Origin of the sequence: Candidatus Avelusimicrobium luingense, assembly GCF_902757105.1 — a bacterium.
GTDB lineage: Bacteria > Elusimicrobiota > Elusimicrobia > Elusimicrobiales > Elusimicrobiaceae > Avelusimicrobium > Avelusimicrobium luingense.
The window spans coordinates 1-57671 of the sequence record NZ_CACVTK010000006.1 but is presented as its reverse complement, the minus strand read 5'-3'; the positions used below and the strand labels follow the sequence as shown (position 1 = coordinate 57671).

48 protein-coding genes, 1 tRNA gene and 2 riboswitches (1 of these 51 running past the window's edge) are annotated in these 57671 nt (G+C 41.3%); of the genes, 39 read left to right on the top strand and 10 right to left on the bottom strand.

Going from position 1 to position 57671, the window contains the following annotated elements:
* Positions 1 to 1021: the 3' portion of a peptidylprolyl isomerase gene (locus ACQY3H_RS06210; RefSeq protein WP_428075713.1), read on the top strand. 182 nt of this gene lie to the left of the window's left edge; 1021 of the gene's 1203 nt are visible here — the last part of the coding sequence; the start codon falls outside the window, past its left edge; the stop codon is at positions 1019 to 1021.
* Between the two features lie 61 nt (positions 1022 to 1082).
* The gene (locus ACQY3H_RS06205) at positions 1083 to 1763 is read left to right on the top strand and encodes a hypothetical protein (RefSeq protein WP_428075712.1); all 681 of its coding nucleotides are present in this window, start codon (positions 1083 to 1085) and stop codon (positions 1761 to 1763) included.
* Positions 1764 to 1814: 51 nt separating this feature from the next.
* On the opposite strand, the gene ACQY3H_RS06200 is transcribed toward ACQY3H_RS06205, so the two are convergent.
* Positions 1815 to 2498: a GIN domain-containing protein gene (locus ACQY3H_RS06200; RefSeq protein WP_428075711.1), complete on the bottom strand. Its 684-nt coding sequence runs from the start codon at positions 2496 to 2498 to the stop codon at positions 1815 to 1817.
* A 143-nt stretch (positions 2499 to 2641) separates the two neighbouring features.
* Here ACQY3H_RS06200 and ACQY3H_RS06195 point away from each other — a divergent pair, with 143 nt between their 5' ends.
* From ACQY3H_RS06195 to ACQY3H_RS06175, 5 genes are all read left to right on the top strand, one after another.
* A complete protein-coding gene (locus ACQY3H_RS06195) occupies positions 2642 to 3019 on the top strand; it encodes a MerR family transcriptional regulator (RefSeq protein ID WP_428075710.1) in 378 nt (125 codons plus the stop codon).
* 8 nt (positions 3020 to 3027) lie between these two features.
* Complete coding sequence (locus tag ACQY3H_RS06190; RefSeq protein WP_428075709.1) at positions 3028 to 3642, top strand: flavodoxin; 615 nt, start codon at positions 3028 to 3030, stop codon at positions 3640 to 3642.
* Between the two features lie 8 nt (positions 3643 to 3650).
* Complete coding sequence (locus tag ACQY3H_RS06185) at positions 3651 to 4190, top strand: flavodoxin family protein (protein WP_428075708.1); 540 nt, start codon at positions 3651 to 3653, stop codon at positions 4188 to 4190.
* A gap of 14 nt (positions 4191 to 4204) precedes the next feature.
* On the top strand, positions 4205 to 5155 hold the full coding sequence (locus ACQY3H_RS06180; RefSeq protein ID WP_428075707.1) for a DUF362 domain-containing protein: 951 nt from the start codon (positions 4205 to 4207) through the stop codon (positions 5153 to 5155).
* A gap of 118 nt (positions 5156 to 5273) precedes the next feature.
* The gene (locus tag ACQY3H_RS06175) at positions 5274 to 5837 is read left to right on the top strand and encodes a flavin reductase family protein (RefSeq protein ID WP_428075706.1); all 564 of its coding nucleotides are present in this window, start codon (positions 5274 to 5276) and stop codon (positions 5835 to 5837) included.
* 82 nt (positions 5838 to 5919) lie between these two features.
* On the opposite strand, the gene ACQY3H_RS06170 is transcribed toward ACQY3H_RS06175, so the two are convergent.
* Complete coding sequence (locus tag ACQY3H_RS06170; RefSeq protein WP_428075705.1) at positions 5920 to 6570, bottom strand: Vat family streptogramin A O-acetyltransferase; 651 nt, start codon at positions 6568 to 6570, stop codon at positions 5920 to 5922.
* Between the two features lie 162 nt (positions 6571 to 6732).
* On the opposite strand from ACQY3H_RS06170, the gene ACQY3H_RS06165 reads away from it, so the two are divergent.
* Together ACQY3H_RS06165 and ACQY3H_RS06160 are read left to right on the top strand one after the other, a co-directional pair.
* Entirely contained in the window at positions 6733 to 8253 is a 1521-nt protein-coding gene (locus ACQY3H_RS06165; RefSeq protein WP_428075704.1) for a hypothetical protein, read from the top strand.
* 19 nt (positions 8254 to 8272) lie between these two features.
* Positions 8273 to 9655, top strand: a complete 1383-nt coding sequence (locus ACQY3H_RS06160) for an ankyrin repeat domain-containing protein (protein ID WP_428075703.1) — start codon at positions 8273 to 8275, stop codon at positions 9653 to 9655.
* A 331-nt stretch (positions 9656 to 9986) separates the two neighbouring features.
* Here ACQY3H_RS06160 and ACQY3H_RS06155 read toward each other — a convergent pair whose 3' ends face one another.
* Positions 9987 to 10112: a winged helix-turn-helix transcriptional regulator gene (locus ACQY3H_RS06155; RefSeq protein WP_428075702.1), complete on the bottom strand. Its 126-nt coding sequence runs from the start codon at positions 10110 to 10112 to the stop codon at positions 9987 to 9989.
* 194 nt (positions 10113 to 10306) lie between these two features.
* Here ACQY3H_RS06155 and ACQY3H_RS06150 point away from each other — a divergent pair, with 194 nt between their 5' ends.
* The 11 genes from ACQY3H_RS06150 to ACQY3H_RS06100 all read left to right on the top strand — a co-directional run bounded on the left by ACQY3H_RS06150 (position 10307) and on the right by ACQY3H_RS06100 (position 21723).
* Positions 10307 to 11650: a TolC family protein gene (locus ACQY3H_RS06150; protein WP_428075701.1), complete on the top strand. Its 1344-nt coding sequence runs from the start codon at positions 10307 to 10309 to the stop codon at positions 11648 to 11650.
* A complete protein-coding gene (locus ACQY3H_RS06145) occupies positions 11647 to 12372 on the top strand; it encodes an efflux RND transporter periplasmic adaptor subunit (protein ID WP_428075700.1) in 726 nt (241 codons plus the stop codon). The genes ACQY3H_RS06150 and ACQY3H_RS06145 overlap by 4 nt, the downstream gene beginning before the upstream one ends.
* Positions 12372 to 13088, top strand: a complete 717-nt coding sequence (locus ACQY3H_RS06140) for an ABC transporter ATP-binding protein (RefSeq protein ID WP_428075699.1) — start codon at positions 12372 to 12374, stop codon at positions 13086 to 13088. Before ACQY3H_RS06145 ends, ACQY3H_RS06140 begins: the two co-directional genes overlap by 1 nt.
* A complete protein-coding gene (locus ACQY3H_RS06135) occupies positions 13081 to 13998 on the top strand; it encodes an ABC transporter ATP-binding protein (protein ID WP_428075698.1) in 918 nt (305 codons plus the stop codon). Before ACQY3H_RS06140 ends, ACQY3H_RS06135 begins: the two co-directional genes overlap by 8 nt.
* Entirely contained in the window at positions 13995 to 15110 is a 1116-nt protein-coding gene (locus tag ACQY3H_RS06130; protein WP_428075697.1) for an ABC transporter permease, read from the top strand. The genes ACQY3H_RS06135 and ACQY3H_RS06130 overlap by 4 nt, the downstream gene beginning before the upstream one ends.
* On the top strand, positions 15107 to 16222 hold the full coding sequence (locus tag ACQY3H_RS06125; RefSeq protein ID WP_428075696.1) for an ABC transporter permease: 1116 nt from the start codon (positions 15107 to 15109) through the stop codon (positions 16220 to 16222). The genes ACQY3H_RS06130 and ACQY3H_RS06125 overlap by 4 nt, the downstream gene beginning before the upstream one ends.
* Positions 16223 to 16622: 400 nt before the next feature.
* A riboswitch (SAM riboswitch) is annotated at positions 16623 to 16711 on the top strand.
* A gap of 273 nt (positions 16712 to 16984) precedes the next feature.
* On the top strand, positions 16985 to 18358 hold the full coding sequence (locus ACQY3H_RS06120) for an AAA family ATPase (protein ID WP_428075695.1): 1374 nt from the start codon (positions 16985 to 16987) through the stop codon (positions 18356 to 18358).
* A gap of 11 nt (positions 18359 to 18369) precedes the next feature.
* Positions 18370 to 18867, top strand: coding sequence for a hypothetical protein (locus ACQY3H_RS06115; RefSeq protein ID WP_428075694.1), 498 nt, complete (start codon positions 18370 to 18372; stop codon positions 18865 to 18867).
* Entirely contained in the window at positions 18867 to 20450 is a 1584-nt protein-coding gene (locus tag ACQY3H_RS06110) for a tetratricopeptide repeat protein (RefSeq protein WP_428075693.1), read from the top strand. The genes ACQY3H_RS06115 and ACQY3H_RS06110 overlap by 1 nt, the downstream gene beginning before the upstream one ends.
* Before the next feature lie 10 nt (positions 20451 to 20460).
* Entirely contained in the window at positions 20461 to 21252 is a 792-nt protein-coding gene (locus tag ACQY3H_RS06105) for a hypothetical protein (protein ID WP_428075692.1), read from the top strand.
* A gap of 3 nt (positions 21253 to 21255) precedes the next feature.
* Positions 21256 to 21723 (top strand): hypothetical protein, encoded by a 468-nt coding sequence (locus ACQY3H_RS06100; protein ID WP_428075691.1) that lies wholly within the window; start codon positions 21256 to 21258, stop codon positions 21721 to 21723.
* A gap of 284 nt (positions 21724 to 22007) precedes the next feature.
* Here the strand turns inward: ACQY3H_RS06100 and ACQY3H_RS06095 are convergent, their stop codons facing one another.
* Positions 22008 to 22724 carry a hypothetical protein gene (locus ACQY3H_RS06095; RefSeq protein ID WP_428075690.1) on the bottom strand — a complete coding sequence of 239 codons (717 nt, stop codon included), beginning with the start codon at positions 22722 to 22724 and terminating at the stop codon, positions 22008 to 22010.
* Between the two features lie 63 nt (positions 22725 to 22787).
* Positions 22788 to 25499 carry a hypothetical protein gene (locus tag ACQY3H_RS06090; RefSeq protein WP_428075689.1) on the bottom strand — a complete coding sequence of 904 codons (2712 nt, stop codon included), beginning with the start codon at positions 25497 to 25499 and terminating at the stop codon, positions 22788 to 22790.
* A 592-nt stretch (positions 25500 to 26091) separates the two neighbouring features.
* Here ACQY3H_RS06090 and ACQY3H_RS06085 point away from each other — a divergent pair.
* Positions 26092 to 27222, top strand: coding sequence for an ankyrin repeat domain-containing protein (locus ACQY3H_RS06085; protein ID WP_428075688.1), 1131 nt, complete (start codon positions 26092 to 26094; stop codon positions 27220 to 27222).
* A gap of 50 nt (positions 27223 to 27272) precedes the next feature.
* Here the strand turns inward: ACQY3H_RS06085 and ACQY3H_RS06080 are convergent, their stop codons facing one another.
* The 4 genes from ACQY3H_RS06080 to ACQY3H_RS06065 form a co-directional block, all read right to left on the bottom strand.
* Positions 27273 to 28379, bottom strand: a complete 1107-nt coding sequence (locus ACQY3H_RS06080; protein ID WP_428075687.1) for a tyrosine-type recombinase/integrase — start codon at positions 28377 to 28379, stop codon at positions 27273 to 27275.
* A gap of 150 nt (positions 28380 to 28529) precedes the next feature.
* The gene (locus ACQY3H_RS06075) at positions 28530 to 29246 is read right to left on the bottom strand and encodes a hypothetical protein (protein ID WP_428075686.1); all 717 of its coding nucleotides are present in this window, start codon (positions 29244 to 29246) and stop codon (positions 28530 to 28532) included.
* Between the two features lie 51 nt (positions 29247 to 29297).
* Complete coding sequence (locus ACQY3H_RS06070; RefSeq protein WP_428075685.1) at positions 29298 to 30209, bottom strand: DUF3800 domain-containing protein; 912 nt, start codon at positions 30207 to 30209, stop codon at positions 29298 to 29300.
* A 23-nt stretch (positions 30210 to 30232) separates the two neighbouring features.
* Entirely contained in the window at positions 30233 to 30673 is a 441-nt protein-coding gene (locus tag ACQY3H_RS06065; RefSeq protein ID WP_428075684.1) for a hypothetical protein, read from the bottom strand.
* Positions 30674 to 31154: 481 nt separating this feature from the next.
* Here ACQY3H_RS06065 and ACQY3H_RS06060 point away from each other — a divergent pair, with 481 nt between their 5' ends.
* The 8 genes from ACQY3H_RS06060 to ACQY3H_RS06025 all read left to right on the top strand — a co-directional run bounded on the left by ACQY3H_RS06060 (position 31155) and on the right by ACQY3H_RS06025 (position 46822).
* Positions 31155 to 33917, top strand: coding sequence for an SNF2-related protein (locus ACQY3H_RS06060; protein ID WP_428075683.1), 2763 nt, complete (start codon positions 31155 to 31157; stop codon positions 33915 to 33917).
* Between the two features lie 8 nt (positions 33918 to 33925).
* The gene (locus ACQY3H_RS06055; protein WP_428075682.1) at positions 33926 to 36676 is read left to right on the top strand and encodes a DNA methyltransferase; all 2751 of its coding nucleotides are present in this window, start codon (positions 33926 to 33928) and stop codon (positions 36674 to 36676) included.
* 2 nt (positions 36677 to 36678) lie between these two features.
* Entirely contained in the window at positions 36679 to 39801 is a 3123-nt protein-coding gene (locus ACQY3H_RS06050) for a DEAD/DEAH box helicase family protein (RefSeq protein ID WP_428075681.1), read from the top strand.
* A gap of 686 nt (positions 39802 to 40487) precedes the next feature.
* Positions 40488 to 42137: a phosphoethanolamine transferase gene (locus ACQY3H_RS06045; RefSeq protein WP_428075680.1), complete on the top strand. Its 1650-nt coding sequence runs from the start codon at positions 40488 to 40490 to the stop codon at positions 42135 to 42137.
* 394 nt (positions 42138 to 42531) lie between these two features.
* On the top strand, positions 42532 to 43305 hold the full coding sequence (locus ACQY3H_RS06040; protein WP_428075679.1) for an MBL fold metallo-hydrolase: 774 nt from the start codon (positions 42532 to 42534) through the stop codon (positions 43303 to 43305).
* A gap of 763 nt (positions 43306 to 44068) precedes the next feature.
* Complete coding sequence (locus ACQY3H_RS06035) at positions 44069 to 45307, top strand: DNA cytosine methyltransferase (protein ID WP_428075678.1); 1239 nt, start codon at positions 44069 to 44071, stop codon at positions 45305 to 45307.
* Positions 45298 to 46290, top strand: coding sequence for an HNH endonuclease (locus ACQY3H_RS06030; RefSeq protein ID WP_428075677.1), 993 nt, complete (start codon positions 45298 to 45300; stop codon positions 46288 to 46290). The genes ACQY3H_RS06035 and ACQY3H_RS06030 overlap by 10 nt, the downstream gene beginning before the upstream one ends.
* Positions 46291 to 46324: 34 nt before the next feature.
* Positions 46325 to 46411, top strand: a riboswitch (SAM riboswitch).
* Between the two features lie 117 nt (positions 46412 to 46528).
* Positions 46529 to 46822, top strand: a complete 294-nt coding sequence (locus tag ACQY3H_RS06025) for a hypothetical protein (RefSeq protein ID WP_428075676.1) — start codon at positions 46529 to 46531, stop codon at positions 46820 to 46822.
* 436 nt (positions 46823 to 47258) lie between these two features.
* Here ACQY3H_RS06025 and ACQY3H_RS06020 read toward each other — a convergent pair.
* Positions 47259 to 47330: transfer RNA gene (locus ACQY3H_RS06020), tRNA-Arg, on the bottom strand.
* 210 nt (positions 47331 to 47540) lie between these two features.
* On the opposite strand from ACQY3H_RS06020, the gene ACQY3H_RS06015 reads away from it, so the two are divergent.
* The 10 genes from ACQY3H_RS06015 to ACQY3H_RS05970 all read left to right on the top strand — a co-directional run.
* Positions 47541 to 47690, top strand: a complete 150-nt coding sequence (locus tag ACQY3H_RS06015; RefSeq protein WP_428075675.1) for a hypothetical protein — start codon at positions 47541 to 47543, stop codon at positions 47688 to 47690.
* Positions 47680 to 48348, top strand: coding sequence for a hypothetical protein (locus ACQY3H_RS06010; protein WP_428075674.1), 669 nt, complete (start codon positions 47680 to 47682; stop codon positions 48346 to 48348). The genes ACQY3H_RS06015 and ACQY3H_RS06010 overlap by 11 nt, the downstream gene beginning before the upstream one ends.
* 19 nt (positions 48349 to 48367) lie before the next feature.
* Positions 48368 to 49522, top strand: coding sequence for a tetratricopeptide repeat protein (locus ACQY3H_RS06005; RefSeq protein ID WP_428075673.1), 1155 nt, complete (start codon positions 48368 to 48370; stop codon positions 49520 to 49522).
* Positions 49523 to 49674: 152 nt separating this feature from the next.
* A complete protein-coding gene (gene lon, locus ACQY3H_RS06000) occupies positions 49675 to 52128 on the top strand; it encodes an endopeptidase La (RefSeq protein ID WP_428075672.1) in 2454 nt (817 codons plus the stop codon).
* Between the two features lie 152 nt (positions 52129 to 52280).
* On the top strand, positions 52281 to 52754 hold the full coding sequence (locus ACQY3H_RS05995; protein ID WP_428075671.1) for a hypothetical protein: 474 nt from the start codon (positions 52281 to 52283) through the stop codon (positions 52752 to 52754).
* An 8-nt stretch (positions 52755 to 52762) separates the two neighbouring features.
* On the top strand, positions 52763 to 53806 hold the full coding sequence (gene nadA / locus ACQY3H_RS05990; RefSeq protein ID WP_428075670.1) for a quinolinate synthase NadA: 1044 nt from the start codon (positions 52763 to 52765) through the stop codon (positions 53804 to 53806).
* Positions 53803 to 54636 (top strand): carboxylating nicotinate-nucleotide diphosphorylase, encoded by an 834-nt coding sequence (gene nadC, locus ACQY3H_RS05985; protein WP_428075669.1) that lies wholly within the window; start codon positions 53803 to 53805, stop codon positions 54634 to 54636. The genes nadA and nadC overlap by 4 nt, the downstream gene beginning before the upstream one ends.
* Before the next feature lie 15 nt (positions 54637 to 54651).
* Positions 54652 to 55857, top strand: a complete 1206-nt coding sequence (locus ACQY3H_RS05980) for a PLP-dependent aminotransferase family protein (protein ID WP_428075668.1) — start codon at positions 54652 to 54654, stop codon at positions 55855 to 55857.
* 24 nt (positions 55858 to 55881) lie between these two features.
* On the top strand, positions 55882 to 57267 hold the full coding sequence (locus tag ACQY3H_RS05975) for an LTA synthase family protein (protein ID WP_428075667.1): 1386 nt from the start codon (positions 55882 to 55884) through the stop codon (positions 57265 to 57267).
* Positions 57254 to 57671: sulfatase-like hydrolase/transferase (locus ACQY3H_RS05970; protein WP_428075666.1), on the top strand; the 418-nt coding region annotated here is incomplete at its 3' end. The genes ACQY3H_RS05975 and ACQY3H_RS05970, both read left to right, overlap by 14 nt.

The following is a 57671-nucleotide window of genomic DNA, read 5'->3' as shown; positions in this document are numbered from 1 at the left end:
AACCCGGAAAACCTATGAAAGTACGTTGGATAATTTGATATTACAGCAAACACAAAACAATCCTGCTTTCGTCGATAATGAGCAGACTCGTTTATTATTGGGGCAAATCGCTTTAGATCAAATTATTACCAATGAAGTATTGGCCCAAGAAGCTCGCAAGGCAAACATTACCGTTAAAAATGAAGCCGTAAATCAAAGCATCAATAATCTTAAACAACTTCTTGCCGTTGACGAAAACGGCAAGGCCATTACCGATAAAAGACAAATAGAGAATAAATTTAATAAAAAATTGAAAGCGGACGGTGTTACATTACAACAATTAAAAGCCAATATACGTAAAGAGTTAAGCGTGCAACTTTTCTTGAAAGATTTGTCAAATAAACAGAAAATAGAACTGAGTGAAGAAACCTTAAAAAAATTTTATGACGATACCATGGCGGTTGTATCTAAAAATCAACATAAAATTACCTCTTTATCAAAGGAAGATTTGGCATTAATTGCTCCCTTTGCGGCGGGCGTGGAAAAGGCTAGTGCGGAACGGGTGGCTGCTTCCATTGTGTTTTTAGCGATTTCCGATGATATGGATGAAAAAATGATTGCGAATAAAAAAGATTTGGCTAATAAAATCGCCCGAGAATTAAAGGATAATAAAATTGCTTTTACACAAGCCATACAAGCCTATTCCGACGATAAAAGTGCCTTACAAACAAATGGGGAAAAGATTTTAATACGCGGGACATTACCCAAAGATATAGATAAAAAAATATTTGAAGCGCGTTTGGGCGAGGTGTTTGGCCCTATTACCGATCAGGCAGGAATTTATATTTTACGCGTGAATGAAAAACGGGCCGCCCATACGTTAACATACGGGCAACTCCGTCAGGATATCATTAACTATCTGATATCGGTAGCGTTGCAACAAAAAATACAACAACAAGTGAAAGATTTGGTACAAAAATCTAAAGTAGAAATTTTTTTACCGCAATATAAAGTAAATAATACCCAAGCGGCTGCCCATTAGACGCTTTGGGCAATGTGATTAGGATACGGTTTGATATTCTTATTACGCAAAAGGAGAAATTATGAAAAAATTGATTTGTATTTTATGTTTAGGATTATTTTTAGGAGCTTGTGCTTCTAATCAACGTCCAAGTTTGTATCAAATCCAAAAGCATGCGATTGCGACGATAAAAGATTTACAAGAAAAAGAAGAAAAGAAAACTCTCACAAAAGAAGAGGAGGCCACGCTTAAAGAATTAAAAGATCTCGAAAAGGACGAAGGAATACAGATTCTACTAAAATACGCGGAACGGGATATTAACTATGTAGATGTTCTAACAATGGGAATCGCAAGTCAATTTGGATATACTGAAAAAGAAATAGATAAATTTCTAAATTTAGGATTATATGTTAAAAATCCATACTGCGAAAGTGAATATAAGTCCTATGTAGTATTTCAAGTATTATCAGATTTTGTTTTAGCAAATGGTTGTGAGATTACGGAATATGATAAATGCAAGACAATTAATAGCAAAATCTTCATGTATCCGAAACAAAAAGATGAGCTGTACTTTGATAAAAAGATTTTAACTCCGCCAAGTGGTACCTGCTCTACATATGTTGGGGTTTTTGAGTATGAAAGTAAAAACGAAATGAATCATGTGGTCCCAATATTGGTATTCATACCAAAAATTATAGATAAAGAACAACTAGAAAACATACAACAATCTAGAGAAGAAAGTCAAAAAACAACTAGAAAATAGACTAGAAAAAAGCCCCGCTGCTTGCGGGGCTTTGATTATCACGTGAACGTATTAAAAATTAAATTCAACACTTCCGTCTGCTTTGGTTACTTGCCCGGCTGCACCGTTTTCGGCGGCACTTGTTTGTTTGGCAATCAGTTTTTTGGTGTCAATTTCCGCAAACATGCCTTTTTTGGCTACTTCAAACACCTCGGTGTTACCGGAAAGTTCCACTTCCGCGCGGTCTAACGAAGAAACACGAACCTTGTTAGCGTTGATATAGTCCATATCAATCGAGGAACTTCCTTTCGCATCCAAGTTGAGATTAGAAACGGAAACATTTTTCATGGATACTTCGCCGTTTTGACGGGTTTTAATAGTTAAGTCTTGCCCTTGAAAAGGAGTTTTAGATTCAAAATCCGCTTCTCCGGCCACACGTATGCGAACCAATTGCGGGGCCGTTACACGAATGTTGACATCATTATCGTCCCCCGTAAAGAAAGGTTCGTTATATTCGATAATAAGGGTATTATCTTTTACTTTTATTTTGGTGGCTTTTACCAGTTTGGCTTGTCCGCTGATGGCAAAAGCGTGGTTTGGCCCTTGTGAGAAAGACACATTTACGTCTCCACCGTTCACTTCAATGGCGGAAAAAGCGGGCGCATTTGGTACTTCGCGCGTTTTGTACTCTTGTGCTTCAACGAAAACACAAGTCCCCAATAGGGCAATTAGGACTGCTAATTTTGTTATTTTCATAATTCATCTCCTTATGTTATATTATAACACACCATTCTCTTACGGGGCGACCTATATGGCCCTATTTATATAGAAGATCGGTTGAATTTTTAACTTGACTTGGAGTTGACTCCAACTGCTACAATATCTTTACAGGAGAGATTATGACTATTTCCGAAGTAAGTAAACAATGTGACATTTCGCCCGATACGTTACGCTATTATGAAAAAGAGGGATTGCTGTCTAATGTAAGCCGTACGCCCGGCGGAATAAGAAATTATACGCAGCAAGACTGCGTGCAAATAGCGTTTATTAAATGCATGCGTAGTGCCGGACTTTCCATAGAAATACTGCGAAAGTATTTTGAACTCTTTAAGCGCGGCAAACGTACGCTTAAGGCCCGGCGGGACTTGTTAGTTACCGAGCGTAAAGCCCTGCAAGCACGTTTGACAGAAATGCAAGAGACGCTTAAACGGTTAGATTATAAAATCTCTGTATACGATAAAGCAATTGCATCTAAAGACAAGGAACTTAAATTCTAGGGGGGTGTATGATTAAAAAGATACTTATTATTTTGCTTATTTTAGCAGTTATCGGCGGAATAATGGCACTGGTACACCATGTACGGGTAGCCCAGCGCAATAAAAAAGAACTCGCCAATTTTACGCAAGAAATTCCTTATACCGCCAAGTTGGGTAAAGTGTTGGTAATTTACTATTCTTGGACAGGCCATACGCAAGACATTGCCGAGCAAACTGCCGCCATCACACAAGCGGACACTTACCGTATTCAAACACAGGAAGAATTTAAGAGTTCTCCGGCTTTTTATGCACGCATTAAAAAAGAACTTAACCACAAAATTTATCCCGCTTTAGCCGGTAATTTGCCGGATGTGAGTAATTACGACGTGGTGTTTGTAGGAGGACCGGTGTGGTGGTACACCATGGCTACTCCCTTATATTCCTTTTTGGATCAAACGGATTTTAAGAATAAGAAAGTAATACCGTTTTCCACGCAAGGCAGTAACCCCAGGTCATTTTTGGAAGATTTTACGTCCGGTGTTCAAAATGCTCAAGTGGGCACGTATGCCAATTTTAATAATGTCGGCCCGGAGTATAACCAAGCCGTACACAACAAAATTGTGCATTGGCTAAACAATTTATAGGAGAAAATATGACTAAAAAAGTATTAATTATATCTGCTTCGCCTCGCAAAGGGGGCAATTCCGACTTGTTGTGTGACCAGTTTCTGTTAGGCGCTAAAGAAGCCGGGTACGACGTGGAAAAAATCTTTTTGCGCAATCATAAAATTAACTATTGTTTGGGTTGCGGTGTGTGTAATAACACGCACCAATGTGTGCAAAAAGATGATATGAAAGCGTTATTGGGTAAAATGGTGGAGGCCGATGTAATTGTACTTGCCACGCCGGTTTATTTCTACACCATGGACGGACAACTTAAAACGTTTATTGACCGTTGCGTACCCCGGTACACGGAAATTTCCGATAAAGATGTCTATTTTATTGTTTCTGCCGCCGATACCGACAAAAACAATTTGGCTCCTACGATAGAAGGCCTACGCGGTTTTACGCGCGATTGTTTGGACGGTACAAACGAAAAAGGCATTATTTACGGTACAGGGGCTTGGCAAATAGGCGAGGTAAAAGAACTGCCCGCTTATAAGAAAGCCTATGAAATGGGCAAAAAATGCTAAAAGGAGATAACATAATGAAAAAATTACTTGTCGTATTATTAGGAGCCGTAACATTGTCCGCTTGCCAAACTGTGCAAACGACACAAAAAACTTCGCAAGACAAAGATGTGGTGTATTTTACGCGGGATATCAGCCCCGAAGGTCTTGTTAAAATCTATGACAAAATCTCTAACAACATTGACGGGAAAGTGGCTATTAAGTTCCATACGGGCGAGCCGCACGGCCCGAACATTTTACCGGTTCCGATGGTAAAAGCCCTGTGGAAACATATCCCCAACAGTACGCTCGTGGAAACGAATGTATTTTACAATTCTCCGCGCCAAACGACCGAAGGCCACCGCGAAACGCTTAAAACCAACGGATGGACATTTTCCAAAGTGGATATCTTGGACGAAGACGGTACGGTTATGCTCCCTGTAAAAGGCGGCAAACACTTCAAAGAAATGTCCATGGGCAGCCATGTATTAAATTATGACTCGCTGGTAGTGCTTACTCACTTTAAGGGTCACACCATGGGCGGTTACGGCGGCAGTATGAAAAATATTGCTATCGGTATGGCTGACGGCAAAATCGGCAAAAAGATGATCCACCAAAAAGGCGATAAGCAATGGGGCTATACGGGAGCCCGTTTCCAAGAGAACATGGCTGAATCTGCCAAAGCCACGGTAGATCACTTCGGCAAGAAGATTGTGTACATTAACGTCTTGCGCCGCATGTCGGTTGATTGCGATTGTGCGGGGACTTCCGCCGCCACACCCAAAGCGCGTGATATCGGCATTTTGGCCTCTACGAATATTGTGGCCGTGGACCAAGCCTCTTTGGATATGGTGTATGCGTTGCCGGAAGAAGAATCACACGATTTGAAGGAACGTATTGAATCGCGCAAAGGGTTGCATCAAATTCCGTATATGAAAAAATTAGGTATGGGAACGGGCAAATATACCTTGGTAGATATGGATAAATAATGAGAAAGAAATTATCGGAAGATACTTGTATGGAGCAGGTTTTTAATTTCCAAAAGTAGATAGCATACTAAAGGCGATTTGTCTCATAATTGCTACAATAATTTTATATGGAGGAAATATGAAAAAAGAACTTGGTGTAAAACCATTTTTATTCCCTATGCCGGTACTGCTGATAGCCACGTATAACGAGGATGACACCGTAGATGTAATGAACATGGCGTGGGGTGGCATTTGTGACCATGACAAAGTAGCTCTTAACTTAGAAGAAAGCCATAAAACGGTAGCCAACATTAAAGCACGTAAGGCATTTACAATTAGTATCGCCGATACGGAGCATTTGGAAGCGGCGGACTATTTTGGTATCGTTTCTGCTAATACTGTCAAAGATAAATTTGAGAAATCAGGTTTGCATGCGGTTAAAAGTACACGGGTAGATGCCCCCATTGTAGAGGAATTTCCGCTTACGTTGGAATGCGAAGTCGCAGAAATCCAACCGGATGGATTCCGTGTGGTGGGTAAAATTGTCAATGTGCTTGCAGATGAAAAGGTGGTAACTGATAAGGGTACCGTAGATCCTACGAAATTAAACGCTTTTGTGTTTGACCAGTTCCAAGGCGGTTATTACAAAATTGGTGAAAAAGTAGGTCAAGCATGGAATAGTGGCAAAAAATTAGTTAAATAAATACAAGTTATATTTGTATTTCGTTTGCCCCTTACTTAAGTGTAGGGGGCTTTTTTAGTGTCCAAAAGCAGGCGGGGTAGCTTTAATGCACAAGGACTTTAATTTCTTGCTTTACTTTGGCTAAATCACTACAAGAGAGAAGCGGAATAAGTGCATTGATTTCTTCTACACTCTTATCCCACCATTTAAGTTTGAGCAGCAGGTCAATCAATTCATCATCAAAGCGTTTGCGGACGGCTTTAGCAGGGTTTCCGGCCACAATGGTGTAAGGCGGCACATCTTTGGTTACCACGCTGTTTAGGCCGATAATCGCCCCATCGCCAATATGCACGCCTGGGAGTATCGTAACGTTCTGCCCAATCCATACGTCATTTCCAACGACGGTATCGCCCTTTAAAGGGAGTTCTTTGGTTACGGGCGCCAACGCATTGCCCCAATCTCCACCCATAATATAAAACGGATAAGTAGTTGCGCAGTTCATCCGGTGATTAGCGCCGTTCATCACAAACTCCACGCCTTTAGCAATCGCGCAGAATTTGCCAATGATCAGTTTATCCCCGATAAACGGATAGTGGTGGGTGACGTGTTTTTCAAATTGGTCGGCGTCGTCACCGTAATAGTAGGTATAGTCGCCGATAATGATATTCGGGTTCTTTACTACATTTTTAATATAGCAAAGGTCGGGGAGCTTCTCGTTCGGGAACACTTTGTTGGAATCCGGTATATTTTTCATACTTTCATTATAAAATATTTACAGAACTACTGTGCCCAAAAAGAGCACAAGGCATAATAAAAGCCATGAACAGCGATCTTAGCAATAGGGGCGGCTTTTTAGTCGCCTATACGCAATATGTGCTACAATACCTTTAAGTAGGAACAAAAGGGAGAATCATATATGCGTAAGACACTAGAACTATCCGTTTTATTCTTCCTGCCTATTTGTATGTGGGCGGCAAATAATCCTGCCGATAAAGTGCAATACTTCCAAGCAGGAGACGAGAGATATTACAAAGAGGACGTTGTAGTCCCCAAAGTAAGTGACCCTGTAGATGCAGATTATAGGGATGCGGTGGATGTTGGCGGTGGTACTAAGGGCACAAAAGTAAATAAGCCCAAGACCCAAGCCGTTGTCCCTGCACAAAGAGTCCCTACCAATGTAACCCCTACTAACAACCCCAAGGAAGTGCAATTACAAGGTGGGGCCAAAGTGGTTACTCCGCACAATTCTTCCCCGAAGGTCGCTATGCCTAAAGGGAAACCTATGCCTATGGTACCCTCTAGCAAACCCGAGCCACAACCTGCGGTGGAAGTAAAAGCCAAGACACAAACGGAAACCACACAAGTAAAAGCCACAACTCCCGTAACTCCTGCACCCAAGGAACAGAAACTTACAGCGGAAGAAGTAAAGAAAATACATCCCACGGCTGTAACGCAAGCCCCTGCTCCTATTCAGGACGAGAAATATGCTAGACCCAAGAAGGTGCATTTAAAAGATTATCAAGTAGAATTCTTTTGCGATAAAAACGGGAAGCAAGTAAGATGCACGGAAGCGGAATGGAATAAAGAGCAAGAAGCCAAGAAAGCCCCAAAGCCTGCTAAAGCTACCAAACCTACTCGAACGGGTAAAGGTAGTACTTCCGTAAAGGTTTCTACTCCCACAGGGCCGACCATGACAGGCAATGGCGTAATTATCCCTGCAGAACCGCTTAAATATGGAATTAAAACCAAGTGCGTACCTTTGCCTGGGAAGACCACCTGCGAAGAAGAAAAGACGGAAACAAAGCCCACGAATAAGTTGGCAGGTTATAAACCCAGTGCAGGTGTAGAGTTACCGGAAGCTACTATTCCGGAAGGTGTGAAGGCAACTGCAACCCCTGCCAAGCAAGGAACCGCAAAGTTAGATACGGTGGACACTCCCAAACGTAAGGACTTTGGTGCTAATAAGGAATTTGTCAAAGGCAAGAATTTGTTAAATGGCTATGGTGGTGTTCCTACAATGTATGGGAACGTGGAAATACCCGAAGCTAGTTTGCCAAGTGAGGCAGAATTAGACGAGATGGATGCCAGAGCAAGAGCGGAAATGGAAGCCGAGCAATTGTTAGCGGAGATGGAATACAACAAGGCCCAAGCCGCTGCTCAGCAGGCTAAAGCGCAAGCACAAGCCGCAAAGAATCAAGCCAAACAACAACAAAATGCCGCCAATTTGACTTGTTCTTACATGGGTACATACTTTAGAGGGAACACCTGTAAGTATTGTGTGAACCATAAACCCAGTAACTCTATGGAATGTAACCAATGCTGTCAATCTTTCGGTCGTCCGTTAATGCAACCCGCAAGCTATAGTGCTTTCTCGTCGGGTGGCAGACCTGCAGGTTGTCTTTGCAGATTCGGTCCAACGTCCGGATATAACTTTTAAATTTACAAGGAGAGAATAAATGAAAAAAATAGTAACCAGTTTATTTGCCGTACTCTTTCTCGTGGGGTTAGCACAGGCCAAGCAAGCTACCACACAGTACGAGCGTGCTTTAATTAACGCCGCTAAAGACGGAAACGCCTCCCAAGTTAGGGGTTTATTAGAGGCAGGTACGGACCCCAATGTTACGGATGAGGCCGGAAACACACCTTTAATCTATGCAGCCAAAGAAAACCTAGCGTCTGTGGATATGCTACTTTTTGCAGGTGCAGATGTAAATGCTAGAGGCGAGAACGGGATTACCGCTTTAATTAACAGTTTCTCTATCGTTACACCGGAAGCAAAAAAAATCCGTGAACGCTTACTCAAAGCCAAACCGGACGTAAATGCGGTGATGAATTTACCGCGTTGTAAATCGGAAGACCGCCTATGGGGATCTTACTTGTGGGGCGAAGACCAATTTTGGCATAATAAATCAAAATGTGACGAGCCTAATCCTGCTACTGCCTTATCTTTTGCACGCGATTCTAATGACGCAAGTGCAGTAGAAATGCTACTTAAAAATGGCGCAGATGAGAATTTCGGCCGTTTAGAGGCATGGAATAAACCGGACAAAGCCCAACAAAAATTAAATGACAAGTTGTGTGCTGCCGCAGAACAAGGAAATGTAAAAAAAGTAAAGAAATTACTGGAACAAGGGGCTAATCCGAACGGTAGAGGTAGTGATGGATTCTTGCCACTAGCAAAAGCAATATCAACAAAAAAGGCAAATATAGACGTAGTAAATGCCCTTTTAGAGAAAGGAGCAGATCCAAATTTTCATAACAGTAAACATTACGAAACCATTTTAATGGTCGCAATAGATCGTCATGCAAGTGTGGAGATGATAGAAGCATTGATAAAAGCTGGAGCGGATGTTAATGCTCGTAACCGTTCTTATTCTACCGTTTTACATTACAACTTTTATAAGGACAGCATAGAAAAGTTAAAATTACTTATCCAATCCGGGGCAGATGTAAATGCTCGCAACATGTACGGTAGAACTCCGTTATTCGGGGCTAAAGAAGAACAAATCAAACTGTATATAAGTGCTGGAGCGGACGTAAATGTGCGTGATTATGAAGGGTTGAGTGCGTTGTTTCATGCAAGTGTTAACCCATATATGGGTCCTTGTGTAAAACTTTTACAAATGCATGGAGCAAAGCTAACGCCATACGAAAAGCGGCTCTTGCCAATTATGCAGCAGAGAATGCAACTCAACTTAGAGCCCAGTGGAGCAGAATCAACTCAACAAGCAGCCGAAAACAAAAATAGCGGTGGTCTCGGTCAGATTCTTTTACAAGGATTATCCAATGCCGCACAGGACACCGCTAATTTTGCCATACAGAACGCAGGAAAGTTTTAGGGGATAGAAATCCTCTGTTAGATAGCCACCCTTTAGCGCAAACTAGAGGGTGGTTTTTTCTGCCAAAAGTATATAGAATGGACACTTATTTGGGCAGATACGATTTATATTTAGCGCATCGAATTTTAAGATTATAGTGTCCAAACTCTGTCCTTGCTTGGTATAGTTTATCTGCTTTATCTTGCTTAGTCACGACCGCAAAATACTGTGCCCCAAAGGCGCACAAGACATAATAAAAGCGCGAAATTTAACCGCATAACACCTGGAAAATCACGCGGATACAGTGTCAATCTGTGTTCAGTTTCTACTCTAGTGACCTTTACTAGGGTTTTTATTTTGTAAGGGTTTTCCTATACTTTTCGCCCCAAGTAGCCATGGCATCTAGTACAGGTTTAAGGGAGTGCCCGGTTTTGCTTAAAGCATATTCCACTTTTGGCGGTACTTCGGTATGTGACATTGTTACCGTGTGGCAAGAGCAAAAAGAAAACGTGCGTATTGTAGATTACGACTTGCCGATTAAAAGCGAAAGTTAGCAGAGTTGGTTTTGGGCCCTTACATAAGCGTAAGAGGCTTTTTAATGTCTAATAATATGTATCCAATCTCCGAAGAGTGTTCTCTCTTAATGTGATAAAATAATAATAGGGAGAAAATATGAAAAAACTATTCGGGTTACTGGTACTATTTACTATCACAACCGTACTTTATGGGTTGGATGTTTCTTCTTTGTCCTTGGCTGATTGTGAGCGGGATGCGCTTAAATCTTCCGCCCAACTGCAAGGTTTAGAAGCACAAGTCCGTTCTTCACAAGCACAGGAAAAAAGCGTGTCGTCGTCTCTTTATCCGTCTTTGTCATTAGATGCAAAGGGAGTTTGGGTATCGGAAGTTCCCACGCTCAAGTTCGGTGGGCAAGAGTTAAAATTTGGCGATACTTGGGGGTATTCTGTCGGGCCGACTGCCAGTTGGGTGCTATTTGATAACGGGGCACGCAGTTCTCTTAAAAAAAGTGCTTCTAAAGCGGCCAGCGCGCAAGAACAGTCCTATGAATTTGCCCGGAAACAAATTTTATTGCAAGTGCGCCAATCGTATTTTGCGGTGCAACAACTTTTACAACAATTGGTGCTGTTGAACGGACAATTGGAAGTGGTGCAAAAGCAACTTTCCGACGTGGAGTCCGCTTACAAAGCCGGTTCTAAAAGTAATTTAGACGTTTCTATCGCCCGCAAACAAGTATTAAAAACACAAACGGCTATGAGTGGGGCACGCAGTGCCTTGGCCGGGCAATTACGTACGCTGTTTAAGTTGACCGGAACTGATTACAACATTGACCCCTCATACCCAACAGATAAACGCCTTGCTAACGCTAAAGAAGAAAATAAAACCTCCGCCGTATTAGATACGGATCCGTTAGAAAATACGCTTCAATTGTTCCGCCTATACGGGCAAAGTGAGTTTGATGAAAATTCTCCTAAATTGGCCGCTTTGGATGAAATGGCCCAGTATTATGATTATTTGGCCGACAGTTATAAATCTTCGCTCTATCCGCGCGTGGCACTTCAAGGCGGTGCTTACTTTGAATACCCCAACGGAGCCATCCGCGAACATGTATTTTTAGGGCGTGCGGGAGCGGCTGTTTCTATCCCATTATTTGAAGGCGGCAAAGACCGTCAGCAAGCCAAGGCACAACAGGAACTGTCCCGCGCCAAAACCTATGAAAAACAGGATACACAAGAAACATTGACGGCCTTGTTTTTATCGGCCAAAGATCGCTTGTACGGTTTACAAGTGCAAGAAAATTTACTCAAAGATACTATTAAACAAACCAGTGAAACGGCACGCCTTACGTATCAGGCCTATAAAGCCGGGGCCGTTACTTTTTTTGAAGTAGATCGGGCCAATTTAGATTTGCTCGAAAGCCAACTTTCTTTGGCAGATGTGCAAGTAGAGCAACTCAATCAATTAGCCATTTTAAATAGTTTAAGCAAGGAGACCTTATGAAAAAGAGAATTATCATAGCCGTAGTGGTACTTTTAATTTTAGTAATCGTGGCGTTGACGTTTTTCCGCAGTACGCCGTTTCATTATAGCGGAGTGGCCGAGGCTATTTCCGTAGATATTTCTGCCCGTTTGAGTGATACCATTCAAGAAATTTTAGTGGAAGAGGGATCCCCGGTAACGCAAGGACAAGTAGTAGCACGTTTGACGTGTGACGCGGCAAACCTTAAAAAAGAAATTACGCAAACAGAATTTAACCGGGCAGCACAACTTTTGAAAACGACGGCCGGTTCGCAAGAGAACTATGATATCAAAAAACATCAGTATGACGAAGCCGCACTTCAGCAAAGTTGGTGCACGCTTACCAGCCCTCTTAACGGGCAAGTGCTTTATAAATACTATGAGCCCCATGAATTTATCAGCGCGGGTAAAAAAATGCTTACCGTAGCCAATTTGAAAGAACTTGATGTGTGGGTGTATGTGCCGCATGATGAACTGGCCAATTTGTCTGTCGGACAAGAAGTAAGCGGCTATTTGCCGGAAGCAGATAAAACGTTTAAGGGTCGCATTTTGGCGATTAACGACCAGTCCGAATTTACTCCCAAAAACGTACAAACACGGGATGAACGCACCCGGCTTGTATATGGGGTGAAAACACGTTTTGAGAATGATGAAAATTTAACCATTAAACCCGGCATGACGTTGGAAACGGAGTTTGTAAAATAATGTCTATTGAAGTTCGGGCAGAACATATATCCAAAACGCTCAATACGACGGTGGCTTTGACAGATGTAAGCACTGTTTTTGAAGCCGGTATCGTGCATGGCGTTGTAGGCCCGAACGGCGCCGGAAAAACCACGCTGCTACGCTTAATTAAAGGGCTGTTAAAACCCAACAAAGGCACTTTTAACTTTACCTATCGTGACAAGGCATGCCCGGCGCAAGAAGCCATAAGCCGCACAGGATATTTTCCGCAAGAACCTAGTTTATATCCCGATTTAAGCGTGTGGGAGCATTTAGAGTTTTTCCGCGATTTATACGATTTGGACGAGTCTGATTTTCATAAGCGGGCAGAAGAATTATTAGCCGCCACCGGCATGACTCCGTTTAAGGACCGCCCGGCAGGAAAATTGTCGGGGGGAATGTACAAAAAATTAGGGCTGATGTGCGTACTGTTAAACCATCCGGCTCTGTTGCTATTAGATGAGCCCACAATCGGCGTAGATCCTGTTTCGCGCCAAGAGTTATGGGACATCGTTTATAGTGTGGCCGGCCCGGAAATGACCGTCATTTTAAGCACGTCTTATATGGATGAGGCCGAACGTTGCGCCAAGGTACATGTGCTGCAAGATGGGAAATTGCTTGCCAGCGGCCAACCGCAAAGCGTCATGGAAAATTTACACGTTACGAATTTTGCAGAACTATTTTTGAAACATGAATGATACGATTATACAAGTAAAAAATCTTGTCATTGCGTTTGGAGATTTTAAAGCGGTGAACGATATTTCTTTTGAAGTTCGCCGCGGAGAAATTTTTGGCTTTTTAGGGGCTAACGGCGCCGGAAAAACAACCACCATACGCACCTTGTGCGGTATTTTAAATCCGACATCCGGGCAAGTGTTTGTAAACGGAACCGATGTGGCGGCTTCTATCTCGGTGCTCAAACCGCATATTGGGTATATGTCTCAAAAATTCACGCTATATCCGGATTTGACGGTACAAGAAAATATGGATATTGCAGGCAGTTTGTATGAATTATCTCGGGCCCAAATTAACCAACGCCGAGATGAATTATTCTCATTTATCGGGCTTACAAACGTTCCGAAAGGGCCTGTGCGGCAACTTTCGGGCGGAACCAAACAGATGATTGCGCTAGCGGCCTCTATTTTGCACGATCCGGAACTTATCTTCTTAGACGAACCGACTGCGGGGACTTCTCCCCAAACACGTCAGGCCTTTTGGGAACTTATTCGTCGTTTATCTTCGCAAGGTAAAACGATATTTGTAACCACGCATTATATGGACGAGGCCGAGTACTGCCACCGCATTGTGCTCATGGAACGCGGGCATATTTTGGCAACAGATACCCCCGATAACTTAAAGAAAACTTATTTTCCGCAAAAACCCGTGGAACTTACTTTTACGCAAGGTAATCAACAAATTATCTCTCAAGAAATGCGTAGTTTGTCCTTGGGGGAAGTATCCGTTTTTGGCAGCAAATTACGTGTAAATGTTACGGATAATACGGCATTTGAAAAATATTGCCAAAAGCATCACGCTGATTTTACCACACGCACGGTGGAACCTACGCTTGATGACGTGTTTTTAAAGGCCATATCGGGGGCGAAATGAACACCTTAGTCAAACACATTATGGCTATTGCCAGCAAAGAGGCAAAGCATATTAAACGTGATATTTTTACGTTATCAGTAGCGTTGGTGCTCCCTATGGTGTTTGTGGTATTTTTCGGGTTTGTGATTAACCTAGATTATCATCATATTCCACTTACCGTGCGCGATAACGACCAAAGCCACACCTCAAGAGAACTCTTAACGCAAGCCAGCGCGGCCGGGTATTTTGACATCATCGCCGCGCATACTCCGTCAGAGGCAGAATTACAACTCCAACAAAACCGTATGCGCGGCTTACTGATTATCCCGCCCGGATTTCATGCTGCCTTTACAAACGGAGAGGTTGCCCGCGCGCAACTTTTGATAGACGGTACAGATAATACGATGGCCGCCTTAGCCACTACCTATATGCAAGGTATTGTGCAGACCACCCAACAATCTATTTTATCTTCGCACGAGCCGCCTTCTGCCGCAATACGCACGCGTTATTTGTTTAATCCGGAACTGAACAGCCGTTGGTTTATTGTTCCGGCACTGAGTACCGTTATTATTGGATTTCTAGCCATTATTTTAACGGCCCTAACAGTAGCGCGGGAATGGGAAAACGGCTCTATGGAACTACTACTTTCTACACCGTTACGTCCGCTAGAGATTGTAGTCGGCAAGTTACTGCCGTATTTTCTGCTTACCTTCTTTGATGTACTGCTTGTATTTGCGCTGGCATTACTGGTGTTTCGCATCCCGTTTCACGGCAGTTTTGTGCTCTATTTAACAGCCTGTTTGTTTTATATTATGGGCGCGCTGGCGCTGGGGTTGCTTATATCGGTCATAACGCGCCAACAACAATCCGCCATTCAGTTTGGGTTCGCCATAGGATTGCTCCCTTCTTTTATGTTTTCGGGATTTATTTTCCCTATTGAAAATATGCCCGCATTCTTCCAATATGTAACCATGTTATTTCCGCAACGGTGGTTTTTACAAATCAGCCGTGCCTTATTTTTAAGCGGGGCGGGACTACGTGGTTTGCTGATTCCTTTTATTGCATTGTTTCTGTTTATGACAGGAATGATTACGCTAGCCGTACGAAACTTTAAAACGGATGTGGAGCCATGATACACAAACGCATTATAAGAGGGCTAATTCGCAAAGAATTTGTGCAAATCTTTCGTGATCCTAAGATGATTGTGGCTATCTTTTTTGTTCCGATAGTTCAACTAACCATGTTTGGGCTTGCGCTAACCAGTGAAGTAAAAAATATAGAAATGGTGATTGTCAGCAAACCGTCTGCGATTGCACGGGAAGTGCAAACGCGGGCAGTTGCTTCCCGTTGGTTTAAGCAAGTGCACCACATAGACGGAACTAATGTTTCTGATCCTACCGCACTGCTTACCACTTACAAGGCAGAAGCGGTATTGGTGGCCCCCGAGCAAGGATTTGAATATGCCTTAGAGCGGCAAAATAAACCTATTCAACTGCTTATCAATGCTACCAACGCCCAGCGTGCTCAACAGGTAAATGCGTATATTAGCCAAATTTTAGCGCGTGTAGCGGCCAGCCACGGGTACCGGTTGGGCGAGCAGCCGCGGCTTGTATTAGATACACGTATTTTGTTTAATCCGCAAATGAGCACGGCGGCTTTTATGGTGCCGGCACTTCTTGTCATGACCAGTTTTATTATTTTGATGATTGTAGGGAGCATGGCCATTACCAAAGAAAAAGAAATGGGAACCATGGAAAAACTGATATCCTCTCCGGCTTCTACGGCAGATATTTTGCTAGGGAAAGTGTTACCGTACTTCTTTATCGGTATTGGAGTAGTAATGCTAATGCTATCTATAGGCGTGTTAGGATTTGGCATTGCATACCGAGGAACGGTTTGGCAATTCGCCCTTAACGGTATAGCGTTGGCCGCTTGTGCGTTATCCGTGGCTACCCTCATCAGTACCATTGCCAACACCCAACAACAAGCCATGATGGGGGGAGTATTGATATTACTGCCGGCTATTTTACTGTCCGGCGTGTTTTTCCCGGTAGCCAACATCCCGGAAGGCTTCCGGTGGCTATGCTACCTCAACCCGCTCATGTATGCCTGTACCAATTTCCGCAACATCATCTTAAAAGGTGGCGATTATTCGTTCTTTTGGCAATATTTCAGTATCTTGCTGGGGATGGCACTTGTTTTGGCCGCCACTGCCTATAAAAATTTCAAAGCCAAATTAAATTAGCATTTCCTTTTCTGCAAATACTTCTGAAGAAATTATGAATATGGGGGCATTATAAGGAAATATGCCGATTAGACAACATGTTGTCGCTTTCGTATAATATACTATAAGTATCAAGGATGGATAATATGCCAAAGGAAATTAGTGAAATGGCGGCGGTTTGGACATTGTTTGCAAGATTGAGGTATTGACAAATATCGACGAAATTGCTATATTATTACTATAAGATAAGACGGCAGAAATAGGTCGTTTTATCAAAAAATTAGTGTTATTTTGAGGAAGATTTATAGTGCAGACGACTGCACAGTTATAAGGTTCCCCAAATCCTAACAAAAGACAGAGATGGTATCTTGATAGATACCGACGTAAGAATAGGATAAGGGGACTTCCGAAAATAACGGAAATTCCATTAAGAGTGTACGAGGGACGAGCCCGTTGACTACACAGCAACCTACCAAAGGGCAAGGTGCTAAAGCTCGAACACAATGGGAGCTAGAATAAATTTGAAGTATGTTAGAACCCATTGGAGACAATGGGTTCTTTTTTTATCCACCTCTCCAATGGGAAATCCAAAGGAGAGGTGTTTTTTATGGCAAAAAAATGTAAGCAAAATCGCAATGTAACAGTATGGGTGGTTCCTTATACGCAGTTAGAGACAGAACCGATGAAGGAAGATTCTTTTGGATATAGTGATTGGGAGATTTATCACGGATAAAAGCTCCGTATACAAAATAAGATTTTTGAACTTATATTACGAGGTAAATTATGCAAGAAACAACTAAAAAACTAACAAAATACACTTCCCGAGCCCAACTGGTGGAAAATATACTGGCCTGGAATGATTGGTCAGGCTTACCCACGCGGGAGGCCCAATATGTGCAAACGTTTAAGGATATCTACGCACGTCTTTTACGCTCTAATGCGGATAAATTCCCATTAGTAGAGTTTATTCAAAAGCATAAATTATCACAGACGGAAGTATTTTTACTCTTGCGCTTGTCGGCCTTGGACTTGCAACGAATAATGGTAGCTGGCAATTATCAAGTAAATACGCTCTTGGAAAAAGGGCAAATAATCGGTAAACGTGCAGAACTACTCTCCATTTTGATAGACCGTAAAAGCGCGTTATTTACAGAAGGAATATTTGCCGCCATAGGTGGACGGATTGACTTAAAAAAGAACTTTTTAGCACTGGCAACTTCTCAAAAGCGTAAAACTAAGAAACGCACGTTAAACCCACAGCGCGTGCTAACCCAATTAAACAAGTATGTTATCGGGCAGGATGAGGCCAAAAAACAATTAGTGGCGGGCGTTTTTGAGCATTTAGTCAAGTGTGCTAGTGCCAAAAACGGAAAAACTTTTAACAAGAGCAACATCTTTATCAGTGGCCCGACGGGAACGGGAAAGACCTATATGTGTGAGTGCTTGGCAAAAATCTTAAACATTCCTTTTGTGCACGCCGATGCTAGCCAATACACGCAAACAGGATATGTGGGAATGGATGTAAGCGATGTGTTGCGTCCGTTAGCCAAAGAAGCCAAAGCGGGCAAATTACCCATTTCTATTGTCTTTATTGATGAGATAGATAAGATCCGTCAGGGAAGTGAACGGGAAGGCGGAGCGGCCTCCACCAATGTGCAGGCCGAACTGTTACGGTTAATAGAAAGCAATTTTTACAGATTAGAAACCAAACTTTCATTAGGGAAATCTATTCATAAACTAGATATTTCCCAAGTGCTCTTTGTGGTAGGAGGTGCGTTTGAAAACTTACAAGTAAAACACGCGGATAAATCGGTTGGTTTTACACAAGAACCTGTTACCAAAGGTCGCAAATTGACCGCCGAGGACTATATTGCCTATGGAATGATGCCGGAACTGATTGGGCGGTTTTCGTACTTTGTGCAGTTAAAGGGGCTTGAAAAAGACGATTTGCGTCAAATTCTACTCAACCCGCATAATGGGCCTTTGCAACAATACAAAGAATTGTTGCATACCTCCACCCAAGTGTCGCCTACAATCATTGAAAACCTCCTCAATGAGGCTTATGAGCGGCACTTGGGGGCCCGCGGGTTACATCAGCAAGTGGGGCAGTTATTTCAAGCACAGTTTTTGGAAAATAAAGTTCAAATTGAAATATAAGGAGAAACAAAATGACAGCAACAATGGTAGTTGTTTTATTAGTCGCAGTAGTAGCACTTGGGTATTTCATTTCCGTGAGCAACACGGAAATCCGCCTTCGCAATCTGGTCAAAGCGCAACAGGAAGTGTGCGAGGCCAACTTTGACAAAATGTGGAAGGTTATTAAGCAAATCACGCACGTGTCCGATACGTACTTAGAGACGTTTAAGGAGATTTATCCCAAACTTATTTCCGGACGTTACCAAAGCAAGGATATACGGTTTATTGTAGAGCATAACCCGCCGCTTGATACGTCTGTTTTGCGTCAATTAGCCACGGCTATTGAAATTAACCGTGAACAGTTTTTCAGTCATCAGCGGTTACTGGTAGCCCGCCATAATGAACATAAAACGTTTATCCAAAGTTTTCCCGCGTGTGTATTATTGCCTAACGCGCAGGAAATCAAAATTACGGTCATTAAGTCGGACCATACAGCCGACGTATATGCCACCGGCAAGGAGAATATCTAATGTCCATAGCGTTCTTATATGCGCTTGGCTTTTTGCTTGTAGTGCCGCACGTAATGGGCTATGAGTCCTTTGGTATATTCGGGATAGTGGTGGGCTGCCTGGGGGCGTGGATGGTTATCGGCCTTGCCAAAGTGTGCGAATCGGGCAAAACGGAAGACGAAGAAATCTTGGGCACGTACGTAACCGAGGCCCGCTATTACGAACCGTGGACTGAGAAAATAGAACACGAGGATGAAGAAACAGGCAAAAAAACATATGAAACCGTAGAGCACGATGAAGAGTGGGAAATAACCGTGGCCGAAGGGGATACGTTTTCGATTGACGAGGAAGAATATCAGGAATATGTAGCCCTCTTTGGCAACGAAGACGAGAAAGAAGCCGACCACGAAGGCGAAGCAGAAGGAGAAATTATAGACCCTGGATATAGCACATATACTACGTGGCCCGGTACGTATGAAACCGCAAGTTACGAGTATGTGTACCGCTCGTACAAAAACCCTACCTTGCGTTCTTCCAACGTATATGCAAGCGAAAAATTGGATGAACAAACCATTAAAACGTATCACTTGCAGTCCTATGGCCGCAAGGGATTATACGGCACCGTAAAGGGCGAAGACGCGGAGCAATTAGAAGATGAAATTCGGGACTATAACTGTTGGAGTCGTGAAAAAAACATAAAACTAAATTTCATCTTGCTGGAAAATGCCACATCCGCGCAAGGCATATATTGGCAACAATATTGGCAAAACGGTAAGCGTAACACAATAAATGCCGTTGTAGGTGTAACCCCTGATCATAAAATTGAGTGGGCCCACGTATTTGGTTGGCAAAACGAAGCTACGTGTATTAAACTACGTAATTTTATCGTTGGGCTAAGTACGATAGCGGATATTACGTCTCATTTTAGCCAAGTGGAAGAAATCTTAAAAGAAAACTACCAACTGCCTAATTTGAGCGAATATGATTTGGGGAAAGGGTCATTCCCGCTCAAAGGAACACTTATTGCTTTAACGATATGCTTGGGGTTATTTTGCGGACTTTTTAGCAGGCCGCCCCAATACAATATTCGTGCTCAAAAATATTTAGAGCAAAGGCAATATTCGTTAGCCAAAAGCAACTTTCAGGAATATCTTCACCGCGTGCCGGATGATGTATATGCGCTTAATAATTTAGGTGTGATTTACTGGAGAGAGAATAATTTGGAAGAGGCCGAAAAACTGTTTTCGCAAGCATTGCGTAATTCGTATTCTCTAAGCAGAGGAGATGTCAAAGACCTCTATGTAAATCGTGGCATTTGTTACAAGGATTTGAAACAAAACAAGCATGCTATTGCCGATATGAAAAAAGCCATAGAATACGAGGAATACGGCACTAAGTCTTATTGCGCTCTATACAGCTTATACAAAACGCTCGGTTATAAAAAATCAATGTGGGCTTTGCAAGAAGAGTATAACAATCATGTGCGAAGTCCGCTTAATGAAGATTGTAGAGATTATAGAGATTCTTTGACCTATATATACGATGGCGCAGATATGTTCACCGGGCGCGGTTTTGAGCGGATATTGAGGAAGATTTTTAGCTAGAGGAGGAACTATGTATCAAGTAAAAGTATCTGTAGATGAACAAAGAAGTTATGTGTCTTTTTATGAGGGAGACACACTTCTCTACCGTACCATAGTGGAGAGCCCCTATCATATCACGGAACAAGATCCACTCGTGCAACGCAAGAAATTCAAAGACCACCGCACTGTTGTGCCGCCACAACATACCGTGTGGGTTCCCGGTAAAATTAACGTGCATCCGTGGTTTAACAACTTATTTAAGCAAGTAGATAAACTGGTAAGTTATATGCCGTTTCGGGATAAAGAAATTGAATATTCTATTCACACGCCTTTTAGTAATCACGTAACCAATGAACGCTACAAAGTAACTGAAGGATTTAAGACGGAAGAGTTAAAGGACGGCCCCTATGCCTTGCCTACCCGCGCCATTAAAAGTATTACTACGCAATTTGGCCCTTATCCGCTCGTTCCCGCTCAAGATGCTACGTGGAAAATTAACATACGGACGGCCCAAGCATGTAAAAACGTGATTTATTTGCGGGCGCACTATAGTCATAAGCACGTATTATCTTTTGTGGCAGACTTATTAAAACGTAATGGTTGCGCGGTAAAATTACGCCCCAGTTTCACAATGCAGAAACAAAAATTGGAAATTTGTCCTTCATCTCGGTATTTTGGGCTAGAGAGAGAAGAGTGGGCTAGTTTGGATATTTATTTACAAAACCCGAATGCCTATAGAAAACCGTGGTGGCAGAAATGGTTCAAAAAAGAGGGAAATAAAGAGGGCTATGTAGATTCTATATGGAGTTATTTTAAGAGGTAAGCAATGTTTGAAACAAATAATCAGAAATTTAAAAGATGTTACGGCCCCTTTAAAATAGATAAAGACATAGAAGAAATAACCAAATGTTTCTTTGCGTGTGGGCCTCATTATCCGGGTGTGTATGGGATGATGGCATATAACACAGGCAAAAATGCGGAGTCTTTTTATCGGCAAGTTGGGTTTTATGGCGGCGGGATGATAGTATTTCCTCGCACCATTAAACTGGGACTTCGGGACTTATCTTTTGTGGACCAGTACAACGTGGAATATGCGTGGAATAGAGGTTTTGGAGGCAAGTTTCCATATCGGGATAATGTCTATAATGTGGAGTCTTTAACCCTGGATATTGCCAATATGTCCCTAGAACGCATTACTGAAATTGCTAAAGATATTGCGCATAACCAATGGGATACAGATGTGCTATTTAAGGTGTTCCCATCCAATCGCATTTTTTTAGTAAAGAGCAAATAAGATGAACAAATTTGAAAAAATTATTGCTTGGATGCCGCATACGGGGTTATATCTGCCTAATGTGGATAACAGCCCCGAATTTGATACCTTACGGCGAGATTCGTTGATTTTGGCAATATTTCAGTATCTTGTTTGGCCGCCACTGCTTATAAAAATTTCAAAGCCAAATTAAATTAGCATTTCCTTTATAACAAGGGTATTATCTTTATTGCTACTAGCTCTAAACAATTGAAGGGGTGTTTCGTTGAAGGAACATTTACTACTCGCAACCTTGCCGCTAACGATTAGAAATTACAGGCAAAACCTTTGTTATGTGTCGCATGGGGCAAGATTGCCAAATTATTTTTACCTACCCATTTCTTAGATAGTTCCAGCGGAATGACTTTATCTCTAGCTCCAGCAAAATGTTGTTGCTCTACGGAAGGAAGTGTTTGTAAGTCTAATGATAAGTAGAGCGGCGTATCTCCCCAATATTGTGTCCAATCGGTATGATTTAATAAGCCGGCAATCGTAATCCACTTTTGTATTTTTAATTCGGGATGCCTGGTGATGAGAAGACCAGACAAAAGCGCTCCCCCAGAATATCCAATTAAAACAATTTCTCTGTCCTGCGAAATTTGTTTAATAGCCAAGGCGGTGTCTTCCACAATTTGCTCGGAAAAGCGGCCCACAGTCCAATCCTCCACCTTGCAGTGAGGATCTTGGACGAATTGACAGGGTCTAGCCAGATAAACCACATTAGCGTGGGGATCGCTAAATGCCATGTTGCGTAAAAATTTATTTTTAGGAGTCGGATTTTGAGTGGGTATCCCTCTGTAATCAAAAGCCTTGCCATCTCCTTCCAGGTAAATGCGGATGGGGGAGGACGAATCGGTTATTTTTTGCCAAGAGGCCAACAGGTATTGATTGGTTTGCATCGGTTTGTAGGCAAATTCACGGGGCACAGGCACCGTAGCGCAAGAAGTTAGCAAAAATAATCCTAGTAAGAATAATTTTTTCATATCTGTTATTCTACAAAAAAGGCCCCTACTTGGTTAGTAAGGGCCTTTTGATACGAAGTTTGCTTAAAAGTGATAGCGTAGGTTGATGTATCCGTTCCAACCTTCGCGTCTGCCATCTCTGCGATAGAGGGCAATTTCAAACGCGTAATCATTGAAATGAGCGGTTGTTCCCAAACCATACTCTACGAATCTGGCCATGTTGAGCGTAGGAATCGCCACGCCTTCAACGCGGGAGTTTCCACCGTCTTTGTGACTGAAGGAATAGCGCACATCTCCAAAGAGTTCCCAGCGTTGGTTTAAGCGGTAATCCCCACGCAGGTTTGGCACAAATTCAAACACTTGCAGGTCATCAGATTTTACACGGATATTGGCAGAATTGGTGTAATCATCCCCGTGGACATACGTGTAGGAAGTGACAAAACTGGGCATCAGCATCAGCGAAGGGGAAACTTCTATTTGATAGCCGATATCTGCGGCAATACCGCCCCAAGGATTGTTCGTGCGGTGTTTGCCATACATATCGTACGTTTTCGGATGGATGTATCCGCCAGTCATATTAAGGGCTACCATAAAGTTTTCATATTTGGTGGCAATGTTGGCACCCAAATACTCTCCGGGTTGATCTACGCGGATATCATCATAGCGGATGTTTCCGTTCAGATAACCGGTATAAACGTTGAGTTTGGAGTCATCGGATTCAAAGAAATTGATGTCTTGGCTTAACCCTAAAAAGAACATGGCCATTCTGGTTTTGACGTCGGAAAAATGTCTGTAATCCGTTCTGTCATTGTAGCCATATGCCTTGAGCCAGACATTTCTTCCTTCTCCAAAATCTCCGGCTGCTTTGCCCTGTTGTTTGAAGTCATTATATTCAAATAAAGTGAAATCGCGAAACACTAAACTATTGATATAATCCTGGACGTTTGAAACGGTGTTTACCGTAATGGTCGGCTCAAAGACGGCCGGATTATAATTCCTCGGGTCGTCGGGGTCCGGATTATCGTTAAAGCGGGTAAATGTTAAGGAGCCATCCCCATTATTGGCTACCGTATATTTGTAGACGGGAGAGACGGCCTGCAAATCATCTTTCACCGCTACGTAGTCGGCCAAATTGGTGTCTGTAAATTGAACTACGGTACTATCTCCCGTCGTATCGGATAATACATTGACACCGGATAAAACGATTTTCTCTGTGCCTGTCACGGTGTCAACATGGATGGTGTCCATCGTAGAGGTAGCTAAATCTGCATCAGCTTGGATGTTGAGATTAGAAGAAAGATCTAATTGTTTCAAATTGACAGAGCCGATGACGTTATTGATAGTGTAAAGGGTGGACTCTGCCATTACATGTAAGTTGTTGCCATCAATAAAACCGTCCGGGTTATCTACACCGGCATTGATGGTCGGATTTTGCCCGATAGCCAGTACGCCGTTGTACAAGTTGATATCAAAATTATAGGTATCATCTCCCACTCGGTTATTGAATTGAATTTGGCTGCTTGCATCTGAGACCATTTCGGTCGTGATGCCTGTATCGGGGGAATAAGTCAAACCTGATTTGTTGATATCAATGGATGCTACGGTATTATCCGTGTAGGAAGCAATGCTACCGTTAAAAATAATTTTTTTACCGCTAGCCGCATTCAAGAATAAAGTAGCATCATTTCCGCTCGCGTCAAAATAAATATCACTACCCGCATTATAACTGGCTGTTTCGTTAGTGGCTGTGTTTCCGTCAAAAACAACATCTTTATTGACGGCAAAAATGTTCAAATCAATATTTTTACTGTAAATGCCGGCCCCTTCATTAGCGGTATTGTTTGTGAAAGAAGAATCCACCACGGAGAGGGGAATACCGTCGCGAAACTTGATGGCATAAATGGCTCCGCCATATGCGGCCTGATTGCCTCTAAACGAAGTGTTTATGATGTTCATCCCGTCATTTAGACCGTCCAAAGACAAAGCACCCCCAAGTCCGGTAGCCGTATTGTTAACAAATTCGGAATTGATGAGATAATTAACATAGTGGGCGGCAACGGCTGCCATACCATACCAAATAGCGCCGCCATCAAGCCCGATTGCTTGGTTATTGGCAAATACGGAATTGGAAATATAGGTTTGTACGCTGGTATCCAAGGCGCCGCCTTCCCCAGCGGTATTATTGACAAAAAGGGAAGAATCTATGGTAATCGGTTGTGAGTTAGTGAGTGTCTGTGTCACTCCGCCGCCATACCAGTTTGCGGCTGCATGGTTATCATAAAAAGTGGAATTGGTAATAGTTAGCAAAGCATTTGAATCAAAAAATACCCCGGCATCTTCGTCAGACACATTGTTGGAAAAAACGGAATTGTCTATATTTACAGTGCCCAGAAGTTTATTTTGGCTCCATCCTGTTTTGTGAAATCCGTTAAAGGAATTTGTAATTTTTTTATACACGGTATCACCGGCGGCATTTTGATAAGAAAAGGTATTATCCGTGCTGGATCCGTCCTGTATGGCTCCTACGTTTTTGAGTGTGACCGTGGAAGTGTTTGAACCGATATTTAGGTAGGTCCCCTGTACGCCCGTTAAGGAGTGATGGGCTCCGTCTACCACAGTTCCATCTGGCAACGTAACAGAGGGGGTGGCGGACTCAACCACAATGTCTTGCGCAAAGGTCAAATCACCGCCGGCAGCCAAATCCGAGAAGGAATTGACGTCCGCTGCAAAAGCGGATACATTCATAATTAGCAAAGCAAGGGAGAGTGAAAAAGTAAGTAATATTGTTTTCTTCATAAAATACCATATCTCCAAAAATTTACAGAGGGACATGGATTGTGTGAATTGTTGCACGAGGTTGCACGGTATTTTAATGCCGGACCTTGAATGCTGAAGCATATTCACATCTCGTCTTTAATATTATTATACTATAATCAATACGTTCCAATTCAAAGGATATTTGGCTAATGTGAAATTCAAGGACAAGAATACGCATAATGTTAATGTACTAATCAATAGGCATATCAAAATCCCGCCCAACGTCTCGGCGATACAAAGACAAGTTAGTCCTCGTTCCATCCCCTATTTCTTATACAAAAACTACTAAAATGCTTAAAATTTAAGGATTTTTATAAAACAGTAAGAGTATGTAGAGCAGATAATTTTGTTAATTTTTTCCCGCTCGGGAATATTTTAAGAGAAATGGCGGAAATTTGGAAAAATATTCCCGTTCGGGAATTTTTATCTTAACATTTATGCTTATTTATCGTCTAAGATAGGTTTTTATAAATCTTAACATTTTTGTGATAAAAAACCCCGCAATTAGCGAGATATTTGAAGGTGTTATAATCATGCAAATATTGTAGAATAGCGTTAAAAGGAGCCAATAATGGAAAATAATTTATATTCATGGGGTAACCCGGGGACATTTTCTCAAGAAGTTGGGATGTATTGTTTAGGGATTTATATCCTTGTAGTATTCGTAATTTTTATATTTATGGATATCTTTTCTAAAAAAATACGAATACAATTCGTCCATCGTTATACCAGTGTGGCACTCTGTGTCCTTTTTGGGTTCTTGTATCCGGTCATTCAGGGTAAGGTGCCTTTTTGGTGTGTAGGATTACTGTGTGGAACAGTAATAGGGCTGGCTCGTTATTTATGGATTGTTGATGGACGTAGGCATAAAAAAAATGAAGAATTATGGGCGGTGTTGAGTAGCCAAAATTTTGACACAGTTAAATCTTATTTGAATACAAATAGGAATATAAATTTAACAGTAACGGATATAGATGGCAAAACTCCCGTAGACATTGCTTTACAATGTGAAAATGAAAAAATGCTGGAATTGCTTTTGACACGGGGAGCAAGCTTTACGGGGGAAAATTTACTTGAAGCTATTAGTAAGAATTTTATTAGAGTTGTTGATCTCATGATAGATAGAGGCGGTGAAATAAATCCTCTCAATTATACCTCTATGTTAATTACTACTCCATTAGAGTGCGCTGTAAGAAGTAATTGTTTAGAGATCGCTAAACAATTACTTAAAAAAGGCGCATTATTTAATTTTTGTGGGAATTCTTCTGTTGATGAAGAAAAAAAACATTCTGAATTATTTTTATCAATATCAAATAAGTACGACGAAATGACAAAACTTCTTCTTGAAAATGGTGCTTATGGGCAACAGGCTTTGTTACTTGCAATACAAAAGAATTTGGCTGACGTTGCTAAAAAAATCATTGATAATATACCGTTAGATCAAAATATTTTTTCATCCTTGAATCTCATTATCTCCAATCAGTATGAAGAAAAATATGTATTATTGTTGTTGAGCAAAATGCAGGACACTTTTTTGAATCAATACGTCGAAGATTGTCTTAATATTTTATTCGTTGCTTTGCAAAATAATTATTGCGAAACTGCGAAATGGTTTGTTGACCGCAAAATCTATGATGAAAAAACAAAATTGTTATCTATGAAGAAGGGATATACGCATCTTATGGAACAAATGATGAAGTAAGATGTTGTATGCTTAGAATTTTATATACAACATTATTTTTTGAGAATTTTTTATTTCATCAAATCCCCAAAGTCCACACCTATTTGTCTGCATGCTTTGTTTCCTTCGCATACAGTCTTTTCTTCCATGCCAACCAGTTGCATGCCATGCTTGGGCAGGTTAAATACTGCTTTGTGTAAGTTGTCGGGGGCTAGGTGGGCATAAATCTCGGTCATTTGGATGGTCCGGTGGCCCAGTAACTTGCATACCGTATAGAGTTCCACCCCGTTTTGGACGAGTTGGCTGGCGAATGTATGGCGCAGTTTGTGCAGGAAACTATCCACTCCTGCCGCTTTGGCTACTTCTTGATAAAAGGTTGTTAAATAATCGGGGTTACAGCGGTTCCCTTTCATGGGCTGGCATACAGTGACCACGTATTCGTGTTTGGCGCGTTTATGGGCCTTTTCTAGGGCATTTCTAAGGTCTTGTGTCATGGGTACAAAGCGGTGGTTTTCTGTCTTATTAGGGGCAATATACAGTTGGTTATTGGCAAAATCAACATCTTCCCACTTTAAATTAGACATTTCTCCTCTGCGTAGTCCGGCATCTGCCCCTAGTAGCACCACAATCTTCCACGCTTCAGAGGGGCAAGCGGCTAATAGTTTGTCTATTTCTTCCGGGGTGTGGAACACAACTCTACCCCGGGCTGTCTTAATCTTTGTGACAGTAGTCCAATCTCGCTTGGGCACATATTGCCATTTCTCACCCCTATGCATAGCGGTTTTAATACATATCACTAAGCTATTGATATGCCTGGCACTGATGTTTTTCTTAATAAGATGCTCTTTATAGGTTTGTAGTAACTCGGGAGTAATATCCTGTAAAAAACGAGGCTTTTTCATTTCTTCCAAATAGCGGATAGCCAATTTCATACGGTTACACGTATTACGGGCCTTATCAATAGACATGTGATAGAGTAATTTGGCCTTAAATGCATCCCAAGTAATATGTACAGGCATCCTCTCTTTAACAGCATTCCGGCGGCGAATAAGTTCCTGATATTTTAGCAGGGCTACTTGTTTATTTTCAGTTTGGAGCGAGAGACGTCTTCTAACCCCATTAAAATCGTAATAATCTGCGTAATAGTACGGCCCTTTTTTGATTTTGTGTACACTCATAATTCTCTCCTGTAAGAAGTGTTTTTACATACACATTCACGCTTCTTATAGGGAGAGAAGTCAAGTTGTATTTGAATTTTTTCGAAAAGAAATAATTTAAAAATCCCCGGATTGTGACCGGGGACGGGTTATAGAATTTGCTTATACCTTCTAAAACCCGTTTTTTCTTGCTATCTTATACCAACCTTTAAAACGATATTCGAATTCCCAAGATGCAATCGATCCCATGACAACAAGTATAATTAAAAGAAATAGAATTGGACTCAACCATAACTTTATTCCTCCTTGTGCAATCCACGATACGCTTAGGCCAAATATCCCTATACAAAATACGCTTTGTAGTATGGTAGTAACTATAAGATCGCAGTAGGTGTGTCCAATAATAGAAATCCTTTCTGTTGCAGAGATTCCTGTTGCTGAACACGAGCATTCCAAATCTTTTCCCTGCTTTCCTGTATGAAAAATTTGTAACAAGAAAGCATCTCCGGCATTGAAGTGATGAAATTTAATAATAGCGCTCTTGCGATCTTTACTAATACAGGTAGTATAAACATTGCCTGTATCGGTGTGTTCAATAACATCAATTCGTAGCAGACGGCAATGTTCTTTCCCTTCGATAACAATTCCTTTTCCATTTACAAAATCTTGCTGAGTTAATGGAACCTGTCCATCGTTGACAACTAATATCTTAGCAATAGACAAGCCTTTAATAACTTTTGTTTTATAGTATATCTTGATTGCAGGATCTCCAATATCTGGGGTAATTAAACGTTCATTTTTCAGCAACCATAGGAGTTTACCACGATGCCTTTTTTGTAAAATGGCTCCAATTAATGCCGAAAAAATTGCTATTAAAATATCTTTCATAAAAATATTCCTCACTTTCCTTCTTTATTATGCTTGGGAAGTTTCTAGTGTTTATTCTGTATAAGTAACAGTTTTCATCTTCATATCTTTTTTAATGGTTCTAAGTGCATCAGGTGCAATTTGGTAAAAAAAATCCTCACAATTATTCCTACCTTTTATAACCCACCGGTTGCTGTCATCTACGAAAGATATGGTCATTTGCTGTATCCATTTTGTTACTTGTTTAATTTCATCAAATCGAGAATCGGGTTTCTGTATACCCTCCTTTAGAGAAGTATATAAAGCTAGAAAATAAGCATAAAAATCTGCAATGTTGATAGCTAATACTTTCTTAGAGTCCGCATGGTATGGAACATCTACAATATTGGGCAAGTGAAAAGAATTTGTTGATGCCATTTTTTTATATTTTTCCCCCGTTAGATAATATTCATGAGCCCAAGTCGGAAGATTCCATATTAAATCAATAATGGTGTTATCTTTCTCATCAAAAACCAACAGAGAGTCTCCCTTGTTGTTTTTCTCATTCATATTTAATTTTTGTACGCAAAGGGCCAAATGCATGGCTGCTAGTCGATATATTTCAATTTTTGCCGTGCTATCATGCAATCCTTTACATTTTAATAATTTCTTAAAATTTTCATTCTGCTCAACGGCGCTTAACTTTTCCGAATCAACCGCAGAAAACAAAATCTTATGTTTTCTCTCGTTGATATATTTAATGATTTCATCTATTAGTTTAAATCGTCGTTCCCTTGGAACTTTTTTCCATATATTGAGACCTCTATACAAATCAGTAGTATGTATTTCTTCTAAATTATGCTCCAAGTGTTTAGATAGAATTGTCCGCAAGGCATTCCATTCAGTTTTTGTTTTTTTCATGCGGGTAATATCAAACATAATTGCTGCCACTACCACAATTCGTTTATTTTTATCATAACTTTCGTCAATATAACAAATTTTCATACTTGTTCTATCTTACAACAAATCTATTGTTGTCTTTTGTTTTGTTTGATTTCGGTTAAACCGTAGCTAGCGTTCCCTAAAGCATAGTCTAGTTGTTCAACCAATGTATACAATTGTTTGACATCAGACTCAGTTACTACAGATGAATTTGCCATATATTTTTGTCGCAAATCAATAGCCAATTTCATTAATCGAGCGAAAGGAACACCATCTTTTCCTTGCAGAAGAAAAATAAATTCGCTTTGATGTGACATGCACCATTCCAGTAGTTTGTCTGTAGACGTTTTATCTTGAGGGAACTCCTTACATGCCTCATCTAGCTTTTGCGCCAATTCCAAACGGCGCATGCGCAAATCTTGTTGAATTTGGAGTTGTGTGATGGCATACTGTTTCCAAGCGAAATAAGCAATTGCGATTGCACACATCCATTCTGCATTTTGTTGTAAGAAAGTTAATACACACATAGTTCTTGAAAAATCTCCTCTTAGAAAATCTATATATATTGTAGAAAATTTATCATTGTCGTATAGAAAAAGAAGAATAATTTAATGTTAATCTCCCATTTTAGGGATTTTTTTACGTTTATTACCGCAGGTTTGCTAAAATAAAAGTATCAGTTTTAAAGGAGACTTTAACTTAAAATAAGCCTTAAATGTGGCTTATAAACAATTAGTACTGTTTTTGGAATCCTATGTAGAATAGGATGGTTGTTGAGTACACTCAATGTCCAAAGGCGTCCAAAAGCGGCCATTTCGGTAGAAGATATTTGGGAAGTCATGAGCCCTTCTATCTTCTGCCAAATGTTCGCATATTCTTGATATAGAATCTTCTATTTAAGATTATGTGACACGGCTGCTGTTGGTATACCCGCCTTTGGAGTACCGACTTCAGCCGTTTTTGTTTACAAATCCAATTTGACAACATTAACGGCTCAAAGGAATCGTTATGTTGTCTAAACAACAAAGTAAATATTTTGCTTACGAACTTACAAGATTAGATAAAACGGGAAAATTAGGCGGATTTTCCCAAGCATTGCTTGATGCCCAAGTAGATCTCAATCCGCATCAAATAGAAGCGGCTTCATTTGCCATACAGTCCCCTCTAACAAAAGGGGTTGTGCTCGCTGATGAAGTCGGTTTGGGAAAAACTATTGAAGCAGGAATTGTATTGTGTCAGTATTGGGCTGAAAGGAAACGTCATTTATTGGTTATTTGTCCGGCTGCTTTGCGAGAGCAATGGAAACTAGAATTAGAAGAAAAATTTAATTTGCCCGCCATTATTTTAGATTCCAAGACATATTTTACTGGTGCTTTTAATTTAACCGACAAAGTTATTATTGTGTCGTACAATTTTGCCGCTAAGCAAGAATTGGAACTTGTTAAAGTATCGTGGGACTTGGTTGTGTTGGATGAAGCCCATAAATTACGTAATGTATATCGTGAAAGCAATAAAATCGGTCGGGCACTTGAAAGAGCATTAAATGGGCGTAGAAAGATTTTGCTCACAGCGACTCCGTTACAGAACTCCTTGATGGAACTATATGGCCTTAGTTTGCTAATAGACCCTAATATTTTCGGAGACGACAGATCCTTCCGTGCTCAATACACAACTACCCAAGGGTACTATAAGGAGTTAAAAGAACGTTTGGCTGCTTTTTGTAAACGTACACTTCGTTCTGATGTATTAGAGTACATACGCTACACGAAGCGCAAACCCATTACATTTCCTTTTGTGCCTTCTACAAAAGAGCAGATCCTTTATGAAAAGGTTTCAAAATTCTTACAAAAAGAAAGTGTGTATGCTATTCCGCATCGTCAAAAACACTTAATTTCACTGATTTTATATAAGTTGTTGGCATCTTCGTCTTTGGCTATTTGCGGTACCCTTTCTACCATGTTAGAACGCATGGAAAAAATTAAAGCGGGGCAAAGTACTGTCGTCGAAGATCAAAAATTTGATGATCTGATCATAGAAGCTGATTTAGAAGATGAACAGGAAGATATTGCTATTTCAGATAAAGAAAACCAAAATGTAGACACAGAAGTATTAGACAAGGAAATAGCCGAGATTAAATCTTACATCGCTTTAGCCAAAGAAGTAGGCACAGATAACAAAACTGAAGAATTAGTGAAAGCATTAGAAACTGGTTTTGCTGAAATGCAAAAGATGGGGGCTCCCCAAAAAGCACTTATCTTTACAGAAAGCCGTAGAACACAAAAATATCTATATGATTACCTGTCTGCTCACGGATATGCACACCAAATAGTGCTATTTCACGGTGGAAATCGTTTACAGCGTAATGAACTTATAAAGCAATTTAAAAATGATGCCAGTATTATGATTGCCACCGAAGCGGGCGCCGAAGGGTTAAACATGCAATTTTGCTCTTTGGTTATTAACTATGACTTGCCGTGGAATCCTCAACGTGTGGAACAACGTATTGGGCGGTGCCATAGGTATGGTCAAAAATACGATGTAGTTGTTATTAACTTTGTAAATCAAAAAAATGCAGCTGATAAACGCGTGTTTGAATTATTATCCTCAAAATTCCAATTGTTTGAAGGCGTGTTTGGAGCTTCTGATGAAATTTTGGGGTCTATTGAAGATGGTGTAGACTTTGAAAATAAGATTTTAGATATTTATCAAACCTGCCGTACACCGGAAGAAATAGACAAAGCATTTGATAACTTACAAAAAGAAATGGAAAGTACGATTGATCAAAAACTTCGTCGTACTAAACAGGAATTATTACGCAATTTTGATGCTGACGTTCACCGACGTCTAAAAGTTAATTTGGAACAAACCAAAATACAATTAACGGATCGCCAAAAACTATTTTGGGCATTGGCTAAGGAAATCCTAAAAAAGGATGGTGTGTTTGACGAGCAGGAGTTCTCTTTCACGTTAGAAAACCCTTCTTTAGGCAAGTGTGGCAAATATTATTTCTTAACACAAACCGATAAACACCAAGATATAGAATCTTCCTTTATTTTCCGTTTATCGTCTCCGTTAGGAGAATATATTGTTAAAACGGCTAAAGATTTGGATACCAGCCACCTAGCAGAGATAACTTTTGACGTTTCACATGCCAAGCAACGGCACAAGTATTTGGAAGAAATGCAAAAAGACCGTTTGTTTGGATGGTGCTCGGCCCAGTTGCTAACCATTCACAGTTTCGAACAAGAAGAATATATCGTACTTACAGGAATTGATAATTATCAAAAGTCCGTAGACCAAGAAACATTAGAAGAAATGCTTCGTTTATCGGCTGCGGATGTTTATGAAGAAAAAATTCCGCAACCCGTAGAAAAGGATTTGCTTGCCAAGTTAGAAAAGGAAAATTTGGAACATGCCAAACAGCAATCCGAAAATCGAAACATGAGCTTCTTTAAAGAAGAAACTGAAAAGATTAACAAGTATATAGAAGACAAATTGTACATGGTGGACAAGGAATTAGATGATGTCAAAAAGCGTATAAAGGTGCTCCTTAGGGAAGAAACTCAAGCCGATAATATGACTCGTAAGGCAGCCCTGCAAGATGAAATCATTACCTTGGAGCGTAAGAAACGCCGCCTGCGCCGTGAAGCTGAAGACATAGAAGACAAGATTATGGAAGAGCGTCAGCAATTAATAGACACACTTAAAAAACGTCTTGTTTCAAAAATGACAACGCAACATTTATTCACATTTAAATGGAAGTTACAATAGGAGATAATATGACCGCATTTGAGCAGTTAAAACAAAAACTACACGAGATTTTCCAGTTGGACAAACGGGAACTTGATTTTGGTATTTACCGCATTATGAACTTAAAAGCGGATGAAATTGCCTCTTTTATCGACAATGATTTACTTGCCCAGGTAAAAAGCGAGTTGGAAAATTATACGGCAAATGATAACAAAGAGATTAAAGAACAACTTGAAAAAACAATTGCCACGCTTAAAGAAACTGGGGTGAAAAATATTGAGGAACTTCCCAAAATTAAGGAATTACGTGCCAAACTTGCGCAATCTTTTGATGCTAAAAAGACGGAAACTGAAATTTACTCTGATTTGTATAACTTCTTTAAACGCTATTATTCAGAAGGTGACTTTTTATCGTTGCGCCGTTATAAAGAGGGTGTATATGCCTTGCCGTATGAAGGCGAAGAAGTTAAATTGTATTGGGCTAATGCGGACCAATACTATATAAAATCCAGCGAAACTTTGACCAATTATACGTTTAAGGCGGGTCCACATAAAATCCGCTTTGAAGTAACCGATGCCACTACTGAACAAAATAACAATAAAGGAAAAGATGACCGACGATTTAAACTGTTGGAAACCAACCCTGTACGCAAGGAAAACGGGGAGTATATTATCTCTTTTTCGTATTTGTCAGACCCGCAGAAACCCAATCAAAAAGGACTTAATGAGCAAGCCGCGCAAGCACTATTACAAAATAGTGTATTGGCTGATTGTCGGGAAGAGTTGCGTGCGGAAAGAGGGGCTGGAAAGGCCAAAAGTACCTTATTGGGTAAGCATTTAGATGATTTTACAGCCAAAAATACTTTTGACTATTTTATCCACAAGAATTTGGGTAAATTTTTGCGGCGAGAGTTAGACTTCTATATCAAGAATGAAATGATGCACTTGGACGATATAGAAACCGAAAATGCTCTGCGTGTAGAGCAGTATTTGGCTAAAATTAAGGTTTTCCGCAAAATTGCGGGTAAAATTATTACCTTTTTGGCCAGTTTGGAAGATTTCCAAAAGAAATTATGGCTTAAAAAGAAGTTCGTACTAGAGACAAACTATTGTATTACCCTAGACCGTGTACCCGAAGAGCTATACGAAGAAATTGCCCAAAATGATGCCCAACGTGAAGAATGGGTAAAACTGTTTGCCATTAATGAAATTGAACAAGATACTACCCATGTGGGCTATAGCGTGCCCTTGACCATTCAATTTTTGAAGGAAAACCCATTTTTGGTGCTAGACACAGCATTCTTTAGTATAGAGTTCAAGTATAAGCTGCTTGCTCGTATTGATGATTTGGACAAAAATTGCGACGGCTTACTCATTCATAGTGAAAACTTCCAAGCATTAAACTTGCTGCAAGAAAAATACCGTGAAAAAGTGCAGTGTATTTATATAGATCCGCCATTTAACACGGAGAATGATACTGATTTTTTGTATAAGGATAATTATCAAACATCTTCGTGGCTCTCCCTTATGTGTAGTCGTTTTCAGTTAATGAAACCTTTAATTACTACGCAAGGGTCTTGTTACCTTCATTTAGATGAAAACGCTGATTTCCTGGGAAGATTGTTGTTAGAGAACATATTTACCGACGTGACCAACGAAATAATTTGGAATAAAGGTTTTAGAGGCACAGAATCTAAAAATATTTATCAACATTCTCATGACACTGTTTTTTACTTAAAAAATAATATTGATAATGCTATATGGAACAATCCAGCACAACCATATAAAGACGAAAATTTAGGAAGGTACAATCAAATTGATGAAAATGGGAAGAAGTTTGCTTTGGTAAAACGCACTAGAACCAATGGAGAAGTATATTATGGAAAAGTTTATCCAAAGGAAGGTGGTAAACATGCCAATGATGTCATTTCTCATATTCCAACAATGGCGTCGACAAATCCGGAGAGAATTCCAGAATTTAAGACCCAAAAACCTGAGGCTCTATTAAAATTTTTTATAGAAGCATCATCTAATCAAAATGACTTGATCTTAGATTTTTTTGGGGGAAGCGGGACGACTCTTGCTGCTGCTTATAAACTTCGCCGGAAAGGAATATTGGTGGAAATGGGGAAATACTTTGATAATATTGTTATTCAGCGTATTAAAAAAGCATTGCATGGAGAAAAATGTGGAATAAGTGATTATCAATATGGTGGTTTATTTAAATATATTCGTTTGGAATCTTACGAAGATGCGTTAGATAATTTGTCATTTGAGAGAACAGCTGCCCAAAAGCAGTTATTTTCCGAAAACAAATCCATCCAAGAAGAATATACGCTCAAGTATATGATGGATTTAGAAACCAAGAGCTCTCTATTGACGGTACACGATTTTAACCATCCGTTTGATTATTCACTAAATATTACCCGTAACGGTGAAACCAAACGTGTAAACGTTGATTTAGTGGAAACTTTTAACTACTTGATTGGCTTAGAAGTGCACAATATACAAGAATCGCGCGGAGTAGTGTCCGTAGAAGGTGTTACGCGCAATGGGGAAAAAGTGCTCGTTTTATGGCGTGATGTAGCCAAAACAAACAATGAGGCCTTAAACACATGGTTTGAAAAACGTGCTTATTCCACACAAGATCACGAGTTTGACATCATCTATGTAAATGGCGACAATAACCTAGAAAACCTCCGCAAAGAAGATGAAACGTGGAAAGTTCGCCTAACAGAAGCGGAATTCTTAAAACGCATGTTTGATGTGCAGGAAGCATAATTATGGCTAGAAAAACGACAAAGAAAAATGAAATCCGTTTTGCAGATGAGCTAATCTTAAACCGCTTTTTATTAAATCAAATCGGTTTTGAGGATTTTAAAGACTTGTCTAATACCTTAAAACCCGCCAAAGAAGGATGGAAAGAAGACGGAAGCAGTTATTTTTATGACTTTTTAATCAATTCATCCTTTTTCTCAAATGCTCAAATAGATAAAGACACCTTACTCGGCTATGATATGAACATAGCCCGTCATACCAAAGCCATGCAAGGTAAACGGCCAGATCCTATTGTATGGAAGTATTTCCAATGGGCATGCTTATTGTTTACGGAGATATTTTTGGACAAATTTTTTACGGATAGCAAAAAATTACTCCAAGATTTAAATGCTTTTAAACAAAGCCATGCGGAATGGAACCATATTCCACCATACACGCTAGAAGACATCAATAAAGTGGCTGTTTGGAATGCTACTGGTTCGGGCAAAACACTCCTCATGCATGTTAATTTACTGCAATACAAGTATTATTTAGCAAAACACCACAAAGAAGATAGTTTGAATAAGATTTTGCTAATTACCCCTAACGAAGGGCTTTCTAGACAGCATTTAGATAATTTTAATTTATCACAAATTTCTGCTGAGTTTTTTGATAAAAATGCAGGTAGTTTGTTTGCCAAAGATACGATACAAATTATTGATATCAATAAGTTAAAAGAAGAGGGGAAAGTAGGGAAAGGAAAAGATGCTAAAACAATAGACGTTAATTCTTTTGAAAATAATAATTTGGTTTTTGTGGATGAGGCCCATAAAGGCGCACGCAGTGATGAACAAATTACTAAAAATACACGTGACAAGTTGTCTTCTAAAGGATTTGCCTTTGAGTACTCCGCTACACTGGGACAAGCGGTGGAAGCAGCCGACAAGAAAGATATGCGTTATGAGTATTGTAAATGCACGCTGTTTGACTATTCCTATTCGTGGTTTTATAAGGACGGCTATGGCAAAGATTATCGTATCATGAACTTGAAAGACGATACGAATAAGGAGTATCGCAAAATTTATTTAACGGGATGTTTGCTCGCTTTCTACCAACAGTTACTAACATGGGATAATCATTCCGCAGAATATAAGCAGTTTAATTGGGAAAAACCTTTGTTGGTCTTTGTAGGGGCTACCGTCGTCGGACGCCAAAATAAAAATAATCAGGCGGAACAAATATCTGATGCGATGGATATTCTGCATTTTTTGGCTGATTTTGTACACAATAAACAACAAAGTATAGACCATATCAACCAATTACTGGAAAATAAATTCAAATCTGGAGGAGATGTGTTTGCCAATACGTTTACGCTTATTACCAAACGAGGGGAAGATGTGTATAACGATATTTTGCGGTTAATCTTTAAATCACAGGCGTCGGGCGCACTGCACTTAAATAAATTAAAAAGCATAGAAGGAGAAATATCCATGAGGATAGCAAACAATCCACCGTTCGGCGTCATTAACGTAGGGGAACCGGAAATGTTATTGGAAAAGTGCCAAAATACCGGGTTGTTTGTGTTGGGGGAGGAAAATTTCTCAACGTCTTTGTTTGATACCATAAAAGAGCAAGATTCTGAGGTAAATGTTTTAATCGGTTCAAAGAAATTTATGGAGGGATGGGATTGTTTTAGAGTAAGCACGATGGGGCTTATGCATGTCGGCCAGCAGGAAGGTTCCCAAATCATTCAACTTTTTGGTCGTGGTGTGCGCTTAAAAGGATACCAAAAACGTTTAAAGAGGACTTCTAGATCGGAATATCGGGGGGGGCCTTACCACAAAGAGGTAGTAAACTGCATGGAAACCTTAAATATATTTGGTGTGAAGGCCAATTATATGGAAAAATTTGAGGATTATTTAAAGCGCGAGGGTATGCCGACAGGAAGAAAAATAGAGTTCGTTATACCTGTTCTTAAAAATTTGCCTAATAAAAAATTGAAAATTGTTCGTCTAAAAAGCGGAGTAGATTTTAAGAAAAATGGAGAAAAACCGACTTTGCAATATGTCCCATACATACAACAAAACAAAGTACAGGTAGATTGGTATCCTAAAATACAAGCGCTAAAGAGCGAGGAGATTAAGGATAGTGAGCGAGATTTGAAAAAAGAAACAAATCTTTTGACGCCGGCTCATTTAGCGTTTATGGATTGGGAGCGGTTATATTTGGAATTGGAAGAATATAAGGCCGAAAAATCGTGGTACAATTTAAACCTGAATGTGGAAGATATCAAGCAATTATTTAATAAGCATAATGACTGGTATGAATTATATATTCCACGAGAAGATTTAAGAATTACTTCTTTTGCTGATTTTGAGCAAGTGTATGATATTTCCCTAACGTTGGTAAAGAAGTATTGCGATAAATTTTATACTTACAAAAAATCCGATTGGGAAAAGGATAAATTAGAATATTGTGAGATCAAGCCGGATGATAATAATTTTATTGAAGAATATAAGATTTATGTGCGTGATTCCGAGCAGGATGTAATTGCGCGGATAAAAGAATTGGAAAACCTTATCAAATCCAAGCAATTTAAGGATTTTGATATGACTTTAGCTTCCGCAATATACTTCGATAAACATCTATATAATCCGTTGCTTCTAAAAACCAATAAAAATGAGCTGTTAGAAGTAAAACCAGTGCCTCTAAATGAAGGAGAAGGAAAATTTGTTACGGATTTACGAGGGTATTGCCAATCCCATAAGGAAGAGCTAAAAGATCAAGAAGTATACCTTTTGCGTAACCGTAGTAAAGTGGGTATAGGTTTTTTTGAAGAAGGTGGCTTTTTCCCGGATTTCATACTTTGGATTATTAAAGGCAATGCACAACGTGTTGTGTTTATTGACCCTAAAGGTACGCGTAATTTAAACGGTAAAAAAGATCCTAAAATTATGTTCTATCAACGAATCAAAGAGATAGAAAGGCAATTAAAAGATTCTTCTATTACTTTAGATTCCTTCATCTTATCTGTTACCGATAAAGAACTAATTAATTGGGCTTTAGACTGGGAAGTGGAAGATTTTGGCGAACGACATTTTCTATTTCAAAGTGACAAGAACTATATCAAGAGAATTTTTGATAAATAGTGTTTAAGTATGTATGCAGAATCAAATGAGGTTTTATAGTGTCCACAAGTATGTAGGTTGGCATAATAAAAATCACGAAAAATCGCTTCGCAGTGTACCATAAAATTTATAGTTTATAGTGTCCAAACTGTGCCCAGTATATTCATAGTTTTCGCAAAAAATTTTAGTAGTTTTTATACTTCCTCGACGAGAAGTACTAATTATAGTATGTAAAAAAATCTTGGGAATTTAGGTTGTGCGGATATAGTTTGCAGAAAAAGAGCGTATAATTTAGATTTTGTCGACGAGAAAAAGAAGAATTTTAGCGTTTATTGTACACCATAAAGGGTCCACTAAGAATATACACTTTTTTGCTTTTTTTGCGTTTTTTGCTTTTGGGAACACCGACGAGGAAGTATAAGAAAAAAACCCGCTCTCGACGGAGAACGGGTATGTTTTAAGACGTGCGCCCAACAAGCACAGAACCTTCGACGAGAGCGTGTCCATTATAGTGTACCATAGTTCTTATACTCAGTTTTAGCACTCCCCATTATTATTTTGGCACTTTGGCTAGTTCGAGTTTCACAAGTGCATAGCAAGGATTAGTGACTATTGGAAATTCTGCCCCGAATGCGTAAAAATGCTTATAGAAGCCGGAGAAGACGTAAATAACGGCTACGAGAAGGAAAAAATGTAAAATATTATATATGAAAAAACTATTCTCCCTTTTGGCAAAAAGGCCCGAAATTCCCGCTGTCCGCGTGACGGCGTTACTGTCCGCCTGGTTCTTGCTGTTCTTAAACTGCAGTTTCTGGCGTTTTGTGTGGACGCATACCGAAGTTTCCGGTTTTACGAACACACTGTTCATGCTGTCCATCCCACTTGCAGTGTTTACGCTGATGTATCTGGCGTTCAGCCTGCTGCTCCTTCCGTATGTAGGCAAACCGCTGATGATACTTTTGCTTATCATTTCCGGCGCGACCAACTACCTGATGTTCCAATTCGGTACGTTTATCGACGCGGATATGATCCGCAACACGTTTGAAACGCACCCCGGCGAAGTGAAAGATTTAATCACGCCCCTGTCCGTATTATGGCTGACGCTGGGCGGTATTGTACCCGCCGTGTGGCTGGCGCGCGTAAAAATCGTTTTTAGACCTTTCTGGAAAGAAGTTACCGCCCGCCTGGCGCGCTGCGGTATCCTTTTGCTGTGCGTGCTTGTTTTAGCGCCGTTTGTGTATAAAGAATACGCCTCGTTCGGCCGCAACAACCGCGAAGTACGCCGCCTGGTAAACCCGCACAACTACGTGTACGCCACCATCCGCTATTTCCAGATTGAACAACAAAAGAAACGTCCGTTTATCAAACTCGACGAAGAAGCGGAACACGTACCGTACCCGGACGAAGAAAAAACGGTATTTATCGTAGTACTGGGCGAAACGTCCCGCGCAATGAATTTTTCGTTAAACGGATACGAAAAAGAAACCAACCCGGAACTTAAAAAACACGATATCGTCAACTTTAGAAACGTCCAGTCCGCCGGCACGGCAACGGCGGTGTCGGTTCCGGCGATTTTCTCGTTTACGTCCCGCAAAGATTTCAGCCCCACCGACGCCAAATACACCGAAAACCTGCTGGACCTCTTACAGCAAACCGGGTATGAAATTTTGTGGAAAGAAAACGACAACGGCTGCAAAGGCGTCTGCCAGCGCGTGCCCAATGTGGAAATGGATTTGAAAGACAAACGCTTCTGCGACGGCACCTACTGCAAAGACGAAATTCTGCTCGACGGCCTGGAAGAATACTTAAGAAACATCAAAGGCCACACATTTATCGTTCTGCACACCATCGGCAGCCACGGCCCGACGTACTACCGCCGCTATCCGCCGGAATTTAAGAAATTTACCCCCACCTGCGATACGGAAGAAATCCAAACCTGCACGCAGGAACAAATCAAAAATACGTACGACAACACCATTCTGTACGCGGACCACATCGCCGCGAGCGTAATCGATATTCTCAAAAAGTTCCCCGAATACGAAAGCGGCATGATGTACGTGTCCGACCACGGGGAATCGCTCGGTGAAAACGGCGTTTACCTGCACGGTCTGCCGTATTTCATCGCCCCTAAAGAACAGACGGCCGTCCCCATGGTGATTTGGATGAGCGACGTTATGAAAAAGTCCGACCATTTGGATTACGAATGTTTAAAGAAAAAAGCGGCGAAAGGCCAGTTCTCGCACGACAACATCTCCCACTCGCTTCTTTCGTTAATGGAAGTAGACAGCACGGCATACGATAAAAACTTAGACTTCTTTGAAGAATGCCGCATTGACCCGCTTCCCCGCAAAAACTAACCGTTTAGCCCCGGCCTCAACAAGCCGGGGCGTTTTTTTACCCTTTATAATTGATAAAATATAGATAGGTTACGCGTGAAGTCACATCACGCAATTTAAAAAACCGAGGAATAAAAAACATGTTACCCAAAGCGTATGAACCGCAGGAAGTAGAAAAAAAACTGGCCGAAAAATGGCAAAACGCCAAACTTTTCGCCGCCACTGCCTATAAAAACTTCAAAGCCAAGTTAAATTAATATTTTCTTTTCTGCAAATACTTATACGCTATTGGATACATAAGTTGTCAAAGTTAACCAAAATAATCGTGGTTTTATAGTGTCCAAAAGTATGTAGGTTGGCATAATAAAAAGTTAATTAACCCCATAATTGCTACAATAAAATAAAGGAGATTGTAATGCAAATTCATCAGATTCGCAATGCCACCGTTAAAATAACCTATGCAGGAAAAACTTTTTTAGTGGATCCCTGGCTACTACCCAAAGAAGCCATGCCCGGTTTTGCAGGGGCTTTTCATAGTGAGGTTCGTCAACCCCGTGTAGAACTACCTTTGCCGGTAGCGGAAATTGTAAAAGCAGATGCAGTTATTTTGACCCATGTTCATCCCGATCATTGGGATGAGATGGCCGCCAATCATATCCAAAAGCAAATCCCCTTTTTTGTGCAGTCACAAACCGATAAAACCATTATTGAAAAATACGGATTTACCAATGTGTGTATTTTGTCCGAGTCAGGCACTCTATTTGAAGGCATCACTCTTTATAAAACGCCTTGTCAACATGGGAGAAAAGAAATTGTAAAACCCATGTGCGAAAAAATGGGCATGCCTTATGATGCCATGGGAATCGTATTTAAGAACTCTGCGGAAAAAACGCTTTACGTGGCAGGCGACACAATTTGGTGCGAAGAGGTAAAGCATACATTAGACACTTACAAGCCCCAAGTGGTGCTTATTAACGCCTGCGGAGCGAGTTTACTTGTGGGCAATGGAGAACGCTTGATTATGCACAAGCAAGATATAGAAGATCTTGCCTCCTATATACCGCAAGCACAAATTATTGCCAGCCATATGGATACCGTCAGCCATTTAACGGTTACGCGCCAAGATATCCGTTCTTTGGGCCTGTCTAATGTACATGTCCCGGAAGATAACGAGGTACTTTCTTTTTAGAGTAAACGCACTTTACTTTGGCAGGTTTTATAGTGTCCAAAAGTATGTAGTTTGGGCATAATAAAAGCCGCAAGGATTTTGCAGGACAACAAAGAAAAGCGTAGCGTTATAGTGTCCAAACTGTGCCCAGTATATTCATAGTTTTCGAAAAATTTTTTAGTAGTTTTTATACTTCTTCGACGAGAACTAATAATTATAGTATGACAAAAATTTTCGGGAATTTAGGTTGTGCGGATATAGTTTGCAGAAAAATCGTGTATATTTACACTTTTCTCGACGAGAAAAAGAAGAATTTTAGCGTTTACTGTACACCATACAGGGTCCACTAAGAATATACACTTTTTTGCTTTTTTTGCGTTTTTTGCTTTTGGGAACGTCGTCGGAAAAGTATAAGAAAAAAACCCGCTCTCGACGGAGAACGGGTATATTTTAAGACGTGCGCCCAACAAGCCTCGTACTACCGACGGACGTGTACGAATTTTCTGCCATATATTTTCCTGCTTTGCCAATAGTAATCTAGACCTTGGCAGAGAAAATATTACCATCGTCTTATAGTTCGAGTTTCAACAGCGCATCGAAGTATTGCTATTTCGGCCCTACGAGTTTGAAAAGGGCCAAATGCGGGAGACTCTAAAACCCGTTTGTGGGCCGATTTTGGGGCATTTAGTGCCCTTTTCTCCCTGACATTAAGATTAATTGTCCAGCAATATGTTTTCTTTCATACTGCTAAATTGCTAAAATACAAACAGAGACCCGTTATCATATGAACAATAAATTGAAAATGATCCAAAATACACCCGCTAATCTTGATACAAATCAACCGATATGGACGCAGAAAACTTTCAAATATCCTAATCGGACTATCCGTTTGGCGACATCGTTCAGTGGTATCGGAGCTATAGAACATGCATTTCAACGCTTGGGATTATCTACGGAAATTGTATTTGCTGGAGATATTGACGAGAAATGTAAAACTTCATACTTCGCCAATTACCCTATTACTGAGAAACAATGGCATTCAGATATCTGTTCTTTTAATGCCAAACCTTTCCGTGGAAAAGTTGATATATTCGTTGGTGGAGCCCCATGTCAGGCGTTTTCTATGGTAGGTAAACGAAGAGGATTTGCAGATACTAGAGGTACTTTGTTTCGAGAATTTGCACGTGTGGTTAAGGAATGTCAACCTAAAGTGTTCATTTTTGAAAATGTGCAAGGAATTCTAACGCATGATAAAGGGACCACTTGGGATGTAATATATAATACATTTACCGAATACTGCGGATACCATGTATATTATCAAGTTCTAAATAGCAAAGATTATGGCATTCCTCAACATAGAGAAAGAGTTTTCTGTATTGGTTTTCTCAAAGACACAAAATTTAAATACCCAGCCCCGATTCCATTGAAATATAAAATGTATGACTTCTTGGAAGATTATATAGACACTAAATATTTTCTCAAAGATAAAGGAGTCAAATTTGTAACAAGTCATAAAAATCGCAATAAACGCTATACACAAATAAATGGGGATATCGCACTCTGCCAAAAACGAAATCAGCAATTTAATTGGCATGGAGATTTTGTTTTTCATCCCTCTATTGGCAAGGAAAAAATTGATAGCGATGAATTTGTGTTTGATGTGAGAAAAGTAGAAGAAAAATACTATTTGTCCGATAAAGTGAAAAAATATGTGCTGTCCACTGGTACCAAAAATTTCAGCACTCCGGTTAAAACCGATTTGAATATCGCTCGCCCCCTGCTACAAACTATGCATAAAATGCATCGTGCGGGCGTTGATAATTATGTTACCCATACGGGACGTATCCGCAAATTAACTCCTCGGGAATGCTTGCGACTAATGGGCTTCCGAGATTCGTTCAAAATTGCGGTTTCTGATACTTCCATGTATCAACAAGCAGGTAATAGTATCGTGGTAGATGTCTTAATAGCTTTACTAAAACAAATGGATATTACCAAATATGGGGTAGAATCATGCAAATAAACGGACAAAATTTTAAAGTCGAAAATTTATTTGATCATATCGTAACTGTTCCTGATTGTATAGTATTGGGAGACAATAAATTAGGTGGCGGCCATGGAGAAAGCAAACTCTATTTTGGAACCAAAGAAGAAATGCGATCCTTTTTTGGAAAAGCAGGATTTGTGGCTCCTTGTTTCGTTTTGAAGAAAGATTTAATTACGTATTTGGAGACACTCAAAGAAGAATATATGCATCCTTCTCAACCTTATCGTGGTGCAAAGGAATTTCCTACGTTATGGGCTGAGCGCATGAAGAAAGTGCAAACCTTACCAGAAGTCATTCCATTTAATGTTACCGATCAGACTCAAATACAAGGTCCTCGGGGGTACATTAACTCGTCAGATTTTGGGTATCAGTTAATACGTGAACTATCTCTTCCTTTAGTAAGCTATATTTCCGCCATGGAAATTAAAGATTCCAGTGGACATTCACTCTTTTACTGGAAATTATTTGTGGATTTTGATGCTATTGCGGAAAAGAAGAATGGGCCTTTGGTTTTTATTTATGGAAAGGGTGTAGCTAATAAAGGCCAAGAGAATGAGCAAGAAGAAAGTCCTAAAAATCAAGAAATCCGAAAAGCACGCATTGGGCAGGGGAAGTACAGAGAGCTATTGCTAGAAGAATGCCCCTTCTGCCCAATTACTATGATTAGCGACGACCGCTTATTGATTGCCAGCCATATTAAACCCTGGGCTGTTTCAACCGATAAAGAAAAAATAGATCCACAAAATGGTTTTATGCTTTCTCCTCTTTATGACAAATTGTTTGATCGAGGATTTATCACTTTTACCGATGATAAACATGTCCAACTTTCCAACTGGATTTCTGCACAAAATTGGAAACGTATAGGAATTCATGACAATGATTTTTTTCAGGCATTACCAATTACTGAAGCCAGGAAAGTATATCTCGAATTTCATAGGAAATCAGTTTTTAAAGGATAAAACCAAAGCGATACTAAAAATTGCTATACTATACTTACCATAGAGAGTGTACGAGGGACAAGCCCGATGACTACACAGCAACCTACCGCAAGGCAAGGTGCTAATGCTTGGAAGATGGGAATATACGAATTTAAGCCCATCTTTACGATGGGTTTTCTTTTGCCTCTCTGTGGGATAAATAATACAACCACATGGAGGTATTTTTATGAGCACAAGAATACAGAAGATAGTAAACAAAATGGCTAGAATGCGTTTAGGTCCGGAGTGGAGTGAGTATTGGCAAGAAGTTTATAATAATGCTCCATGGCGGGTTAGGAAACACTTCGTGCTAGAGCAATTCATTAGCCCTATTTTAAGTACCAAAGAGTTCCTGAGAGAGCGAGACAGGTTGGAAGCGACACTTACGGAAAAAGAGTGGGATTATCTTATACGGAAAGTATGCGGTGGTTCCAACATCGGTAAATTTTATTATGAGAAACGCATGAAAAAACATCACCCCGAATATGATATTCATAGGGAGAGCCAATCCTAAACTAGAGTAATTATTCTGCCAAAAGTATGTAGAATGGCAGAATAAAATACCAAGTTCGATTCCTATAATAGGCATAGAACTTTAAGAATTTTTCTGCCATTTTTCTGCCGAGCGGTTTTATAGTTTTTGATACATAATGTTGCTTATGTTGCTAACGCTCTCGTCGAGAACTAAAACAATTCTATATTTATACTGGGAATCGAACTTTTGGCTTTGTGCTCTTTTTTAGTGTCCAAATTGTACACCATTTTTGCCTGACAAATTAGAAATCCTCGTCGAGAAAATGGCAAAATTATAGTGTCCAAAATTCTGCCATTTTGTGCCAAAAATGAGCGATTTTTCGGGTTTTAGGAAAGTGAGTAAAAATTGGGGATTTGTCGTCGATAAATGATAAAAAAATCCGCTCTCAAAAAGAGAGCGGAAATTTCTTAAGACGTGCGCCCAACAGGAATCGAACTTGTATCTTCAGCTCCGCAGGCTGACACTCTATCCATTGAGCTATGGGCGCGGAAATCAGTTTTTTATTCGCCGCATTTGCGCGGAAAATTTACAACTCATTTTTTACTACCTAATTATTGTAACATTTTTTCTAAATCTTTTCAAAAAATATTTTTTTACTCAATAATTCCTTCTTGTTTTTACTAACAAGATAATCTTTTGTTGATGAAATTTAATATTGATTTTTTGTCTAGTGTTCTAAACTTGCTATAATACCCGTATGAGCCAAAATAATACTACGGGTACTTATATTTACGATAAAAAATTAGGCAAAGTCGTCAAAATTTCCGACCGCGTGCCCGGCGTTCACAAAGCCGAAGGTCACGTGTGCAACGGCTGTTGCGGGCATTGTGGTTGTCATGACGACTAACCCATCCGCCTTTACCCAAGGCATTCTTTACGCCGTTCAAATTTTCCGCCGGGTGTTTTTACCGCATGTTGTCGCCGGGTTGGGACTTTTTTTGTTGTGTGGCTTGGCCCTGTACTTCTCATGGTTATCTTCTTTTTCTTCAACGGTTAAAACCGTTTTGTCTCTACTGGTACTTGTGACGGTAGGGGGATTTTGTTTCGGTTATGCGCTGCTTGCATCATTTATATACGCCATACACTTGGCGTGCGGAGCGTGGGAAGATTTTATTGATGATATTATTGATAAGGTGCAAGCCAATCTGCTCGCGCATGTGGAAAATTTGCAAGACGGCATCGCCAAAGATCAAGCCAAAGTGCTCGTGCGCGGAAGCGTGCGTGAAGTTTTTCAATCGGCTAGGCGTACGCCTACCGCACTTCCCAGATGGTTTATGGTGCTGTGTTTGGGGGTACTTATGTTAATAGTGCGCGCAGTATTGACGGCGCGTATTATCAAACTGGCGGGGGCTACCGTTAAAGTGAGTAAAATTTTTGCAGGTAAAGCCAGCATCGTCGGGGCGGTATTTTTGAATTTACGTTTATTCACTACACTTTTATTATGGGTGATTTATGGGGTGGGGGGAATCCTCCTATTTTTAATGTTAGGTTTTATGTTGTCGTAGGAGTTTATATAATAGAACTATGAAAAAACTGTTGGGTATATTTTTCTTGTTAAGTATTTCACCGCTACTTTGGGGACAAAGTGGGGTCGCGTTACTTAAGCAAGCAAAACGCCAACCCGATCCGCAACAACAAATTAAACTTCTCACCAAAGCGGTAGAAAAATCGCCTAAACTGGCGGATGCTTACCATTACCGTGGGGACGCTTACCGAGCACTTGGGAAACATAAAGCCGCCTTGGATGACTATACCCGCACAATTAACTTGCGTCCAAAAGAACCCTTTCGCTATTATGCGCGTGCCCTATTATATGAAGATATGCAGCGTTGGCAAGCCGCACTAACCGATTTGAATACGGCCATTTCGCTCAAACCTTCTTATAAAAAATTTTATTTGGAACGGGCACGCGTTCAACTCCGCTTGGGCAAATTTGAAGCCGCCGTATCTGATTACGAAAAAGGGCGATCAACCTTGCCGAAAAATGCGTCCGTATTGGAAATGATGCCTGCGTATATTGGGGCTTATCGATACGATAAAGCACTCACTTTATTAGATTCTTCCGCCGATGCGGATACTTCTGCCGGACATTATTGGCGCGGACGTGTGTATCTGGGTCGTAACGAATTGGATGAAGCCGTTTCCGCATTCAGTAAATCTATCAACCGTGACGATTCATTCGCTCCGGCGTACCGCTACCGTGCTAATGCCTATAAGGATATGGGCGAATTGGAAGCCTCGTTGGCTGATTATACCGTGTTGCTTTCGCTGCAGCCCGAGGCAATTTTTTATAACCGCCGCGGTCTTATCTACGAAGAGCTTGGTCAATATGACCGCGCGGAAGAAGATTATACCCACGCCATAGAACTCAATTCCAAATGGGCTATTCCGTATAATAACCGCGGCTTTGTGCGTATGCACCTAAAAGAGTGGAACGCGGCCCAAAAAGATTTGGAAACGGCTATTTCGTTAGAACCTTCCGTGCCGACGCCGTACATCAATTTGGCCGGAGTATATTGGTTAGGGAAAAAAGACCGCAAACAAGCCTACGCCAATTTGGATAAAGCCCTTAAACGCAATTTCAAAGATGTGGAATCTCTCTACCAAGAAGACAAAAAAGGTTGGATGTTCAAAGGCCTAAATCAAACAGCACAATTCCGCGCCCTGTTGTATAAATAAAAATGATTGACGGAAAAAGTGTTGCTTTATAAATTAAAATTAGCAATCAAGGTAAAATCTTGCTAGTTTTCACACAATTTGTTACAATATGTTAAACGCGCAAACGGGGGGAAAAATCGTTTGCGTATCCCAGACGCATAAGGAGATTTTTTATGGAAGAGATTAAAAAAACAACGCTTTCTTTGCCGACGGTCGTTCCGGCGGTTGCTATTCGTGATGTGGTGATGTTTCCCGGGATGAGTTTGCCTTTATCGGTAGACCGCGCTAAATCGGTAGCGGCGGTGGAACTTGCGTTAAACACGCCCGAAAAATACATTTTAGCCGTTTCCCAAAAAGACGCGGAAATTGACGATCCCCGCGCACAAGATATTTATCATTTCGGGGTGATGGCACAAGTCACGCAAAGTTTGAAAATGCCCGACGGTTCGTTAAAGATTTTCTTGCAAGGGTTAGTGCGTGCGCGCGTCAATCATTTGGAAATAAATAATGCCGTCGGCGCCTGGTTTGCCAACGTGGAATATATTGAAGAAGAAGACGATAATTCGCCGGTCGTGCAAGCACTCATGCGCAAAGTGTTAGATGAGTTTGATCACTATGCACGTGTTTCACGCCGGATTGCGGTGGAAGGGGTATCGTTCTTGCGGCAAATCAATGATCCGTCTAAATTGGCCGATACGATTGCCTCTAATATGGTGGTCAAAACCGCTAAACGGCAAGAAATTTTGGAAGCCGTACACGTTAAAGACCGTTTGGAAAAAATCTTAAAACTGATTACCAGCGAAGTGGAAATTTTGGGGTTGGAAGAAAAAATCCATTCTAAAGTCCGCGCGCAAATTGAAAAAAACCAAAAAGAGTATTATCTCAATGAGCAGATGAAGGCTATTCAAAAGGAACTGAGCCAAAAGGACGATTTCCAAAAAGAATTAGATGCCATGCGCGCCAAAATCAAAAAAAACGGGTTGCCTTTGCACGCCAAAGAAGCGGCCGAAAAAGAAATAGACCGCCTTTCCAAAATGGCACCGTTCTCGCCGGAAGCAACGGTTTCGCGCACGTATTTAGATTGGCTGCTCAATATGCCTTGGAACAAAACGACCGAGGATGTGCTGGATCTTAAAAAAGCCAAACAAATTTTAGATGAAGACCACTTCGGCTTGGAAAAACCGAAAACCCGTATTTTGGAGTATTTGGCCGTTAGCAAACTGACCAATGGCCTGCGCGGCCCGGTGTTATGTTTTGCCGGTGCACCCGGCGTGGGGAAGACGTCGCTCGCCAAGTCTATTGCGCGTGCAGTCGGACGCAAATTCGTGCGTATGTCTTTGGGCGGTGTGCGTGATGAAAGCGAAATCCGCGGCCATCGCCGCACGTATATCGGGTCTATGCCGGGTCGCATTATTCAAGGGTTAAGCAAAGCCAAAAGTTCCAACCCCGTTTTCTTGTTGGATGAAATTGATAAGATGGGCTCGGACTGGCGCGGAGACCCCGCTGCGGCGTTGCTGGAGTTATTAGATCCCGAACAAAACAAAGAATTTACCGATCACTTTTTAGACGTGCCGTTTGATGTGTCTAAAGTGATGTTTATTACGACGGCCAATTCGCTTGGGGCTATTCCGTCTACGCTACGCGACCGGTTGGAAATTATTGATTTTGACGGATACACCGAGTATGAAAAACACGATATTGTCAAAAATTATCTGTTGCCCAAGCAACTTAAAATGCACGGACTGAAACCGGGGCAAGTGGAAATTGAACACGACGCCGTAGCGCTTTTAATGCGTGAGTATGTGCGTGAGGCCGGCGTGCGTAATTTGGACCGCGAAATCGGCTCGCTCTGCCGCAAAGCCGCCAAACTGATTGTGGAAGGCAAAAAGAAAGTCACGGTAACCAAAGAAAACTTACACGATTTTTTGGGTGTGCCGCGGTATGCTAATTTTGCTACCGAAGAAAACGGTGTCGGTATTGCTACGGGGCTGGCCTGGACGAGTGTGGGCGGCGAAACGCTGTCTATTGAAGCCACCAAATTGCCCGGTAAAGGCCAACTGATTTTAACAGGTATGCTCGGCAACGTGATGAAAGAATCTGTCCGCGCCGCGCTTACCTATGCACGCAGCCGCGGGTACGGCGGAAAAGTAGATTTTGACAAGACCGACTTTCACATACACTTCCCCGAAGGGGCTGTACCGAAAGACGGCCCATCGGCAGGTAGCGTGATTACAACGGCTCTGACGAGTTTGCTGACCGGACTTCCCGTTAAAAAACATTTAGCCATGACGGGTGAAGTAACGATCACGGGGCGCGTGCTTCCGGTGGGGGGAATTAAAGAGAAATTTTTAGCCGCCTACCGCGAAGGTGTCAAAACTATTTTGTACCCGCACACCAACGCCAAAGACGTGTCGGAAATTCCGGAGCGCGTACGCAAGGATTTAACGCTCATTCCTGTTAAACATATGGATGAAGTGTTGCCGTTGGCGTTAGAAGGGTGGGCGCAATTTGCGGCTAAACAGTCTAAAGCAACGGGAACAAAAACGGCCAAAAAGTCAGCACCGAAAAAGGCCGTCAAAAAAGCGGTAAAAAAACCCGCCAAAAAGAAAAGCGTTAAACGTAAATAAACGATATATATTCGGATAAAAGAACGCCACCCTTGTTCGGGTGACGTTCTTTTTACTAAATATATAGTGAGATTTGGGTTATCCCAAAGGGGCCCAATATGGTATAATAAATTTGTATAGTTGGATAAATTAGTGTTAAGGAGAAAAGCCTTATGAAAAAAGTTTTCGTTTTACTCGCAGCCGCCGCTTGTGTAGCCGCTTGCGCTAAATCAAACAATGTTATCGGTACTTCTGCCGACGGAAAAACGGTTTATTATACCATGTCCGAAGCCGATGCCGCTAATGCTAAAAACGGTAAATACCAAATCATTGACCAAGAATTTGACAATATGTTAGCCCCGGATTCCGACTACGATTCCTTATCCGATTATGAATTGCAAGCCTGTGGTTCTTCCTATTTGCCGCCGGCGGAAAAACTTAAAAAACCGCAAGCCAAAGTAGCGGCTGCTGCTGTTGCTAAATCGGCAGATGTGGCTGCAAACAGCAAAGTCACCAGACAGAAAAAAGTTACCAACACAACGAACATTTACTACGTAGATTCCGCGCCGAATATTCCGGCTAGCACTACTACGACTACAACCACCTACGCCAAAGACGGTTCTGTCATCAGCACAACGACGAAATAAGAGACGCTATGTTTCGTACGGTGGAAAAACAGGCAGTTGTTATGCAAGAAGCCCAACGTTTGTATGGGCTTTTGCGTAATGTGTCTAAAACCAAGGCGGAAAAATGGTCGCTTGACGACTGTATAGCCGCCGCTCCGTACACGTTGTCTATTAACCGTTTCAAACAAGAGCAAAATGCGGTGATTCTTGCCCATTCGTATACCACGCCCGATTTGGTGTACGGTGTGGCAGACTTCCGGGGCGATTCATACGAACTCGCGTTAAAAGCACGTGAATCATCGGCAGATACCATTGTGTTTGCCGGCGTATGGTTTATGGCGGAAACGGCTAAAATTATTAACCCGTCTAAACAAGTGCTTATTCCGGCGGGAAAAGCCGGTTGTTCGCTAGCCGATTCGCTTACGGGGGAACAAGTGCGTGCGCTACGGGCTAAACATCCCGGTGTGCCGGCGTTGTGTTATATTAACAGTTCTGCCGAAGTCAAAGCCGCGTGTGATGCGTGTGTAACATCGGGGAATGTATTTGATATTGCCCAAAAGATGCCGGGTGACGAACTGATTTTTGTTCCCGATATGCTCATGGCGGAAAATTTATCTATTGAGTTAAAACGCCGCGGTACACCTAAAAAAATTATTGCAGACGGCGGTTCGTGCTGTGTGCATGATAAATTCCGCCCCGGCGACGTGGAAAGGTTGCGTAAAGATTATCCGTCTATCCGCGTGCTGGCCCACCCGGAATGTGCGCCCGAAGTATGTGCGCTTTGTGATTATGTGGGCAGTACCAAAGGAATGGCGTCGTACGTAGCCGCCTCAAAAGATAAGATTTTCGGTTTGCTGACCGAGCAAGGCTTAGTGAACCGGTTGGAAGCGGAACATCCGGATAAACAATTCGTTTGGCCGTTTGGAATGTGCGCTTACATGAAGAAAAATTCGCTAATCAATACGCTAGAAGTATTGGTGGAGCCGCGGGCGGAGCAAATCGTCAAGGTGGACGAAACGATTGCTGCCAAAGCCCGGAAATCTATTGAAAAAATGTTTGAGTTAGCCCAATGATTTTAGACAAAATAATTGAACTTGCTTTAGAAGAAGATTTAAGTTTGGGAGATATTACCTCGGATACGATTTTTACTCCCGCCGACAAGGCCCGCGCGGTAATTACCGCTAAAGAAGATTTAGTGTTGTGCGGTTTGCCTACGGCCAAAGAAGTATTTAATGCCGTGGATCCGCAAGTCATTTTTACGCCGCTTAAACAAGAAGGCGATCAAGTAAAAAAGGGTGAAAAAGTATTGGAATTGTCCGGCCCGGTGCTTTCTATTTTGAAAGCCGAACGCACTGCCTTAAACTTTATGCAACGCTTAAGCGGTATTGCAACGGCATCCCGTGAATATGCCGCTATCGGTAACAAATACGGGGTAATGATTGCCGATACCCGCAAAACACAACCCGGTATGCGCCGTTTGGATAAGTATGCCGTACGCATTGGCGGGGCGCGTAACCATCGTATCAGTTTAGCCGATAGTGTGATGATTAAAGATAACCACATTGCGGCTGCCGGTTCTATTACTAAAGCCGTAGCCAAAATCAAAGCCGTTATCGGGCATACGCCTAAAGTAGAAGTGGAAACAACCAATTTAGATGAAGTAAAAGAGGCTTTATCCGCCGGGGCTGATATTATTATGTTGGATAATATGACTCCGCAAGAGATTATGCGTTGCAAAGAAGAAATCGCCGGGCGGGCTTTAATAGAAGTATCCGGCGGCGTCAATAAAACGAATTTAGAAATGTATTGTAAAACGGGTGTAGATGTTATTTCTATGGGTGCGCTTACGCACTCGGTGCCCGCGAAAGATTTAAGTCTTAAAATTGTAGAATATATCAAGTAAAAGGAAGTAGAAAAAATGGATTATACCTCTTTGTATTCGGATGCCGTGCGTCGTTCCAAAGCGTCTGCAATACGTGAATTATTAAAGGTGATTGCCCAACCGGATATTATTTCATTCGCGGGAGGATTACCGTCGCCCGATTTGTTCCCGGCGCAAGAAATTGCCGCGATTATGAAAGATGTGGTAGGAACAGATCCCAAAGTTTCGTTGCAATACGGGGCTACCGAAGGGCAAGCCGAACTCAAAACCGAACTTGTTAAATTGCTTTTAGAAACTGAAAATATTACGGCGCGGCCCGAACAACTGTTAATTGTATCCGCTTCCCAACAAGCGTTAGATATGGCCTCTCGTGCGTTTGTTAATCCGGGTGATTATATTATTACCGCTTCTCCAACGTATTTGGGGGCGTTGCAAGCCTTTCACGCCGCGGGTGCTAAAATTTTAGGGGCCGCTAGCGACGAAAACGGAGTCATTGCCGAAGATATTGAAAATAAACTGCGCTTTTTGCAAAAAGAAGGCAAACCCTGTAAATTTATTTATCTCGTGCCTGATTTCCAAAACCCGACCGGCACGACTATCCCTGAAGAACGCCGCGTGCAAATTTTAGCCCTTGCCCGTAAATACAATACATTTATTTTGGAAGACTCCCCTTACCGTCAAATTCGTTTTGAAGGCAAATCTCCGCGTACTTTTTACGCGTTGGATAACGGAAACGGGAATGTAATTACTATGTTTACGTTCTCCAAAATACTTGTGCCGGGTTTTCGGTTGGGTTTTATCGTCGGGCCGGAAACAGTTATCCGCAAATTTGTGATTTTGAAACAAGCCATTGATTTGTGCACGTCGCCGCTGTTGCAAGTGGCTACGGCCGCCTACTTGCGTAACGGACATTTGCAAGCGCATATTAAAGACTTGATTGCGGCCTATCGCCAAAAACGCGATTTAATGCTTAAAACTTTGCAAGAAGTAATGCCCAAAGGCGTTTCATGGACGCGCCCGGAAGGGGGACTTTTCTTGTGGTTGACACTTCCCAAACATATGGACGCCATGGCCCTACTTTCAAAAGCCATTGAACGTAAAGTCGCTTATGTGGCGGGGGTAGATTTTTATCCGGATACCAACGTCAAAAATGATTTGAGGCTTAATTTCTCGTACGCTACTCACGAGCAAATTGTAGAAGGCTTGAAACGTTTGGCCCAAACTATTAAGGAAAATTGCTAACACTTGCCACGCTGCGGTTTTAAGATGATGAAAAATTCCCGCTATTCTTTATTTATCCAAAATCTCGTGCAAGACGGGCTTATATTTGTATTTTTGCTCGTTGTATTATCTGTTTTCCGTGCCGCATTCTTGTGGGTGTTTGCTGATTTGCTGACGCCTAATACTCCGGTAGGAGATATTGCGCTGACTATGTGGTATGGGTTGCGTATTAGCCTAAAAACGGCGGGTGCGTGTATCTTGCCGTCGTTTGTATTTGCTACGTTGGCGCAAGCGGCTTTTCTAAAATATCCCGGCCCGAAAGTGCGCTTCGCTTGGACGTGCGTGGTGTTACTCATCTTGTCTATATTGTTTCAAATGCGTATCCCGTATTACCACGAATTTCATAACGCGTTTAGCCCGTTTATTTTTAATACATTTCATGATGATGTGGGCGCGATTGTCAGCACCTCTATCAGCCAATACAATGCCGTATGGCGTACGATAGGTGCATTTGTCTGCACAGCCGTGTTGTGTGTATTATGTCGTCTGTGGCTTAAAAAACTGACGCCGTTACTCTCACGCCCGTTTTTGAAGGTACGCCGTCCATGGATCGCAATAGTCATTATTTGTATTTTTATTGCGGCATTTGCGGTGTTTGTGCGTAAGGGGGGAAGTTTTACTTATTACGGATCTATTTATTGGAAGAATGCCGCGCGGATGAAACAACATTTGCTTAATGAGGCCATTTTAGACGATATACAGGCCTTGTACCGGGCACGGCGCATTTACCGGAATATTCGCGATACCATATCAGATTTGAACGTCCAAGATGTGCGTGTGGCGGCCGCTAGATTGATGGGGCAAAGCGAATATACAGCCCCCGATTTGCTACCGTTGCTGGCGCGTACGGCAAAGGGTAGTACACAACCGCCCGATCATATTTTTGTCTTTGTGGCCGAAACGTATATGATGTGGCCCTTGTTAGATGAATATAAGGCCTATCCGTTGGCGCAAGGAGTTCGGCGGCTGTTGGAGCGACCAGACGCGGTGCTGATGTCCGATTTCTTACCGGCGTCTAACGGTACGATATTCGGGTTGACCTCTGTTTTATTAGGCATTGCTGAACTCAATTTGCAGGCGTCTAACCGCCCCACCGCCCAAAAACCATATGAAACGGCCCTGTCGGTGCAACTGCGTAAAAACGGATACAAAACGCGATTTTTCTACGGAGGGTTTCCTTCGTGGGAAAACGTGGGCTTGTTTATGCAAAACCAGCAATTTGACGATAGTTTTTATGCGGCTGATTTCGGCGGAGAAGGGGGCGTGTGGGGAGTGCCCGACCGCGAATTTTTGGACGGTGTGGCCGAAAAAGTAGGCCCCGAAAAGTCCCTTAACTTTATTTTGACCAGTTCTTATTTTGACCAGTTCTAATCATCCGCCCTATAAAGTGGATATGTCGCGCGAACCTGATTTGCCGTCTGTGGATGCATTGGAAAAAATGTTGCCTGCCCAAACGGCCGACAAATCATTGACGGCGGATCGTATGTGGCATTTTGCATATGCTGATAAATATTTGGCCGAGTTTGTGGAAAAAATGATGGCCAAATATCCTAACAGTTTATTTATTATTACCGGTGATCATGCCGATAGATGGACGTTAGATCCTTCCCCGTCTGATTATGAGCGGGTGGCGGTACCACTCGTGTTAATAGGGCCGTCGGTAGCCGGTAAAAAACTGCCTGCCCATGCGGCAGCCGCCCATATGGACGTAGCCGCCACTACCTTAGAGTTAGCCCTTCCTAAAGGCACATCGTATTATGCTTTCGGACAAAATG

What these genes read in the sequence shown, in the direction of transcription:
- ACQY3H_RS06205 (WP_428075712.1), top strand. Translation starts at nt 1,083, where the DNA reads ATGAAAAAATTGATTTGTATTTTATGTTTAGGATTATTTTTAGGAGCT.
- ACQY3H_RS06200 (WP_428075711.1), bottom strand. Translation starts at nt 2,498, where the DNA reads ATGAAAATAACAAAATTAGCAGTCCTAATTGCCCTATTGGGGACTTGT.
- ACQY3H_RS06195 (WP_428075710.1), top strand. Translation starts at nt 2,642, where the DNA reads ATGACTATTTCCGAAGTAAGTAAACAATGTGACATTTCGCCCGATACG.
- ACQY3H_RS06190 (WP_428075709.1), top strand. Translation starts at nt 3,028, where the DNA reads ATGATTAAAAAGATACTTATTATTTTGCTTATTTTAGCAGTTATCGGC.
- ACQY3H_RS06185 (WP_428075708.1), top strand. Translation starts at nt 3,651, where the DNA reads ATGACTAAAAAAGTATTAATTATATCTGCTTCGCCTCGCAAAGGGGGC.
- ACQY3H_RS06180 (WP_428075707.1), top strand. Translation starts at nt 4,205, where the DNA reads ATGAAAAAATTACTTGTCGTATTATTAGGAGCCGTAACATTGTCCGCT.
- ACQY3H_RS06175 (WP_428075706.1), top strand. Translation starts at nt 5,274, where the DNA reads ATGAAAAAAGAACTTGGTGTAAAACCATTTTTATTCCCTATGCCGGTA.
- ACQY3H_RS06170 (WP_428075705.1), bottom strand. Translation starts at nt 6,570, where the DNA reads ATGAAAAATATACCGGATTCCAACAAAGTGTTCCCGAACGAGAAGCTC.
- ACQY3H_RS06165 (WP_428075704.1), top strand. Translation starts at nt 6,733, where the DNA reads ATGCGTAAGACACTAGAACTATCCGTTTTATTCTTCCTGCCTATTTGT.
- ACQY3H_RS06160 (WP_428075703.1), top strand. Translation starts at nt 8,273, where the DNA reads ATGAAAAAAATAGTAACCAGTTTATTTGCCGTACTCTTTCTCGTGGGG.
- ACQY3H_RS06155 (WP_428075702.1), bottom strand. Translation starts at nt 10,112, where the DNA reads ATGTCACATACCGAAGTACCGCCAAAAGTGGAATATGCTTTAAGCAAA.
- ACQY3H_RS06150 (WP_428075701.1), top strand. Translation starts at nt 10,307, where the DNA reads ATGAAAAAACTATTCGGGTTACTGGTACTATTTACTATCACAACCGTA.
- ACQY3H_RS06145 (WP_428075700.1), top strand. Translation starts at nt 11,647, where the DNA reads ATGAAAAAGAGAATTATCATAGCCGTAGTGGTACTTTTAATTTTAGTA.
- ACQY3H_RS06140 (WP_428075699.1), top strand. Translation starts at nt 12,372, where the DNA reads ATGTCTATTGAAGTTCGGGCAGAACATATATCCAAAACGCTCAATACG.
- ACQY3H_RS06135 (WP_428075698.1), top strand. Translation starts at nt 13,081, where the DNA reads ATGAATGATACGATTATACAAGTAAAAAATCTTGTCATTGCGTTTGGA.
- ACQY3H_RS06130 (WP_428075697.1), top strand. Translation starts at nt 13,995, where the DNA reads ATGAACACCTTAGTCAAACACATTATGGCTATTGCCAGCAAAGAGGCA.
- ACQY3H_RS06125 (WP_428075696.1), top strand. Translation starts at nt 15,107, where the DNA reads ATGATACACAAACGCATTATAAGAGGGCTAATTCGCAAAGAATTTGTG.
- ACQY3H_RS06120 (WP_428075695.1), top strand. Translation starts at nt 16,985, where the DNA reads ATGCAAGAAACAACTAAAAAACTAACAAAATACACTTCCCGAGCCCAA.
- ACQY3H_RS06115 (WP_428075694.1), top strand. Translation starts at nt 18,370, where the DNA reads ATGACAGCAACAATGGTAGTTGTTTTATTAGTCGCAGTAGTAGCACTT.
- ACQY3H_RS06110 (WP_428075693.1), top strand. Translation starts at nt 18,867, where the DNA reads ATGTCCATAGCGTTCTTATATGCGCTTGGCTTTTTGCTTGTAGTGCCG.
- ACQY3H_RS06105 (WP_428075692.1), top strand. Translation starts at nt 20,461, where the DNA reads ATGTATCAAGTAAAAGTATCTGTAGATGAACAAAGAAGTTATGTGTCT.
- ACQY3H_RS06100 (WP_428075691.1), top strand. Translation starts at nt 21,256, where the DNA reads ATGTTTGAAACAAATAATCAGAAATTTAAAAGATGTTACGGCCCCTTT.
- ACQY3H_RS06095 (WP_428075690.1), bottom strand. Translation starts at nt 22,724, where the DNA reads ATGAAAAAATTATTCTTACTAGGATTATTTTTGCTAACTTCTTGCGCT.
- ACQY3H_RS06090 (WP_428075689.1), bottom strand. Translation starts at nt 25,499, where the DNA reads ATGAAGAAAACAATATTACTTACTTTTTCACTCTCCCTTGCTTTGCTA.
- ACQY3H_RS06085 (WP_428075688.1), top strand. Translation starts at nt 26,092, where the DNA reads ATGGAAAATAATTTATATTCATGGGGTAACCCGGGGACATTTTCTCAA.
- ACQY3H_RS06080 (WP_428075687.1), bottom strand. Translation starts at nt 28,379, where the DNA reads ATGAGTGTACACAAAATCAAAAAAGGGCCGTACTATTACGCAGATTAT.
- ACQY3H_RS06075 (WP_428075686.1), bottom strand. Translation starts at nt 29,246, where the DNA reads ATGAAAGATATTTTAATAGCAATTTTTTCGGCATTAATTGGAGCCATT.
- ACQY3H_RS06070 (WP_428075685.1), bottom strand. Translation starts at nt 30,209, where the DNA reads ATGAAAATTTGTTATATTGACGAAAGTTATGATAAAAATAAACGAATT.
- ACQY3H_RS06065 (WP_428075684.1), bottom strand. Translation starts at nt 30,673, where the DNA reads ATGTGTGTATTAACTTTCTTACAACAAAATGCAGAATGGATGTGTGCA.
- ACQY3H_RS06060 (WP_428075683.1), top strand. Translation starts at nt 31,155, where the DNA reads ATGTTGTCTAAACAACAAAGTAAATATTTTGCTTACGAACTTACAAGA.
- ACQY3H_RS06055 (WP_428075682.1), top strand. Translation starts at nt 33,926, where the DNA reads ATGACCGCATTTGAGCAGTTAAAACAAAAACTACACGAGATTTTCCAG.
- ACQY3H_RS06050 (WP_428075681.1), top strand. Translation starts at nt 36,679, where the DNA reads ATGGCTAGAAAAACGACAAAGAAAAATGAAATCCGTTTTGCAGATGAG.
- ACQY3H_RS06045 (WP_428075680.1), top strand. Translation starts at nt 40,488, where the DNA reads ATGAAAAAACTATTCTCCCTTTTGGCAAAAAGGCCCGAAATTCCCGCT.
- ACQY3H_RS06040 (WP_428075679.1), top strand. Translation starts at nt 42,532, where the DNA reads ATGCAAATTCATCAGATTCGCAATGCCACCGTTAAAATAACCTATGCA.
- ACQY3H_RS06035 (WP_428075678.1), top strand. Translation starts at nt 44,069, where the DNA reads ATGAACAATAAATTGAAAATGATCCAAAATACACCCGCTAATCTTGAT.
- ACQY3H_RS06030 (WP_428075677.1), top strand. Translation starts at nt 45,298, where the DNA reads ATGCAAATAAACGGACAAAATTTTAAAGTCGAAAATTTATTTGATCAT.
- ACQY3H_RS06025 (WP_428075676.1), top strand. Translation starts at nt 46,529, where the DNA reads ATGGCTAGAATGCGTTTAGGTCCGGAGTGGAGTGAGTATTGGCAAGAA.
- ACQY3H_RS06015 (WP_428075675.1), top strand. Translation starts at nt 47,541, where the DNA reads ATGAGCCAAAATAATACTACGGGTACTTATATTTACGATAAAAAATTA.
- ACQY3H_RS06010 (WP_428075674.1), top strand. Translation starts at nt 47,680, where the DNA reads ATGACGACTAACCCATCCGCCTTTACCCAAGGCATTCTTTACGCCGTT.
- ACQY3H_RS06005 (WP_428075673.1), top strand. Translation starts at nt 48,368, where the DNA reads ATGAAAAAACTGTTGGGTATATTTTTCTTGTTAAGTATTTCACCGCTA.
- lon (WP_428075672.1), top strand. Translation starts at nt 49,675, where the DNA reads ATGGAAGAGATTAAAAAAACAACGCTTTCTTTGCCGACGGTCGTTCCG.
- ACQY3H_RS05995 (WP_428075671.1), top strand. Translation starts at nt 52,281, where the DNA reads ATGAAAAAAGTTTTCGTTTTACTCGCAGCCGCCGCTTGTGTAGCCGCT.
- nadA (WP_428075670.1), top strand. Translation starts at nt 52,763, where the DNA reads ATGTTTCGTACGGTGGAAAAACAGGCAGTTGTTATGCAAGAAGCCCAA.
- nadC (WP_428075669.1), top strand. Translation starts at nt 53,803, where the DNA reads ATGATTTTAGACAAAATAATTGAACTTGCTTTAGAAGAAGATTTAAGT.
- ACQY3H_RS05980 (WP_428075668.1), top strand. Translation starts at nt 54,652, where the DNA reads ATGGATTATACCTCTTTGTATTCGGATGCCGTGCGTCGTTCCAAAGCG.
- ACQY3H_RS05975 (WP_428075667.1), top strand. Translation starts at nt 55,882, where the DNA reads ATGATGAAAAATTCCCGCTATTCTTTATTTATCCAAAATCTCGTGCAA.